50 protein-coding genes, 1 tRNA gene and 1 pseudogene (2 of these 52 only partly in view) are annotated in these 56869 nt (G+C 73.7%); 23 read left to right on the top strand and 29 right to left on the bottom strand.

The window, feature by feature from the left end; all coding sequences use genetic code 11:
* Positions 1-546, bottom strand: the 5' portion of a protein-coding gene (locus tag OP18_RS54005; RefSeq protein WP_052388293.1) for a class E sortase. The gene continues 189 nt to the left of window position 1, outside the view; the window shows 546 of its 735 coding nt (coding positions 1-546); its start codon is at positions 544-546; its stop codon lies off the left edge, out of view.
* Between the two features lie 161 nt (positions 547-707).
* On the opposite strand from OP18_RS54005, the gene OP18_RS44895 reads away from it, so the two are divergent.
* The gene (locus tag OP18_RS44895) at positions 708-2897 is read left to right on the top strand and encodes a putative bifunctional diguanylate cyclase/phosphodiesterase (RefSeq protein WP_156090230.1); all 2190 of its coding nucleotides are present in this window, start codon (positions 708-710) and stop codon (positions 2895-2897) included.
* A gap of 42 nt (positions 2898-2939) precedes the next feature.
* On the opposite strand, the gene OP18_RS44890 is transcribed toward OP18_RS44895, so the two are convergent.
* Complete coding sequence (locus OP18_RS44890; protein ID WP_033365628.1) at positions 2940-3431, bottom strand: phosphatase domain-containing protein; 492 nt, start codon at positions 3429-3431, stop codon at positions 2940-2942.
* Between the two features lie 283 nt (positions 3432-3714).
* Between OP18_RS44890 and OP18_RS44885 the strand changes: the two genes are divergently transcribed.
* The 4 genes from OP18_RS44885 to OP18_RS44870 all read left to right on the top strand — a co-directional run bounded on the left by OP18_RS44885 (position 3715) and on the right by OP18_RS44870 (position 7324).
* Positions 3715-4407, top strand: coding sequence for a phosphoribosyltransferase (locus OP18_RS44885; protein WP_052388291.1), 693 nt, complete (start codon positions 3715-3717; stop codon positions 4405-4407).
* An 81-nt stretch (positions 4408-4488) separates the two neighbouring features.
* Positions 4489-5229, top strand: a complete 741-nt coding sequence (locus OP18_RS44880; protein WP_052388290.1) for an ATP-binding protein — start codon at positions 4489-4491, stop codon at positions 5227-5229.
* A gap of 153 nt (positions 5230-5382) precedes the next feature.
* Positions 5383-6531 carry a SigB/SigF/SigG family RNA polymerase sigma factor gene (locus tag OP18_RS56270; protein ID WP_081971657.1) on the top strand — a complete coding sequence of 383 codons (1149 nt, stop codon included), beginning with the start codon at positions 5383-5385 and terminating at the stop codon, positions 6529-6531.
* 73 nt (positions 6532-6604) lie between these two features.
* Positions 6605-7324 carry a GAF and ANTAR domain-containing protein gene (locus OP18_RS44870; RefSeq protein ID WP_033365561.1) on the top strand — a complete coding sequence of 240 codons (720 nt, stop codon included), beginning with the start codon at positions 6605-6607 and terminating at the stop codon, positions 7322-7324.
* A gap of 79 nt (positions 7325-7403) precedes the next feature.
* Here the strand turns inward: OP18_RS44870 and OP18_RS44865 are convergent, their stop codons facing one another.
* From OP18_RS44865 to OP18_RS44835, 7 genes are all read right to left on the bottom strand, one after another.
* On the bottom strand, positions 7404-9026 hold the full coding sequence (locus tag OP18_RS44865) for a S8 family peptidase (RefSeq protein ID WP_033365559.1): 1623 nt from the start codon (positions 9024-9026) through the stop codon (positions 7404-7406).
* Positions 9027-9155: 129 nt separating this feature from the next.
* Positions 9156-9518, bottom strand: coding sequence for a response regulator (locus OP18_RS44860; protein ID WP_052388288.1), 363 nt, complete (start codon positions 9516-9518; stop codon positions 9156-9158).
* A gap of 71 nt (positions 9519-9589) precedes the next feature.
* Positions 9590-9787, bottom strand: coding sequence for a hypothetical protein (locus OP18_RS44855; RefSeq protein WP_033365556.1), 198 nt, complete (start codon positions 9785-9787; stop codon positions 9590-9592).
* 22 nt (positions 9788-9809) lie between these two features.
* Positions 9810-11432 carry a glycoside hydrolase family 13 protein gene (locus OP18_RS44850; RefSeq protein WP_033365554.1) on the bottom strand — a complete coding sequence of 541 codons (1623 nt, stop codon included), beginning with the start codon at positions 11430-11432 and terminating at the stop codon, positions 9810-9812.
* Entirely contained in the window at positions 11429-12292 is an 864-nt protein-coding gene (locus OP18_RS44845; protein WP_052388298.1) for a carbohydrate ABC transporter permease, read from the bottom strand. Before OP18_RS44845 ends, OP18_RS44850 begins: the two co-directional genes overlap by 4 nt.
* Positions 12293-12435: 143 nt before the next feature.
* Positions 12436-13434 (bottom strand): carbohydrate ABC transporter permease, encoded by a 999-nt coding sequence (locus OP18_RS44840; protein ID WP_033365551.1) that lies wholly within the window; start codon positions 13432-13434, stop codon positions 12436-12438.
* Positions 13435-13516: 82 nt separating this feature from the next.
* Positions 13517-14857, bottom strand: coding sequence for an ABC transporter substrate-binding protein (locus OP18_RS44835; protein WP_033365548.1), 1341 nt, complete (start codon positions 14855-14857; stop codon positions 13517-13519).
* A 186-nt stretch (positions 14858-15043) separates the two neighbouring features.
* Here OP18_RS44835 and OP18_RS44830 point away from each other — a divergent pair, with 186 nt between their 5' ends.
* From OP18_RS44830 to OP18_RS44820, 4 genes are all read left to right on the top strand, one after another.
* On the top strand, positions 15044-16072 hold the full coding sequence (locus OP18_RS44830) for a LacI family DNA-binding transcriptional regulator (protein WP_245635753.1): 1029 nt from the start codon (positions 15044-15046) through the stop codon (positions 16070-16072).
* Between the two features lie 49 nt (positions 16073-16121).
* Positions 16122-16259, top strand: coding sequence for a hypothetical protein (locus OP18_RS58235; protein WP_156090229.1), 138 nt, complete (start codon positions 16122-16124; stop codon positions 16257-16259).
* A gap of 79 nt (positions 16260-16338) precedes the next feature.
* Positions 16339-16411, top strand: a tRNA-Lys gene (locus tag OP18_RS44825).
* A gap of 906 nt (positions 16412-17317) precedes the next feature.
* Positions 17318-18106, top strand: coding sequence for a hypothetical protein (locus OP18_RS44820; RefSeq protein ID WP_033365544.1), 789 nt, complete (start codon positions 17318-17320; stop codon positions 18104-18106).
* A 747-nt stretch (positions 18107-18853) separates the two neighbouring features.
* On the opposite strand, the gene OP18_RS44815 is transcribed toward OP18_RS44820, so the two are convergent.
* The 5 genes and pseudogenes from OP18_RS44815 to OP18_RS62785 all read right to left on the bottom strand — a co-directional run.
* Positions 18854-20314, bottom strand: coding sequence for an alpha/beta fold hydrolase (locus tag OP18_RS44815; protein WP_052388287.1), 1461 nt, complete (start codon positions 20312-20314; stop codon positions 18854-18856).
* A 160-nt stretch (positions 20315-20474) separates the two neighbouring features.
* A complete protein-coding gene (locus OP18_RS44810) occupies positions 20475-21764 on the bottom strand; it encodes a WD40 repeat domain-containing protein (RefSeq protein ID WP_033365542.1) in 1290 nt (429 codons plus the stop codon).
* Positions 21765-21917: 153 nt separating this feature from the next.
* Positions 21918-22319, bottom strand: a complete 402-nt coding sequence (locus tag OP18_RS44805; RefSeq protein ID WP_081971654.1) for a hypothetical protein — start codon at positions 22317-22319, stop codon at positions 21918-21920.
* 52 nt (positions 22320-22371) lie between these two features.
* On the bottom strand, positions 22372-22617 hold the full coding sequence (locus tag OP18_RS62400) for a Scr1 family TA system antitoxin-like transcriptional regulator (RefSeq protein WP_052388286.1): 246 nt from the start codon (positions 22615-22617) through the stop codon (positions 22372-22374).
* A 106-nt stretch (positions 22618-22723) separates the two neighbouring features.
* Positions 22724-23137 (bottom strand): annotated as a pseudogene (locus OP18_RS62785) (Scr1 family TA system antitoxin-like transcriptional regulator); the annotation flags it as partial.
* 249 nt (positions 23138-23386) lie between these two features.
* Between OP18_RS62785 and OP18_RS44795 the strand changes: the two are divergent.
* Positions 23387-24502, top strand: a complete 1116-nt coding sequence (locus OP18_RS44795; RefSeq protein ID WP_211273871.1) for an EcsC family protein — start codon at positions 23387-23389, stop codon at positions 24500-24502.
* 2 nt (positions 24503-24504) lie between these two features.
* Here OP18_RS44795 and OP18_RS58230 read toward each other — a convergent pair whose 3' ends face one another.
* Positions 24505-24777, bottom strand: coding sequence for a hypothetical protein (locus OP18_RS58230; protein ID WP_052388285.1), 273 nt, complete (start codon positions 24775-24777; stop codon positions 24505-24507).
* A gap of 144 nt (positions 24778-24921) precedes the next feature.
* Here OP18_RS58230 and OP18_RS44785 point away from each other — a divergent pair, with 144 nt between their 5' ends.
* Entirely contained in the window at positions 24922-26538 is a 1617-nt protein-coding gene (locus tag OP18_RS44785) for a methyl-accepting chemotaxis protein (RefSeq protein ID WP_156090226.1), read from the top strand.
* Between the two features lie 7 nt (positions 26539-26545).
* Here the strand turns inward: OP18_RS44785 and OP18_RS44780 are convergent, their stop codons facing one another.
* On the bottom strand, positions 26546-27388 hold the full coding sequence (locus OP18_RS44780) for a helix-turn-helix transcriptional regulator (protein WP_033365537.1): 843 nt from the start codon (positions 27386-27388) through the stop codon (positions 26546-26548).
* A 150-nt stretch (positions 27389-27538) separates the two neighbouring features.
* Between OP18_RS44780 and OP18_RS44775 the strand changes: the two genes are divergently transcribed.
* Complete coding sequence (locus OP18_RS44775) at positions 27539-28012, top strand: VOC family protein (RefSeq protein ID WP_052388283.1); 474 nt, start codon at positions 27539-27541, stop codon at positions 28010-28012.
* 39 nt (positions 28013-28051) lie between these two features.
* On the opposite strand, the gene OP18_RS44770 is transcribed toward OP18_RS44775, so the two are convergent.
* On the bottom strand, positions 28052-28594 hold the full coding sequence (locus OP18_RS44770; RefSeq protein WP_033365532.1) for a DoxX family protein: 543 nt from the start codon (positions 28592-28594) through the stop codon (positions 28052-28054).
* Between the two features lie 154 nt (positions 28595-28748).
* Complete coding sequence (locus tag OP18_RS44765; protein WP_033365529.1) at positions 28749-29417, bottom strand: GNAT family N-acetyltransferase; 669 nt, start codon at positions 29415-29417, stop codon at positions 28749-28751.
* Positions 29418-29575: 158 nt separating this feature from the next.
* Here OP18_RS44765 and hrpB point away from each other — a divergent pair, with 158 nt between their 5' ends.
* From hrpB to OP18_RS44745, 4 genes are all read left to right on the top strand, one after another.
* Positions 29576-31972 carry an ATP-dependent helicase HrpB gene (gene hrpB / locus OP18_RS51695; RefSeq protein WP_389253869.1) on the top strand — a complete coding sequence of 799 codons (2397 nt, stop codon included), beginning with the start codon at positions 29576-29578 and terminating at the stop codon, positions 31970-31972.
* 86 nt (positions 31973-32058) lie between these two features.
* Entirely contained in the window at positions 32059-33351 is a 1293-nt protein-coding gene (locus OP18_RS44755; RefSeq protein WP_033365527.1) for a DUF1254 domain-containing protein, read from the top strand.
* A gap of 13 nt (positions 33352-33364) precedes the next feature.
* Positions 33365-36838 carry a pentapeptide repeat-containing protein gene (locus OP18_RS44750; protein WP_052388282.1) on the top strand — a complete coding sequence of 1158 codons (3474 nt, stop codon included), beginning with the start codon at positions 33365-33367 and terminating at the stop codon, positions 36836-36838.
* A gap of 76 nt (positions 36839-36914) precedes the next feature.
* Entirely contained in the window at positions 36915-38159 is a 1245-nt protein-coding gene (locus OP18_RS44745; RefSeq protein WP_033365525.1) for a glycosyltransferase, read from the top strand.
* On the opposite strand, the gene OP18_RS44740 is transcribed toward OP18_RS44745, so the two are convergent.
* From OP18_RS44740 to OP18_RS44725, 4 genes are all read right to left on the bottom strand, one after another.
* Complete coding sequence (locus OP18_RS44740; RefSeq protein ID WP_033365522.1) at positions 38102-39304, bottom strand: ABC transporter permease; 1203 nt, start codon at positions 39302-39304, stop codon at positions 38102-38104. The two genes, OP18_RS44745 and OP18_RS44740, sit on opposite strands and share 58 nt — an antisense overlap.
* Positions 39301-40008, bottom strand: a complete 708-nt coding sequence (locus OP18_RS44735; protein WP_052388281.1) for an ABC transporter ATP-binding protein — start codon at positions 40006-40008, stop codon at positions 39301-39303. The genes OP18_RS44740 and OP18_RS44735 overlap by 4 nt, the downstream gene beginning before the upstream one ends.
* On the bottom strand, positions 40005-41039 hold the full coding sequence (locus tag OP18_RS44730; protein WP_245635752.1) for an efflux RND transporter periplasmic adaptor subunit: 1035 nt from the start codon (positions 41037-41039) through the stop codon (positions 40005-40007). Before OP18_RS44730 ends, OP18_RS44735 begins: the two co-directional genes overlap by 4 nt.
* 124 nt (positions 41040-41163) lie before the next feature.
* A complete protein-coding gene (locus tag OP18_RS44725) occupies positions 41164-41769 on the bottom strand; it encodes a hypothetical protein (RefSeq protein ID WP_156090225.1) in 606 nt (201 codons plus the stop codon).
* Positions 41770-41897: 128 nt separating this feature from the next.
* Between OP18_RS44725 and OP18_RS44720 the strand changes: the two genes are divergently transcribed.
* The 4 genes from OP18_RS44720 to OP18_RS44705 are packed head-to-tail and all read left to right on the top strand — an operon-like array spanning position 41898 to position 45249.
* A complete protein-coding gene (locus OP18_RS44720; RefSeq protein WP_033365520.1) occupies positions 41898-42554 on the top strand; it encodes a response regulator transcription factor in 657 nt (218 codons plus the stop codon).
* Positions 42554-43720 carry a sensor histidine kinase gene (locus OP18_RS44715; protein WP_033365517.1) on the top strand — a complete coding sequence of 389 codons (1167 nt, stop codon included), beginning with the start codon at positions 42554-42556 and terminating at the stop codon, positions 43718-43720. The genes OP18_RS44720 and OP18_RS44715 overlap by 1 nt, the downstream gene beginning before the upstream one ends.
* A gap of 30 nt (positions 43721-43750) precedes the next feature.
* Positions 43751-44320 (top strand): riboflavin biosynthesis intermediates N-glycosidase, encoded by a 570-nt coding sequence (locus OP18_RS44710; RefSeq protein ID WP_033365514.1) that lies wholly within the window; start codon positions 43751-43753, stop codon positions 44318-44320.
* On the top strand, positions 44317-45249 hold the full coding sequence (locus OP18_RS44705; RefSeq protein ID WP_033365511.1) for a hypothetical protein: 933 nt from the start codon (positions 44317-44319) through the stop codon (positions 45247-45249). Before OP18_RS44710 ends, OP18_RS44705 begins: the two co-directional genes overlap by 4 nt.
* A 19-nt stretch (positions 45250-45268) precedes the next feature.
* Here the strand turns inward: OP18_RS44705 and OP18_RS44700 are convergent, their stop codons facing one another.
* Positions 45269-47398 (bottom strand): MMPL family transporter, encoded by a 2130-nt coding sequence (locus OP18_RS44700; RefSeq protein WP_052388297.1) that lies wholly within the window; start codon positions 47396-47398, stop codon positions 45269-45271.
* A 146-nt stretch (positions 47399-47544) separates the two neighbouring features.
* On the opposite strand from OP18_RS44700, the gene OP18_RS44695 reads away from it, so the two are divergent.
* Entirely contained in the window at positions 47545-48210 is a 666-nt protein-coding gene (locus OP18_RS44695) for a hypothetical protein (protein WP_033365508.1), read from the top strand.
* Here the strand turns inward: OP18_RS44695 and OP18_RS44690 are convergent.
* On the bottom strand, positions 48159-51608 hold the full coding sequence (locus OP18_RS44690) for an ATP-binding protein (RefSeq protein WP_211273869.1): 3450 nt from the start codon (positions 51606-51608) through the stop codon (positions 48159-48161). The genes OP18_RS44695 and OP18_RS44690 overlap by 52 nt on opposite strands.
* A gap of 105 nt (positions 51609-51713) precedes the next feature.
* Between OP18_RS44690 and OP18_RS44685 the strand changes: the two genes are divergently transcribed.
* Entirely contained in the window at positions 51714-52370 is a 657-nt protein-coding gene (locus OP18_RS44685; RefSeq protein ID WP_033365506.1) for a hemerythrin domain-containing protein, read from the top strand.
* Here OP18_RS44685 and OP18_RS53995 read toward each other — a convergent pair.
* On the bottom strand, positions 52367-52804 hold the full coding sequence (locus OP18_RS53995; protein ID WP_052388277.1) for a hypothetical protein: 438 nt from the start codon (positions 52802-52804) through the stop codon (positions 52367-52369). The two genes, OP18_RS44685 and OP18_RS53995, sit on opposite strands and share 4 nt — an antisense overlap.
* Before the next feature lie 72 nt (positions 52805-52876).
* Complete coding sequence (locus OP18_RS51690; RefSeq protein ID WP_052388276.1) at positions 52877-54367, bottom strand: amino acid permease; 1491 nt, start codon at positions 54365-54367, stop codon at positions 52877-52879.
* A 118-nt stretch (positions 54368-54485) separates the two neighbouring features.
* Here OP18_RS51690 and OP18_RS44670 point away from each other — a divergent pair, with 118 nt between their 5' ends.
* Positions 54486-55814, top strand: coding sequence for an FAD/NAD(P)-binding protein (locus OP18_RS44670; RefSeq protein ID WP_033365504.1), 1329 nt, complete (start codon positions 54486-54488; stop codon positions 55812-55814).
* On the opposite strand, the gene OP18_RS44665 is transcribed toward OP18_RS44670, so the two are convergent.
* The 3 genes in view from OP18_RS44665 to OP18_RS44655 are tightly spaced (each overlapping or abutting the next) and all read right to left on the bottom strand, a layout consistent with a single transcriptional unit that may run on beyond the window.
* The gene (locus OP18_RS44665; RefSeq protein ID WP_033365502.1) at positions 55768-56373 is read right to left on the bottom strand and encodes a GTP-binding protein; all 606 of its coding nucleotides are present in this window, start codon (positions 56371-56373) and stop codon (positions 55768-55770) included. The two genes, OP18_RS44670 and OP18_RS44665, sit on opposite strands and share 47 nt — an antisense overlap.
* Positions 56354-56740: a DUF742 domain-containing protein gene (locus OP18_RS44660; protein WP_033365500.1), complete on the bottom strand. Its 387-nt coding sequence runs from the start codon at positions 56738-56740 to the stop codon at positions 56354-56356. The genes OP18_RS44665 and OP18_RS44660 overlap by 20 nt, the downstream gene beginning before the upstream one ends.
* Positions 56727-56869: the 3' end of a roadblock/LC7 domain-containing protein gene (locus tag OP18_RS44655; protein ID WP_033365499.1), read on the bottom strand. 280 nt of this gene lie beyond the right edge of the window; only the last 143 of its 423 coding nucleotides appear in the window; its start codon lies off the right edge, out of view; its stop codon occupies positions 56727-56729. The genes OP18_RS44660 and OP18_RS44655 overlap by 14 nt, the downstream gene beginning before the upstream one ends.

Raw genomic sequence — 56869 nt, 5'->3', positions numbered from 1 at the left:
CCGGTAGACGAGCCACGTGTCGCGGGTCTCCACCACGACGGGGGCGCTGACCTCCAGCTCGTCGAGGTCCCAGAAGACGCCCGGGTAGCGGTGCCCGGCGATACCCGTGTTGCCGGTCTCACCGAACGCGGCGGTGCCGGGGATGCGCCCGGGGCCGAGCATGAGCCGCGCCTCGTCGGAGCCTTCGACCACGTACAGCTTCAGGTGCAGCGTCGGCACGTGCAGCAGCGCGACCGGCCCGCCGTCGCCCGCCCCGGCGTCCTGCCCGGCGGCGCCATCGGTGTCCCGCGGCGCGCCGCCGAACGGCATCGGCGCCGGGGGTCTGCGCCCGGCCGCCTCGGCCGCGGCGGCAGCGCCGGCGTGGGTGCGCCGGCCGTCCCGCGCCCACTCGGCGGCGAGCCGCTCCTGCGCGGCGTGGACCGCGCGGACCCGGCCCCACCAGTTCCAGGCCGTCACGCCGCCCGCCGTCACACCCGAGGCGAGCAGCAGGATCGCGGCCAGCAGGAGCAGGCGGGTCGTCCGGTCGCCGCCTCTGCCGGTACCCACAAAATGGACTATAGGCCTCAATATTTGGGCACAAGCCGCTTCCGTCACCATTCAGCCGAGCGGTGGACCCCGTTCGCACCCCGCGGCGGAACCGGCCGGCACCCGGCGGCCCGCTGAATGGAACGGTGAGGATCTGGCTGTGGTTCTTGACGTGCGCCGCCGTGGCGTCCGCTGTGGCCGCCGCCGCGACCCCGGACGGCGCCGGCGGCTGGTGGGTCGTGGTCCAGGTGGCGTGCCTGGGCGCGGCCGTGGTCGGGCTGCGCCGGCACCGGCCGGCACCGGCGGTCGCGTACTGGCTGCTGGTCGCGGGCGTCGCCGCGTCGGCCCTCACCACCGCCGTGAGGACCGCCGTGCCGCGGCCGGCGCCGGCGGTGGAGGTGGGCTACCTGCTGTGCTACCCGCTGACCGGGGTCGCGCTGTGGCTGCTCGCCCGCCGCCTGCGGCCGTGGTCCTCGACCCGGCTGCTCGACGCCGCCATCGCCCTCATCGGCCTGGCGCAGCTGGCGTGGGCGTTCGTGCTGTACCCGCTGGCGTCCCGGGCCGGGCTGGGCGAGGCGACGACGGCCGGCATCATCGCCCTCGCCGTGTGCGACCTGCTGGTGGTGACGTTGCTGCTGCGGGTCGCGTTCGCGGTGCGGCCCGGCGTCGCGGCCGGGCTGCTGCTGTCCTCGACGGCGGCGCTGGTCCTCACCGACGCCGGCCACGTGATCATGTACGTGTGGGGTCGCGGCCACGCCGTCGCCAGCCCCGTGACGTCGGCCGGATGGCTCACGTGGAGCCTCCTGCTCGCCGCCGCGTGCCTGCACCCCGGCATCCGCGACGTCGGCGAGCGCCCCCGCACCGGCGACGAGAGCGCCACCCCCGTCGCCGGCTTCATCGCCCTGGCCGTGCTCGGCCCGGCCGTCCTCGTCGCCGCCATCGGCATCCGCCACGGCGCCGCGGCGGTGGCGCACGCCGCCGTGCCGGCCGCCCTCACCGCGGCGCTCATGGTGACGATGGTGCTGCGCCTCGGCCGGGCCCTGCGGGAGCGCACGTCGCTGCAGCGGGAGCTGGCCTTCCGCGCCCAGCACGACGTGCTGACGGGCCTGGCGAACCGGGAGGAGTTCCGGCTGCGGCTGCAGGCCGGCATCGACGCCCTCGGCGGGGCCGCCGGACCGGGGATCGGGCTGCTCATCATGGACCTGGACGGGTTCAAGGACGTCAACGACACCCTCGGCCACCCGGCCGGCGACGCGCTGCTGCTGCAGGCCGGCGAGCGGCTGCGGGCCGCCGCCGGGTCCGGGGACCTGGTCGCCCGGCTCGGCGGCGACGAGTTCGCCGTCGTCAGCCCGCGCCTCGACAGCCTGGACGAGCTCGCCGACCGGTGCGTCGCGGACCTGGCCCGGCCCTACCGCGTCGACGGCCGCGAGGTGCACCTCACCGCGAGCGCCGGCGTCTACCGCGGCGTGCCGGCGAGCACCGGCGAGGCGCTGCAGAACGCCGACCTGGCCCTGTACGCGGCCAAGGAGGCGGGCCGCAACCGCGCCGAGCGCTACGACCCGCGCCTGCGCGCCGCGCACGTCGCGCACGCCGTCCTGGCCGACCAGCTGCGGGCCGCGGTGGACGGCGGGTCCGGGTTCGCCGTGCACTACCAGCCGGTCGTCGACGTGCACACCGGCCGGGTCGCCGCGGTCGAGGCGCTGCTGCGCTTCACCGCCCCCGACGGCGCCGCGGTGTCGCCGGTCCGGTTCGTGCCCGTCGCCGAGGAGACCGGGCTGATCTGCCGGCTCGGCGCCTGGGTCCTGGAGCGCGCCTGCACCGACGCCCGCGCCTGGCACGCCTCGCACGGCATCTCCGTCACCGTCAACGTCTCCGGCCGCCAGCTGCGCGACCCGCGGTTCGCCGACGACGTCCTGGCCACGCTCAAGCGCACCGGGCTGCCCGGCGCCGCACTCGTCCTGGAGATCACCGAGACGGTCCTGGTGACCGCGACCGTCGAGGAGACCGAGGCGGTCAGCCGGCGGCTGGCCCGGCTGCGCGCCCACGGCGTCCGGATCGCCATCGACGACTTCGGCACCGGGTACTCGTCCCTGGCGTACCTGCGCACCCTGCCGATCGACGTGCTGAAGATCGACCGGGCGTTCGTGTCCCGGGTCGCCGACCGCCAGGAGAAGGCCCTCTTCCGCGCCGTGGTCGAGCTGGCCCGCAGCATGTACCTGCAGCCGGTCGCCGAGGGCGTGGAGACCGGCGAGCAGGCCGCCGCCCTGCGCGAGCTGGACTGCGGCTTCGCCCAGGGGTTCCTCTTCGCCCGCCCGATGCCCGCCGACGCCCTGCGGGCGCACCTGGCCACCCAGCTCACGGTCGCCGCGTGACGGACGGCCCGCAGCGGACCACGGCGGGCCGGCAGGCAGGTCCTAGGTGCGGCCCTCGCGCTCCTGGGCGGTGTGCAGGGTCGAGGAGTGCGGGACCCAGTCGGCGAGCAGGACCGGGTGGCCGAGGCTGCGCAGCCTGGCGACCACCTCGGGGTCGTCGTCGACCACGACGGCGATCGGGGACTCGCGGGCCAGCCGGGCCAGCTGGCCCGCCTTGAAGTCCCGGGCCGGGCGCCGGTCGTTGGCGGGGCGCATGAAGAGCAGCTCCGCGGGCAGGCCGGCCCGGCGCAGCCACGCGTCGGTGACCGGGCGCAGGTGCTCGGGGCGGCCGGTGAGCCACACCAGTACATGCTCGGCGGCGTGGCGCAGCGCGAGCTCGACGCCCTCGGGCAGGACCGGGTCCCGGTCGGCCGCGGCGAAGAACCTGGCCCAGTCCTTGGGCCGCTTGTCGAGGTGGCGCAGCCGGTGCCGGACGTCGGCCACGACCCCGTCGATGTCGAAGACGGCGAGCGCCGCGTCCCGCTGCTCTGGCATGTCCACCCGCTCATTCTGCCGGGTCCGCCGCGTCACTCTGAGAACACGACATATCAGGCGTTTCCGACATGTCGCGTTCACCCCCGAAGAAGTACGCCAAGCGGACGTTTTCCCAGCTCATCAGGCGTAGTCTTCGCACCGTGCGTGGCGGCCGCGGCAGAGCGGCCAAGCGGGGACGAGGCCCAGCGTGGCGACGCCCCCACCGCGCCGATCGAAGGGGGTGTCCGCTTGATGCGGATCATGTTGACCGGCCTCCGGGTCGCCCGAGTGAAAGCCTACGACCATGTGGCCGCCTGAGGAGGAGCGCTTCGCGGACCGGACGGCCGCGGGACGCATGCTCGGCACCGCGGTCGCGGCTCACCTGCGGCAGTTCGACCTGACCCACCGGCCGCTCGTCCTCGCGCTGCCCCGCGGCGGGGTACCCGTCGGGCACGCGGTGGCCCAGGCCATCAGGGCCGACTTCGACCTCATGATCGCCCGGAAGATCGGACTGCCGTGGCAGTCCGACCACGGCGTCGGCGCGATCGCGGAGAACGGGCCACCGGTGTTCGACCGCAGCGCGCTCGCGTGCGCCGGGCTGACCACCAGCGACCTGGCCCCCGCGGTCCAGCGGGAGCGGGTGGAGCTGCGGCGGCGGCAGGAACGCTACCGCGGGTCACGCCCGCCGGCGGAGGTGACCGGACGCGCGGTCGTCCTCGTCGACGACGGGCTGGCCACCGGGGTCACCGCACGCGCGGCGATCCGCGCGCTGCAGACCGGCAAGCCGGCGCACGTCGTGTTCGCGGCGCCGGTGTGCGCGGCGGAGTCGGTGGACCTGCTCACCGGCGACGTCGACGCCGTCATCGACATCCACTCCCCCCGGGACTTCCACGCCCTCGGCCTGTACTACGCCGATTTCGCCCCGGTCACCGACGCCGACGTCGCCGACGTCTGCGCCATGGCGTGGGGTGCCGTGAAGGTGCCCGCGCCGGTCTGACAGCGCAGGACATAGAAGAACACCCGACGCTCTGCCCGCCGCCAGGGTTTAACCCACCTGGGGCGGGTAGAGCGTCACCCCATGAGGGCGAGTCTTGCCGCGACCGTCGAGATCCGCGGCGACGCGACCGTGGTGCACCTGGCCGGCAGTCTCGGCGTGAGCACCGCGTCGGTGCTGCGCACCACCGTCCTGGAGTGCCTGGCCACGGAGCCGGCGGTCATCGTCCTGGACGTCTCTGAGCTGCGGGCCCACGACGACGTGGCGCTGACCGTGCTGCCCGCCCTGGCCCAGCACGCCGCGGCCTGGCCCGGCAGCGCGGTGAGCATGGCGGCCGCCCCCGCGCCGCTGCGCTCCGCGCTGGACCGGATGGCGGTCGCGCGGCAGATCCCCCTTTTCGCCACCACCGACGCGGCGATCGCGCACGGCTGCACCGGCGCGCCCGGCGAGCCGCGCGGGATGCGCGCCAACCTCCAGCCGATGCTCGACGCGACCGCCGCCGCGCGGCACCTGGTCGGCCGCGCCTGCCGGCTGTGGGGGGTCGCGCGGGTCGCCGACCTCGCCGAGCTCATCATCACCGAGCTGGTCAGCAACGGGGTCCGGCACGCGCGCACCAACCTGGAGGTCCGCGTCGCGCTGCGCCACCGGCAGCTGCACCTGTCGGTGCGGGACGGCAGCCGGCAGCTGCCGGTCCGCGGCAGCAGCGGTGACACCCTCGCCGAGAGCGGCCGGGGGCTGCTCGTCGTCGAGGCGCTCACCGACCGGTGGGGTTGCACGCCGGTGCCCGACGGCAAGGTCGTCTGGGCGACCCTGCGCACCCGGTAAAGGTCACCCAGGACCTCACCCTTTCACATATTCATTGGCAATTCCCCCGTGCGTACAGTGACCGGGAAAGCAATTCCGCCCGGTTCCACGACCGCACGCTCAACCGCGAATCGCTTGCTGCGCAACGCGATGGGATAGGGGGGAGTCTCCACCATGGAGACAATGCCCATATACAGAGACCGATTCGATTCGGCGCTTTCACTGGAATCCTGGCGTCACGGGGACGAGGAGATCCTGCGCCCTTCCGGAGTGCTCGACCACGCGGCGAGCCTCGACCTGCGACTCGCGCTCCGCCAGCGGCTCGACGCCGGCCAGGTGAACCTGACGGTCGACCTGTCCCGGCTGCGGCTGCTCGACTGCGCCGCCGCCGACACCCTGCTCCGGACCCAGCTGGAGGCACAGGAGCGCGGCGGCGGGCTGCGGACCCCGGGCGCGGCCGATCTGGTGCTGGACGTCCTGGAGATCATCGGGGCGGCGAAACGCCTGCGCGCCTACGACGATCCTCCCCAGGGCCCGCCGGCCCCCGTACCGGAGGAGGAGGAACCGCAGAGCCAGTGGACGACCGTCAACGAGCTGCTGCGTCAGGCCGCCACGATGGACGTCAAGGACGCCCGGCGGGGTGCGCTGCGGCAGCGGGCGATCGAGCACAGCCTGCCCCTGGCCGACCGGCTGGCCCGCCGGTTCCACGGGATGGGCGAGTCCCCCGCCGACCTCAGCCAGGTCGCGGCGCTGGGGCTGATGAAGGCGATCGACGGGTTCGACCCCGACTACGGCACCGACTTCGGCGGCTACGCGACGCCGACGATCGTCGGGGAGCTCAAGCGGTACTTCCGGGACAAGGGCTGGGGGGTCCACGTGCCCCGGCGGCTGCAGGAGCTGCGGATCGAGATCAACCGGGTGCGTGACACGCTCGGGCAGCGGCTGGGGCGCTCCCCCACCCCGCACGACGTGGCCGAGCACCTGGGGGTCGCCGAGGACCAGATCCTCGAGGCCCTCGTCGCGTCCTCGGCGTACCGGCCGGTGTCGCTGTTCGCGCCGCTCGGCGGGGACGACGACGCCGGCACCCTCGCCGACGTCCTCGGCGACGACGACCGCGACATCGACGGGGTTGAGTTCCGTCAGGCGGTCAAGCCGCTCATCGCACGGCTGCCGGAGCGGGAGCGGCGGATCCTGTCGCTGCGCTTCTACGGCAACCGGACCCAGGCGCAGATCGCCGCGGATCTGGGCATCTCCCAGATGCACGTGTCGCGGCTGCTGTCGCGCACGTTGGAGGGGCTCCGAAGGGCTCTGCTCGACGGTTGAGATCACGGACCGCCGGGTAGGAGGCCCCCGGTGCACCGCCGGCACCGCCGCCGGCGTGGCTGAAGGGGGAAACGTGACGGACCTCCACACGGTGGAGATCGCTGCTGTGCTGCGCCAGCTCACGGCCCGCCTGATCGCCAGCGACGACCTCGACGAGGCCCTGGAGGACCTCGTCGAGACCGCTGCCGACCTGGTGGACGGGGCCTCGTGGTGCGCGGTCACCCTGGTGCGGGCGGGTGGACCGTCCACCGCCGCATCCTCGCCCGAGCTGCCCGCGGAGCTGCACGACAGCCAGTACCACAGCGGCACCGGACCCTCGATGGAAGCGATCCGGTCCAGGGATCTCATCGTCAGCGCCGACCTGTCGGCGGACGACCGCTGGCCCGGCTGGCGCGAGGACGCGCTCGCCGCCGGGGTGCACGGCGTGCTGACCGTCCCCGTCGACATCGACGAGCAGGTCATCGGGGCGTTGACGGTGTACGCGGCACAGCCCGGACGGCTCACCCCGGACGCGGGGCTGACCGCCGTGCTGATCGCCGAGCACGCCGGGCTGCTGCTGGCCGCGGTGCTCGACCGGGGGCGCCAGGCCGACCTGCACGCGGAGCTGACGGAGGCGCTCGCCGACGGCGAGACCGTCAACCGGGCCATCGGCATCATGATGGCGCAGCGGGCGTGCTCGTCGGACGCGGCCCTGGACGTGCTGCGCGGCACCGCGAGCCGGCTCGGCCTGCCGCTGTCGGTCGTGGCGCAGCGGCTGGTGGAGACGGTGGAGCGGCGCGCGACCGTCGCCTGAGACGCCCGTGCGGCCGCACCGGCCCGCCATCCTTGGCGACACCGGTGCGGCCGAGCTGTGCGGCGGGCCGTGCCACTGGTCAGACCGTCAGGGTCCAGCTGTCCAGGTAGCCGACGTTGCCCTTGTACGAGTCGCGCACCCGCAGCTTCCAGGTGCCGTTCTTCGGGCGGCTGCCGAGGTTCACCGTGTACGTGGCGTTGAGGTTCCTCGCCCTGTCCTTGGAGCTGGCGGCCTTGAGGCGCTTGACCGAGCCGTTCGGCGCGATCAGCTCGACCACCAGGTCGCCCTTCTTGGCGTGCACGACGTGCACCTCGACGCGGGCCTTCGCCGACGCCCTGCCGGCGCAGCCGCTGACCACGACGGCGGTGGTGACGGTGCCGCGGTCGCGGATCGCGGCGTCGGCCGGGTTGGTGCGCACGTTGCACGGCGCCGGCGGCGCGGCGACCACGGCGACCGGCTGCTGGACCGGCTGCTGCGTGACGGGCTGCTGGGTGACGGGCTGGGTGACGGGTGCCGCCGCGGTCGGCGCCTGCAGCAGGAGGTTCGGCGAGCCGGCGCCCGGGTCGCCGACGGTGTCGCGCACCGCGGTGGCCAGCAGCGCGTCCTGCACCTGCGCCGGGGTCGCCGACGGGTTCGCCGACAGGTAGAGCGCCGCGGCGCCGGCGACGTGCGGGGTCGCCATCGAGGTACCGCTCATGATCGCCGCGCCGGTGTCGCCGCTGTTGCTGGCCGAGGTGATCGCGACGCCCGGGCCGAACAGGTCGACGCAGCCGCCGTAGTTGGAGAAGGACGCCCGGTTGTCGTTGGCGTCGGTCGCGCCGACGGTGATCGCCTCCGCGGCGCGGGCCGGGGAGACCCCGCAGGCGTCGGTGTTGCTGTTGCCGGCCGCGATCACGTACGTGACGCCGGAGGCGATCGAGTTGCGCACCGCCTGGTCCAGGGCCGGGCTGGCGGAGCCGCCGAGGCTCAGGTTCACCACGGCCGGCTTCTGCGCGTTCGCGGTGACCCAGTCGATCCCGGCGATGATGCCGGAGTACGAGCCGGAGCCGTTGCAGTCCAGCACCCGGACGCTGACGATGCTGACCGACTTGGCCACGCCGTAGGTGCTGCCGCCGACGGTGCCGGCGACGTGGGTGCCGTGGCCGTGGCAGTCGCTCGCGTCGGTGTCGTTGTCGACGAAGTCGTACCCGGAGCGGGCCCGGCCGCCGAACTCGCTGTGCGTCAGGCGCACGCCGGTGTCCAGCACGTACGCGGTCACGTTCGCGGCGGTGCCCGGGTAGGTGTAGCTGCCGTCGAGCGGGCGCCGCGCCTGGTCGATGCGGTCCAGCCCCCACGGCGCGCCACCCTGCGTGCCGGCGAGGGCGACGGTGCGGTCCTGCTGGACGTACTCGACGAGCGGGTTCGCGGCGAGCCGCTTCGCGCCGCGCTCGGTCAGCCGCGCCGAGAAGCCCTTCAGCGTGCTGCCGAACGACCGCTGCAGCGTGCCGCCGAACCGCTCGGCGAGCCGGCCGGCACCGGCGGCGGCGTCGGCGGCCGTCACGGTGTCCTTGAGCACGACGATGTACCGGTCCCGGAGCGCGCCCGGCTGGCCCGCGCCGCGGATCTGGCCCTCCGCCGGGGCCGCCAGGGCCGCGGAGCCGGCGGCCATGAGCCCGGCGACCGACGCGGCGGCGACGAACGTGGCGCGCTGGATGACTCGCATCTGGCTGGTCCCTCCCGAAGTGGTGACGTCTGGTGTCACCAATGTTCGGGAGCGGGTGGTGCGTCGCCGGTGCGCCGCGGGTTGCCGTGGGGTTGCCGCGTCCCCCGGTCGTCGGGACCGGCCGGGCCGTCAGTGCGACAGGCAGTTGATGGTCGCCAGGAGGCTGTTGAGGGGACGCCCGCGGGTGAGCTTCGTGTCGGCGAGGGACAGGCCGTGCACCGACGTGGCGTGCGGCGCGTTCGCGCTGTAGAACACCACGGGCAGGTCCGCGGTCGCCTCATGGGCGCGGAACAGGTCGAGCAGCTCGTCACCGTCGGTGCGCGGCAGGTGCAGGTCGAGCACGGCCACGTCGAAGTGCGGCCCGCCGGCGGCGACGTCGAGCGCCTCCTGCGGCGTGGCCGCGGTGATCACGTGGTGGCCGCCGATCTGCAGCCTGATCGCGGTGGTCTCGCGGATGTCGGCGTCATCGTCGACGAGCAGCACACGGGCCATGACAGCAGGGTTCCCCTCCCGACGGACCGCAACCGTCCCACCGGCACGGGAACCCCACCACCGCACACGCGCTACGCGCTCGGCCGCCGCCGGCGCATGATGATCACCACGACCACGATGGCGATGATGACCACGACGGCGCAGCAGCAGCCGCCGATGAGGCCGCCGCTGCCGCCGCTCACCTTTGGCTTCTTCTTCGCCACCTCACCGCCGAGCTCCAGCGCCGTGGGGTTGAGGTAGCTGACGACGTACGCGAAGAGAGCGGTCATGCCGTCAAGGTAGCGGGTGTTGTCACGCCCTGATCCACGCGGTCGTGTCGGGCGGCAGGCTGCCGTCGGCGGCGAGGTCACCGCTGGCGAGCAGCACCTCCCCCGGCGGCAGCGGCGCGGGCACCTGGCCGAAGTTGGTGATCACCCGGATGCCGCCGTTGCGGAAGTCGACCAGGTCCTCACCCGGGCTCTCGTGCCAGGTGAGCACGCCGCTGCCCAACTGGTGGGTGCGGCGCAGGCGCAGCGCCTCGGTGTAGAGCGACAGGGTCGAGCCGGGCACGCCGCGCTGGGCGTCGGCGGCGAAGCGCCCCCAGTCGGCCGGCTGCGGCAGCCACGGCGCGGACCCCGGGCCGAAGCCGAACGACGGCGCGTCGGCCTCCCACGGCACCGGCACCCGGCAGCCGTCGCGGCCCCGGACCTCGTGCTTGGAGCGGAACCAGGTCGGGTCCTGGCGCTGCTCGTCGGGCAGCGTCGTGTGCTCCGGCAGGCCGAGCTCCTCGCCCTGGTACAGGTAGGCCGAGCCGGGCAGCGACAGCATGAGCATCGTGGCGGCCCTGGCCCGGCGCAGGCCGAGCGCCTCGTCGGGCTGCGGGTCGTCGACGCCGATGCCGCCCTGGGTGCTGTAGCCGGGCTCGAACCCGAGGCGGGACGCGTGCCGCACGACGTCGTGGTTGGACAGCACCCAGGTGCACACGGCACCGACGAGCGCCACGCCGTCGATCGACTCGATGATCGCGGCCCGCTGGTCGGCCGCGGTCCACGGGGCCATCAGGTAGCCGAAGTTGAACGCCTGGTGCATCTCGTCGGGGCGGACGTACCGGGCCATCCGCTCGGCCGGCGACACCCACGCCTCGCCGACCATGATCCGGTCGCCGTCGTAGGAGTCCAGGACCCGCCGCCACGAACGGTAGATGTCGTGCACGCCGTCCTGGTCCCACATCGGCGGGGTGCGGTGCTCGGCGCCGGGGCTGGTGATCGGCACGTGCGCCTCGGTCCAGTCCGGCAGGCCGCTCTCCTTGATCAGGCCGTGCGCGACGTCGACCCGGAAGCCGTCGACGCCCCGGTCCAGCCAGAAGCGCAGCACGTCCTCGAACATCGTCCGGACCTCGGGCAGGTCCCAGTTGAGGTCGGGCTGGCTGGCGTCGAACAGGTGCAGGTACCACTCACCGTCCGGCACGCGGGTCCAGGCGGGGCCGCCGAAGACGCTCTGCCAGCCGTTGGGCGGCAGCTCACCGTCCGCGCCGAGGCCCTTGCGGAAGTGGTACCGCTCCCGGGCCTGGCTGCCCGGTCCGGCCGCCAGCGCCTCCTTGAACCACACGTGCTCGCTGGAGGTGTGGTTGGGCACGAGGTCGACCAGGACCCGCAGGTTACGGGCCTTCGCCGCGGCGACCAGGGCGTCGAAGTCGTCCAGGGTGCCGAACCGCGGGTCGACGTCGCAGTAGTCGGCGACGTCGTACCCCGCGTCGTGCTGCGGCGAGCGGTAGAACGGCGACATCCACAGCGCGTCGACACCCAGCTCCGCCAGGTGGTCCAGGCGCGACGTGATGCCGCGCAGGTCCCCCATGCCATCACCGTCCGCGTCCGCGAACGAGCGTGGGTAGACCTGATAGATCACGGCATCACGCCACCAGACCAGCGAACTCACCCCTTGACTCCACCGGCCAGCAGGCCGCGAACGAAATAGCGTTGCAGTGACAGGAACACGATGATCGGGATGACCATCGAGACGAACGCCCCGGAGGTCAACCGCTGCCAGTCGTTGCCCCGGGTGCCGGCCAGCTCGGCGAGCCGCACCGTCAGCGGGCGGGTCTCCGGGCCGGAGGTGAACACCAGGGCCACCAGAAGATCATTCCAGATCCACAGGAACTGGAAGATCGTGAGGGAGGCCAGCGCCGGCGTGATGAGCGGCAGCACGATGCGCCGGAACGTCATCGCCGGGCCCGCGCCGTCGACCCGGGCCGCCTCGAACAGGTCCTTCGGCAGCTCGGACATGAAGTTGTGCAGCAGGAACACGCCGAGCGGCAGACCGAAGCAGGTGTGCGCGAACCACACGGCGAAGAAGCCGCCGCCCCAGCTGGTGTAGTCGCCCAGGATCTGCAGCAGCGGGATGAGCGCCATCTGCAGCGGCACGATCTGCAGCGTGAACACGCCGATGAAGATCCAGTCCCGGCCGCGGAAGTTCAGCCAGGACAGCGCGTACGCGGCCATGGCGGCCAGACTGACCGAGAACAGCACGGCCGGCACGGTGATGGTCAGCGAGTTGATGAAGTAGCTGGCCAGCCGGCCGGACGACGCCGAGGTGCCGAAGACGACCTCGTTGTAGTTGTCCAGGGTCAGGCTGGGGTTGGTGAAGAACTTCCACCAGCCCGTGGTCTTGATGTCGTTCTCGGGCCGCAGCGACGAGACGAACAGGCCGAAGGTCGGGATCGTCCAGACGATCGCGATGATGATCGCCACGACGCTGGCCACGCGGGAGCTCAGCTTCCGCCGGACCCGGGCGGCCATCGTGTCCGGCTCGCCCCGGCCCGCGCCCTTGTACAGCGGGCTGGTCTCCTTCGGGACCTCGGTCTTCTCCAGCCTCGTGACGGTGTTCGCGCCCGGGCTCGTGTCCTCGTTCTTGTCCTCGTTCTTGTCGAGGGAAACGTCGCTCATCGGATCTCCGCTCGCTTCCGCAGCTGCCGGACCTGGTAGGCGACGACCGGCACGACGAGCAGGAACAGCACGACGGCGAGCGCGGCACCGCGCCCCTCACCGCTGGGGTCGTCACTCAGCCGGAAGGCCTGGTTGTACATCTCGAAGGCGAGCACGCTGCTCTTGAAGTTGCCGTTGGTCGACGTCCGGACGATGTCGAAGACCTTCAGCGTGGCGATGGTGATGGTGATGGTGACCACCACGACCGCCGGCCGGATGCTCGGCATCGTGACCTTCCAGAACATCTGCCACGGGTTGGCCCCGTCCAGCCGCGCCGCCTCGACGATCTCGGCCGGGATCGCCTTGATCGCGGCGGACAGGATGACCATCGCGAAGCCGGCCTGGATCCAGATCATCATGACGATCATGTAGAAGGTGTTGCTCGGCGAGCTGGTGAGGAACTGCTGGGGCTCCATGCCGAACCACACGAGGATCTGGTTCAGCAGACCGATCTGCTCCTGGTCCGCCTCGCGGTACGCGTAGACGAACTTCCAGATGATCGTGGCGCCGACGAGCGAGATCGCCATCGGCATGAAGATCAGCGACTTGGCGATGCCCTCACCACGGGCCTTGTCGACCAGCACCGCGTAGATCAGGCCGAACGCGGTGGCCAGCAGCGGCACGCACACCACCCAGAAGAGGGTGTTGCGCAGCATGATCAGCGTGTCGTCGTTGGTGACGATCCAGCTGTAGTTGTCCAGCCCGACGAACGAGCCGCGGGAGTTGTTGTAGAACGACAGGGTGACCGTGCGGATCAGCGGGTAGACCAGCCCGACGCCGAGCAGGAGGAGCGCGGGGCCGAGAAAGCCGAACATCTGCAGGCGCTCTTTGCCCTTCCCCCATCTGGGCAGGATGTCGAGCACGAACAGGAGCCCACCGACCGCGGCGACGAAGCCGCCCATGAAGAGCAGTGCCGGCCAGATCTTGTCGACGTCTTCGGAGAAGTCGTATTCCATGGGGGGTGTCCTCCGACCGGCCGGCTCCGGCACCGCGGTGCGCTCGCGCGCACCGCCGCACCGGAGCCGGGCCTCAGCTCACTTACTTGGGCCAGGTGCTTTCGATGTAGTCCAGCGTCGCCTTCGTGTCCTTGGTGCCGTTGATCCAGTCGGTCATACCGGTCCAGAAGGACTTGGAGCCGACCGCGGCGGGCATCAGGTCCGAGCCGTCGAACCGGGCCACGGTGGCCGGGTCCTGCAGGATCTTCACCGAGAGCTTGTCGATCGAGCCGGTGACCAGGTTGACGTCCAGGCTCTTGTTGGCCGAGATCCAGTCGCCGAGCTTCGCCTTGCTGTTGGCCCACTCGCCGGAGGCGAGGTAGGTCTGCACCTTGACGACCTCGTCACGGTCCGAGAACGCGGAGACGAACTCGCCACCGACCAGGACCGGCTTGCCCTTGGCGGGGTCGACGGCCGGGAAGTAGAACGCGAACACGTCGCCGTCCTCGGCCACGTTCGTGCCCTTCGCCCACTGGTTGGAGTAGAAGTTGGCCTGGCGGTGCAGACCGCACTTCTTGTCCTTGACCGGCAGGCCACCCTCCTGGAAGGAGGTGGTCACGATGGTCTTCGGGTTACCGACGTACTTCGGGTTCTTCAGGATCGAGGCGGTCCGCTCGGCAGCCGACACGATGCGGGGGTCGTTGAACGGGATCGAGTGGTTGACCCACTGGTCGTAGACGTCGGGGCCCTGGTCACGCAGGACGATGTCCTCGATCCAGTCGGTGGCCGGCCAGCCGGTCGCGTCACCGGACTCGATGCCCGCGCACCACGCCTTGATGCCGGTCGCCGCGATGTCGTCGGAGAGCTTGATCATCTCGTCCCACGTGGTGGGGACCTTGTAGTTCTTCTCCTTGAACAGCTGCGGCGAGTACCACACCAGCGACTTGACGTTGGCACCCATCGGGACGCCGTACACCTTGCCGTTGACGGTGGCGTACTTGGCCCAGTCCTTCGACCAGTTCTTGTCGAGGTTCGCCTTCACCGACGCGGGCAGCTCCTTGAGCTGGCCCTTCGTCGCGAACGAGGCGAGCAGGCCGGGCTGCGGGAAGACCGCGATGTCCGGCGGCTGACCTCCGTCGGCGCGCACCTTGACCTGGGTCTCGAACTCGCCGGACCCCTCGTAGTCGATCTTGATGTTGGTGCACTCCTCGAACTGCTTCCAGGACGCGGTCAGCTTGTCGGCCTCGGCGTCACGGATGGTCGCGTAGATCGAGACGGTCTTCTTCTTGTCGACCTTGTATTGCGCGTACGGCGCGCACTCAGGCTTGTCGGCGGCTGATGAGCCGGTGTCGCTGTCACTGTCACCGCAAGCGGCGGCGACGAGTGCCAGCGCGGCCACACCGGCGAGCGCGAACGCCCGACGCCGCCTCGAAAGGACAGCCATGGTTAGCCTCCTTTGGCTAGACCCGGTCCGGGCGAACAGCTCCGCCCACGTACCGGTGTGCTGTGTCCCTCGGATGTAAGCGTTTGCAAGGTCGGTTTGTCGAGCCCTTCGGCAGGATTGATCGATAACGAGTTAGCAACACGGCGGACATATTGCTGTGGCGCCGAGTGTTGCTAGCCTCCCCGTGTGGCCGACGTTCCCGTGCCCGTGAGCATGGAGGACGTGGCCCGGCTGGCCGGGGTCTCCTCCGCCACCGTGTCACGCACCCTCCGAGGGCTGCCCAACGTCTCCGACGAGACGCGCGACCGCGTGCTGCAGGCCGCGGCGGCGCTGTCGTACGTCGTGTCGCCGATCGCCTCCCGGCTCGCCAGCGGCCGCACCCACACCGTCGGGGTGATCGTCCCGTACGCCGCCCGCTGGTTCTTCGGCCAGATCGTCGCCGGCGCCGAGTCCGTCCTGCGCGAGCACGACCTGGACCTGCTGCTGTACAACCTCGGCGACGGCGCCGCCCGCCAGCGCTTCTTCGGTCAGCTGCCGCTGCGCCGCCGCGTCGACGCCGTCCTCGTCGTCGCCATGCAGTTCACCGACCCCGAGATCGCCGACCTGCGCAGCCTCGGCGTCCCCATCGTCGCCGTCGGCCACGACGTGCCCGGCGCCGGCTGCGTCCGCATCGACGACGTGGCCGCCGCCACCTCCGCCATCCAGCACCTGCTGAGCCTCGGCCACCGGCGGATCGGCATGATCTCCACGTACGCCGACCAGGCGATGTTCCTGCCCGTCGCGCACGCCCGCCGCCGCGCGTACATCGACACCCTCACCGCCGCCGGCCTGCCCGTCTGCGACGAGCTGGTCATGTCCGTCCCGCACGGCCTCGACGGCGGCGAGCAGGCCATGCGCCGCCTCCTCGCCCTGCCCGACCCGCCCACCGCCGTCTTCGCCGAGTCCGACGAGCTCGCCTTCGGCGCCCTGTCCGCCCTGCGCCGCACCGGCCGGCACGTCTCCGTCATCGGCTTCGACGACCACGAGCTCAGCGCCCTGCTCGACCTCACCACCGTCCGCCAGCGCGTCTTCGAGCAGGGCGTCCTCGCCGCCGGCATGCTCCGCCGCGCCATGACCGTCAGTGACTGGACCCCCGAAGAGCTCCTCATGCCGACCACCCTGGTCCTGCGCGCCTCGACCTGGCCCGTCGCGGTTAGGACCGCCAGCACCGGGTAGCTCGCCGCCCGTTGGATTCCCTTCGGTAGCACTTCAGGGGGTTAGTGCCATGACCGAGATGCCGGTGACCTGGGAGCAGCCGGACGACGAGCTCGAGGACCTGATCGGCCCCGACGCGGAGTTGATGGAGCAGGAGCCGGAGCAGCCCACACCGACGGACTTCTTCTGGGAGGACGACGAGGAGTAACGCACCGCACAGGCCGGACGGGGGTATCTCGTTTTTGGGGCACCAGTGGGGCGTGCTAGAGTTTCCTCCGTTCAGCCAGGCGCCGCTAGCTCAACTGGCAGAGCAGCAGACTCTTAATCTGCGGGTTGTAGGTTCAAGTCCTACGCGGCGTACGAGATCGAATCGGCGGCCCCTGCTTCGCGGCGGGGGCCGCTTGCCGTTGTCGATCTCGTATCCCCCGCGCACGGCTGGCGCCGCGCTCCCCAGTGGGGGAGCTTCGCTCCACCCACACCCCCTCAACCCCGTAGCGGGGCCGCTCGCGTCATGCCGGCGCGACGTTCAGAGGGCCGGACGGGGTGCTGGACCGGTCGCAGCGACTTGGGCGGTCCGGGGCGATCTCGAGTGTCTCCAGCGCCGGGGCTCCGCCGCCCTGTGCTTGCCGAAAACCCCGTCCGGGCAGTTCAGGCGGCGTGTTTGCACTCGAGGCTCTGATGCGGTCGATGGTCGTTGTAGAAGGGTCGCGATGGCCAAGCGCGCCCACGGCGTCATCGTCGAGAGCAACGCCGACCACCTCTCCATGCTCGAGGCCCGGACGCGGTCACCGCGCTGATCGAGAAGGCTGCGCGAACCAACTGACACGTAGTACGTCCCTGTCGACAGCAGCGTGAGACGCCCGTCCCGGTCCTCGGGGCGGGCGCCTCCGGCGGCGGTTGCTCCGGCCGCTGATAGAGGTGCAGGACACCCCGGACAGTGGTGAGGTTCCTCGGCCTCCCGTTCAGGCTTGCGACTGGAAGCAGGCCCTGGACGTGGACTACCCGACCGAGATCGAGCTCGTCATGGTCGACCACGGCAGCCCATGCCATCGTGGAGAGCGGCACCGGTACCGGCAAAATCGTGATCGACGTCGGGTGACGAGGCACCTTCAACCCTTCTCGCGACGGAGAAAAGATGAGGTCGGATTGACGTGACTTAGCGGAGGCGCGCCTCGACCTGACCCGGATGACGGTCGAGGGGAGTTCCAGCAGGTGAGGTCCCGGAGTTGACCGGACGAGCGTGCACACGACGACCACGATGACCATGTGCCGAGTACGTTCACTTACCCCACCCGGCCCGATCTGCAACGGTGGGCCGAGCAGTTGGGCCTGGCCCTCGACGAGGGAGCCACACGACGGCAACAGCGCCAGCTCCGTATAGCCGTCCAGTTGTTCACCAAGAGCGTTCTCTGTGTCCTGGGACTATCAGTTTTGCTCGCTTGGCTTGCCGTACATGCGGACACCGACCGCATCTTCTGGATCCTGTACAGTGCGGCCATCCTGGCGCCACTGTTGGCTGTAGGCCTGTTCCGGACCACGGTGGCTGGGCTCTGGCCCGAGACTGCGGTCCGGTACTACCTCACTGCGCTGATCGACCGGCTACGCGATTGGGCCGCGGCACCGGACGAGGGCCTGCGATACCTACGCAAAGTAATTCCGCCGCTGGAGCGCAGTCTCCTCAGCCCCGCACTGCAGGCTCGGCTGGCAGGTAGCCAGTGGGCGCGGAAGCGGCTGCGCGCACGGTTCGAAGCGGTGCTGCGTCAACTCGGAGAGGCCGAGTTGCACTTGCTGAACGCACCAGTCGACGGCGCCCAGGAGACTGCGAACCAGGTCATCGAAAAACTCGGCGTTTTGCTGCTGGCCGTCAGCCAGCACCACTACGCAGCGCTCGTCGAGCCAGCTGAGGACGACCCGCCCGCGGCGCGCGTAGGCGACGTGGCGGGTAGTTGGGGCCGCAAGCTTGTCGAAGCGTTGAGCAGCAAGGGACTCGACTGGGCGGTAACCGCCCTGGCGTCGGCGATGGTTGCCGTCGGCGTACCGGTGCTGCGGGGCTAGATCCCGTGAAAAGGGAGTGTGAGCCGCGTTGATCGCAATCATGGTAATCGGAGTGGTCGTTGGTTTGGTTGCGGCTGTGCTCGCCCGACTAGCTTTCCCGGGCCAGCAAGCGATGCCACTTCTACTTCCAATGGTCCTGGCGGTGCTGGGGTCACTTGCGGGCACGTTGTTGATGACGCTAATTGTCGAACACTCGCTCGGGTTGCTGACTCTGTTGACGCAGATTGGTGGCGCCATATTGGGAATCTCTCTATATGCCGTGTATTACGGCCGTTGTCGACGACGCGTGAAAACTAAGCCGTAGTCGACAGAAGAACAGCGCCACACCGAAAACGGTGGAGCGTTACCTTGCAACCAGCCGACACCGGACCACGACTCGGTCTGCGGCTGCTGGACGACACCACACCCGTCCCCGACCCACCCATCGACGTCCGCCTGGGCGCACACCGGCACGCCGTCACCGGGATCGAAGACCGCAGCATCCCCTACGGTCAACTCCTCACGGCGCCCCGCCCGTGCCGTACGGATGGAGCACTCGACACCGGCCACGCTGAGCGTCAGCAGCGAACTCGGCCCTGATGGCGGCCGCGGACCGAAACGGTACTGCCGCTGCCAGAGCCGACCGCTGTCTACCGCGGGCTTGCCGCCCGGTGGAACACACACTCCCCGGCACCGCTACACCTACCTGAGCCGGGCCCGCCGTCGGTCTGCTCGTCGCCGCGTTGTGCGAAGTGGCGTTACGAGGCGTCAGCAGGCGAGGTCCCCGGCGGGCAGGGCCCCGGTCACCAGGTAGTCGGTCACGGCCGCGGTCATGCACGGAGTGGCCTGGCCGCTCAGCAGCGGCACGTGGACCCGGCGGTCCACCGTGACCAGCCGGGCACCGCGGATGGCGGCCCGGGTGGCCAGGGAGTTGGCCGGCGGTACCGCGGCGTCGTGCCGCGCGGCGAGCACCAGCGCACCGCCGGCCGGGTCCGCCGACACCGCGACGGTGTTGTCCCGCGCCGACGGCCAGAAGGCGCACGGGCCCACGTTGGCGTTGGCCGGCCCGTAGACCGGGAACGCCCGGCCGAGGACGGCGAGGTCGCGCCGGTAGGTGCGCAGGTCCCGGGGCCAGGCGTTGTCCGCGCAGCGGAAGACCTGATTGACCGCGGTGTGGTTGTCGGCCGGTACGCCGGGCGTGCCGGGCGCGGCCGACGCGCGGATGTCCAGCGGGATCGGCGGCGGGGAGCCGGACCGGATCGCCGCGACGTCGAGGGCGACGACCGGCCACAGCTGCTCGAAGAACGTGGCCAGCACGAACAGGTAGCCCAGCTCGTCGAGGGTCCACGCGTGGTCGCCGGCGACGATGGGCTCGGTCGCGGCCCGGCGGAACAGGGACGTCAGTGCCGCGCCGGCCGCGTCCGGGGTGGCCCCGAAGCCGTACGCGGCGTCGTTGGCGGCCACCCACGCCACGAACGCGCCGTAGTTGTCCTCCATCGCGGCGGTGCGGTCGAGCTCGTACTGCCGCCAGATCGTGGCCGAGTCCGGCGGGCTGTCGAGCACCAGCCGGTCGACGCGGCCCGGGAACAGGGTGGCGTACACGGCGCCGAGCAGCGCGGCGTAGGAACCGCCGAGGTAGGAGATCCGCGGCTCGCCGAGCGCGGCCCGGATGATGTCGATGTCTCGGGCGGCGTTGGCGGTCGTGGCGTGCGGCAGGGCCCAGCCGGCGTTGCGGGCGCAGTCGCGGGCGAACTGGCGCGCCTGCGCGACCGTCGCGCCGAACGGCTGGTACCCGTCGACGCGGACCCAGAATCCGCCCGGTTCCTCGGTCGGCCGGCCGCAGGTGATCGGCGTGCTGCGCTCGACGAAGCGCATGTCGAAGCCGACCAGGTCGTAGGCCGCCAGTACCGCGGCATCGAGGCTGTGGCTGAGCTGGTCCGGCAGCGGCACGCCCGGCCCGCCGGGGCCGCCGCCGGTGGTGAGCAGCACGCCGCGCCGCCGCGCCGGGTCACTCGCCGGCCGCCGGGAGACGACGATCTCGATCGCCCGACCGGCCGGGTGCGCGTAGTCGAGGGGCACGCGCACCGACGCGCAGCGGACCTCCGGGTTGTCGATACCGGGACACGGCGCCCAGACCAGCCGCTGGTGCTCGTACGCCGCCAGCCCGCCGCCCGCCGCGACGGCCGGTGGCACGACCGACGCGAGCAGCGCGGCAGACAGGCAGGCCACGGCAAGAACCCTGCGCATCACGAAGCCCCCCACACGGGCCATGGTTCCGGCCCGCCCCGGCACGGAGCAACGACGCCGGAGCGGTCGCGCGGGTACGGCCTGCTGTCCCCGGCGCCACGGATGAAACTTTCCGCACCGGCACAACCGGCCGGCGGCTTTCCTATCCGCGAGCGGCGGTGCGGCGCCGGCGGACCGCCCGCCAGACCACGACGATGACGGCCGCCGCGATCAGCACCGGTACCAGCAGGCACGGCGCCTCCTGCGCGATCACCGACCAGCGGGCGGGCAGCGCGGCGGGCTCCGGCACGGGACCGCCGAACCGCCCCTCGCGCAGCAGGTCCTGCGCGATGTCGACGGAGATGACGTCGGCCGGCGGGTCGAACACGACGCTTGTGGTGCCGTCCGGCCGCAGCGCCAGCACGCGGACGTGGCGGGTCCCCCACGGGTCCGTCTCGTCCGGGCCCTGTGCGCCGTCCTCGTACTCGTACCGCACGACGATGAGGGCGTCGCCGTGCCAGCCGAGCGCGCGTACCGCCGGGCCGGTCACCTCTGGCAACGCCGGCCCTTCGCGGTCCGCCCCGGTGGCGGCGTCCAGATAGGTGACCCGCCACCGCCGGGCGAGGAACTGGTCGTGGTCGCAGTCCTTCGGGCAGCCGTCGATGCTCAGCAGGGCCACCGCCGAACCGTCCGGTGTGTAGGCGCCCGCGCCGGCCAGCCGCCGCTGGCCGAGGTCGCGGGTCCACCGCCGCCGGCCGGTGGCGTCGTAGCCGCGCAGCTCGGTGCCGTCGGTGGTGGGTCTCGTCGCGACGAACCCGCGGCCGTCCGGGGAGAACGCCGCCACCCATGCCGAGGCGGTGGGGTCGCGTGTAAACACGTCGTCGACCGGGAGCAGGGCGCCGCTGGCGACGTCGACCAGGACGTACTGCGCCAGTGGCCGGTCGGTTGCCGGGTCATGGTGGTTGTTGTCGCCGTGCAGGACCAGGACGGCGCCGCTGTCCGGGCGCCACGCCGCGACCTCGAAGCAGCAGGCCGGCGGCCCGTCGCCGTAGCCGCGGCTGCGGCCGGTGCGCAGGTCGGTGACGACCAGCCACCCGGCTGCCGGACCGCCGGTCAGCATGCTCTGCGCGACGAGGTTGCCGTCCGGGGACAGCCGCACGTCCTGCCCGGCACGCAGCCCGTCGTTGGGATAACGCAGCATGCGGTAGGCGCCGTCGCGGCCGACAACGGCGAGCTTGCCGCCGTCTTCCTCGAAGGGGTCGCTGCTCAACGCCAGACTGTCGCCGCCGAACAGCACCATCGCCGGGCCGGGCGGCGCCATGTCGACCGTCGCCTGCCAGGAGTACGGAAGCTCGACGCCGCGGGGAATGGCCGGGCCGCCCTCGGCCGGTTGCGGCACGAGGCGCAGGCCGGGCACGACGGCCACGACTGCGCACACCAGGGCCACGACCACGGCAACAGCGCATCGCCATCCGCGACAACGCCGCCAGACGACCCGACACATACGCATGGAACGACTCCTCAGCTCCACCACACCCCTTGTCCGCGAACACGCTCGCAGACCCGTGCACCGGTGGGTGACCGAGGGCCGCTCGGGGCTGCCGGCTCAGCCGGCGATCCCCCGCTCCCACTCACCGATCAGACCCTCACGGATTCCCTCGTCGGGCCGGCCGGCCTCGATCCACCCGACCGACTCGCCGCCGTACTCAACGCCGACGGTCAGGCCCGTGCGACCGGAGAACCCGGCCAGGGCGTCGACCACAGCCTTGGCATCGGCCAACTCGCGCCGGTCCAAGTCGGCCGACACGGTTGCCGCCTCCGGCGCGCGCACGTCCGTCAACCACAAGACCACCCCGCACGTGTGCACCCCGGCGGGGTCGATGCTGTCGACGAACGCAGGTGGCGCGCCGGCCCACTCACGCGACTGGACCAACTGGGCGACCAGCTGCTCCAGCCCAGCCACCGTGTCCGGCGCTACCTTGTCGTCGACATAGCCGAGCAGCGACACCTCCGGGGACCCAGGCACGCCATCACCCTGCCATGCCGCGCAACCCGCTTGCTCAAGGCCGGAGCTCGTTCGCGCGGGTCTCGATCATTTCCTTCGACTGAGCCTCGTCGAATGCGGCGTGCCAGATCTTCTCCCATTGCGCCAGATGCCGTTCCAGGCTCATCCGGTCGTCGATGATCTCGTCGCTGGTCGAGTTCTCGCGGTAGAGCACCGCATGCTCGATGTCCTCGACACCGAGGTAGAAGATCTCCCAGTTCCCGATGCCGGCCGCCGGCAGGGCGAACGGCGCGATGCGCACCGTCAGCCAACCCTCTGCGATCGCCTTCGTGACCGAGTCCAGCTGCGGCCAAGACGTCCAGCCGGCCCTGGGTGCGAAACAGCACCGACTCGTCGAGGATCACCCGGGCGTCGGGCCGGGTGCCGCGGGATTCGAGCGCCCGCCGCCGCATCGCGCGGGTCTCCACGCACGCGGCCATCGCCTCGGGCGACAGCACGTCGTCGAAGAAGCCCAGCACTTGGCCGGCGAACTGCGCGGTCTGCAGGAAGCCCGGGAAATTCACCGCGCAGTAGATGAGCATGGTGCTGGCCTCGGCCTCGTAGCTGAACCACTGCTGCATGGCCGGGGTCAGCAGGCCCGCGAACCTCGACCCCTCCCACCACCGGCGGCGCTGTTTCGACGCCTTGACGGCCTGCACGAGCTCGTCAACCCGCGCCTTGTCACGTACGCCGAGGTACGCGAGCAGCGGTCGCAAGTCGTTCTGCGAAATCGTGACCTCGCCATTCTCGATGCGCATGACCTTGGAAAGTGACCACTCCATGGCATCGGCCACGGTCGACTGGGTGAGACCCATCGCCAAGCGCGCGTCACGGATCGCCAGGCGAACCATACGGCGAGCCACCGCGGGCGAGTCACCCGAAGCCATGACGTCCAGCCCTCCCAAGGGACATACCTCTTCTGCAATACTGCGGCAGCGCCTCGCAACCGTCGGCCGTCCGGCGCCGAATGATCAGATCCGGTATCCACTTGGTCAATGCTGCGCGGCGGCACGAGCCACTACGGTTCCGGCATGGCGGAACCATCGGCATACGAGCTCCAGGCATGGAATGACATCCAGCAGTTCAAGGGCCGCCTGTTGTCCCGGATGATGAGGAGCGCCGGCGAGCAGGTCGCCACCGGCGCCGCGCGGCTCGGCGAGCGGGCCACGAAATACCTGGAGCGCAGCCCACGGGCCCAGTCGGCCGTGTCACGCGGGCAGCAGATCGTCGCCAAGGGTGCGACCGCCGTCAGCTCCGGGGCTCGCAAGGCGGCCGATGCCATCCCCGATGGTGTGGCCGACTGGAGCGGCGCGGCGCTCGGGTCGATCCGGGACACCGTGGGACGGGTCTCACGGGTGGGGCTATCACCCGACCGGGTCGTGGCGCGCCACCGGAAGCTCAGGCACGACGTCGCGTCGCTCGCCGAGCTGCGCCGCCTCGACCTCGAACAGATCGACGCCGTCCGTGGACGAGGGGCGCGCCTGTACTACCCGGCCATCGCGGCCGCCTCCGGAGCCGGGGCGGGGCTTGCGATCTCCGGCGGGGCACTCGTCACCGTCGCCTCCGCCGGCGCGGCCGCGGCGCCCTCGGCGGGTGCGATCGCCGGTGCCATGGCCGGCGACGCCGCGGTCGTGCTCGGGCTCGCGTCCCGTTCCGTCGGCCAGGTCTCGCTGCTCTACGGCTACGACCCCGAAGAACCCGGCGAGAAGCTCTTCGTGATGTCCGTCGTCAACGCCGGGACGGCGATGTCGTCCGGCGCGAAGACCGCCGCCATGGCCGACATCTCACGGCTCACGCAGGCGCTCGTGCGCGGCAAGGCGTGGCCCGTCCTGGAGCAGTCCCTGATCGCCCAGGTCTACCGGCAGTTCGGCAAGGCGTTCGGCGTCCGCATCACCAAGCAGTCGCTCGGCAAGGTCGTGCCCGCGGCCGGAATCATCATCGGCGGGGCCTTCAACTGGGCGACCGTGGAGCGGATCGTCGACGCCGCCGACGTCGCGTACCGGCGGCGGTTCCTCCTCGAGAAGTACCCGCACCTCGCCGACGAGGAGGCACCCGAATCCTTCGCCGACGCCGGCCCGGACGACGTCGACGAGGCGATCAGCGTGCTCGGCGAGCTCGCGGGCGCGGGCGGGCCCGAGCTCCCCTGATCTCACAGGGACCGGACGGCGGCGTCGAAGCGGGCGGCCAGGGTCAGGAACTCGTCGCCCCAGCCGCTGGAGAGGGCGACCTCCTGGATCGGCCCCGTGGGGGCGAAGAGCACGTGGCATGCGGTGGGCGTACCGCCGGAGAGCACCACCGCGACCGCGGCGTCGATCTCCTCCAGGGCGGCCTCGGCGTCCACGAACGACGACCAGCTGTAGTCGTTGCCGGGGCGGGCGAGCATCGCCCGGACGTCCGCGAGCACGGCCAGCAGCGCAGACATCCGCCCGTCCCCCTGTTCACCGACGCCGCGAGGCCCGCGAGGCCCGCGAGGCCCACGAGACCCACGCCGTTCGTGGAGTTCGCTCAAGATCGTCGGAGTCGGGCCGATGGGACCGCAAAAGAGCCTAGTCCCAGCGGGGGAACCATGGGCGTACTGCGAAGCACCGGAGTGATACCGCGGCTGGTCGTCGGCTTCACCATCATCGCGCTCTGTGTAGTGGCCATCTGGCTGGCGGCGGCGACCGCGTCACGCGGGACCCGGCAGACCGCCGAGCGGCTCGCCGCGGCCCGGGCCCAGCTCGACGCCGCCGAGCAGTTGAAGTTCCGCATCACCGACATCTCCGGCTGGCAGGTCGGGTACGCGTTCGACATCGTGCGGGGCGCGCCGGGCGCCGCCGACGACTCGGGTGAGACGCGGGCGGCGTTCCTGGGCTCGATGCGGGACTTCGCCGCCGAGCTCGAGACGATGGCGCGGCTGCCGCTGCCGGCCGCGGACCGCGAGGACGTGCAGGCGATCCGCACCGCGTTCGACGAGTTCGCGCGGCTGGACGACCGGGTCGTCGCGGCCTATCGGGCCGGCACGCCCGAGCAGACGCGGGTGGCCAACGACCTCGTCGTCGGTGAGGGCCTGCAGGTGTACGCCCAGATCAGCGAACCCGTCGACCAGCTCCTCGTCCGCGCGCAGCAGCGGGCCGACGCCGCCGGGGAGTCGGCGCGGGCCACGGCGGGCCGCACCGGCCGGCTGGCGGACGTCGTGGGCGGTGTCGCCCTGGCGCTGTCGACGCTGATGGCGTTGGCGCTGTCGTTGTCGATCGTCCGGCCCCTCCGGGCGCTGCACGACCGGCTGTCCGACATCGCCGAAGGCGACGGCGACCTGACGCACCGGCTCGCGGTCAGCGGCAACGACGAGTTCACCGCGGTGAGTCGGGAGTTCAACACGTTCGCCGACAAGATCTCCTCGCTGGTCCGGGCGATCAGCGGGTCGGCGTCGACGGTCGAGGTCGCCAGCCGGCAGCTCACCGAGACCTCGACCAGGATCATGGCGGGCGCCCAGGAGACCGCGGCACGGTCGGGGCGGATCGTGGCGTCGGCCGACGAGGTGTCCGACAACGTGCGGACCGTCGCCACCGGCGCCGAGCAGATGAGCGCCTCGATCCAGCAGATCGCCGGCACGACCGCGGAGGCGGCCCGGATCGGCGGGCAGACGACGGAGCTGACGCACTCCGCGTTCGACCTGATCGGGCGGCTGACCGGTTCGAGCCGCCAGATCGGCGACGTCATCAAGGTCATCAACGACATCGCCGAGCAGACGAACCTGCTCGCGCTCAACGCCACCATCGAGGCCGCCCGCGCCGGTGCGGCCGGCAAGGGGTTCGCGGTCGTCGCCGGCGAGGTCAAGGACCTCGCGCAGGAGACCGGCCGGGCCACCGGCGACATCGCCGCGAAGGTGCAGAGCATCCAGGCCGACACGGCCGCCGCGACGGAGGCGATCAACCGGATCGTCGAGATCACCGGCCGGCTCGGCGACTACCAGACCACCATCGCGGCGGCCGTCGAGCAGCAGACGGCCACCACCACCGAGATGAGCCGCAACATCTCCCAGGCGGCGGCCGGCTCGGCGGACATCGCCGCGGACATCTCGACCATCTCCGAGGCCGCCCGGGCCACCACCGACGGGGTGGAGGACACCCGCACCGCCGCGCACGACCTGTCCGCCATGAGCCGCGAGCTGCGGGCCCTGGTCGGCCAGTTCCGGGTCTGACCGCGCCCTACCGCGGTGGAGGCGCCGGCGAGGCGGCGGTCCAGCTGGACAGCAGCCGCAGCTTCTCCTCCGACGGGGAGCCGGTGTCGGCCGAGTAGATGACCACGGACTGCGGCCGGCCGTCGGGTGAGCGCATGGTGTGGAAGTTGAGGCGCAGCTCGCCCACCACCTCGTTGAAGAAGCGCTTGACGCCGTACCGGTGGTCGGAGAGGCGGTACGCGGCCCACATCCGGGCGAACTCGTCCGACGCCGCGCTCAGCTCGGCCACCAGGCGGCGCAGCACCTCGTCGTCCGCGTCCACCGAGGACGCCCGCAGGAAGGCGACCACGCCGCCGGCGACGCGGGACCAGTCGGGGTACACGATCCGGGCGCGCGGGTCGAGGAACGTCCACCTCGCCGTGTTGCGCTGTGCCACCGGCATCGCGTCGAAGTCGGCGATCAGCGCCTTGGCGGCGTGGTTGGCGCCGAGCACCTCCAGGTGCGGGCCGTGGATGACCGCGGGCACGTTCAGCGCGTGGACCATGGACAGCAGCGCGGGCCGGGCCTTGACCACGCCGGGCGCGGGGCCGCTGCCCGGCCGCAGCAGTGACCGCAGGTGCCGGGACTCGACGTCGTCCAGCCGCAGCGCCCGCCCGACCGCCTCGATCACCTGGTCCGAGACGTTGCCGGCGCGGCCCTGCTCCAGCTTCACGTAATAGTCGACGCTGACCCCGGCCAGGATGGCGACCTCCTCCCGCCGCAGCCCCTTGACCCGGCGGGTGGTCGCCGGGACGGGCAGGCCGGCCTCCTGCGGCGAGATCGCCGCGCGGCGCGAGGTGAGGAACGCGCGCAGCTCGTTGCCGGACGTCATACCGAACAGTCTGCCCGCGTCCGGGCGTCGCCGTCCCGTGCCGGGTAGTACTGCCAGAGCCAGGACAACGGCTACCGGCCATCCACTGTCCGAGCCCCAGGTGCGCTTCCGAGGATGGGTCCGACAGCCGCGCCACGAAGGAGTCACCCCATGCCATTGCCGGCCAACCCTCCGAAGGACCCGCGATCGCCGTTCGCGTCGATGCGGGGGCATCACACCGGTATCCGCTACCCCGACTACGAGCAGGCCCGGGCGTTCTGGGTCGACACGATGGGCTGGCGGATCCTGCAGGTCTGGCCGTACGGCGACCTGACCCTCGCGTACGTCATGCCACCCAACCAGGACGACTTCCACCTGGAGATCCTGGGCGGGCCGGGCGCCGCCGCCCAGACCGTGTTCGGCGACGTCGACGCGAGCCTGTCGGTGAACGGCTACAACCATGTCTGCCTCTCGGTCGACAGCGTCGACGAGACGCTCGCCGAGCTGCGCAGGCGCGGGGTCGACGTCGTCAACCCGCCGTTCGAGATCGACGACATCAGCGCCCGGCTCGCGTTCTTCCGCGACCCGTGGGGCAACATGTTCGAGCTCAGCGAACGCATCGGCGGCGGCGACCACGGGCACTGACGCCGATGCGGGCGCGGGGCGGCGGGCGACCGGGCGCGTTCAGCCGTAGGTGTGGGTCATCGTGTACCAGGTCGGCGCGAACACCAGCACGGCCATCGCCACGAGCACCGCGACCGAGCCGAGCACGCGCGCCGCGGTGACCGGGGCGGCGGCGACGGGCCGCAGGCGCCACCGTCCCGCCGCGACGAACGCCGCCACCGCGCCGAGCACGACGTTGGCGGGCACCAGCGCGTGCTCACCGCGTACCAGATGGAAACCGGCGGCCAGGAGCATGGTGAGGGCGAGGCCGGCGCCCGCGAGCGGGGTCAGCCGGGGCGCGACCCGGGTGAGCGCCGGCAGGATCAGCCCGACGCCGCCGAGCACCTCGCATACGCCGATGAAGACGATCAGGGGCTGCGGCACCGCCGCGTACCAGGCCACCGCCTGGGGCGCCGCCGCGTACAGCGTGCCGTCGAGCAGCAGCACCTTGCCGAAGCCGCTGCCGGCGAAGAAGAACCCCCACAGCACCTGCAGGGCCCACAGCCCGCCGTTGAGGGTGCACCACGAGGTGCGCCCGGGAAGGGTGCCGACGTTCGTTGCCATGACCTGTCTCCTTGCTCTGCGGTGTCGCTGACAGGAGACATCCGAGCACCGGCCGGCGCCGCCGCGCGCCGCCCGTGGGACACCGTGGGACAGCGCAGGCGCCGCCCACCTGCGGCGACACCGCGCCGTGCCACGGCCGCGCGCCGGGACGGGGTCAGGTCGGGTACGTGTTGCCCGGGGTGGTGGCGATCAGCACGTCCGCGGCGGGCCGCCAGCCGAGCTTCGCGTACAGGGGCTGGCCCTCCTCGCTGGCGATGAGGATGCCGTCCGTGCCGCCCGCCGCGACCGCCGCCGTGGCCAGGGCGCCCATGAGGGTGCTGGCCAGGCCGCGGCGGCGGTGCGCGGGGCGCGTCTCGATCCGGTCGGCAACGGCGTCGGTGCCGGTCAGGCCCATCGTGCCGCGGGCACCCACCTCGCCGGACGCGGCCAGGACGGTGACGGTGACCGTGCCCGGGTCGGTGTCCGGGGCCACGGCGGTGGCGAGCCGGTACCCGGCGGCGGGCGGTGGTGCGGGGTGCGTGCGCAGGTCGGTGGTCATGAGCAGCTCGGCGCGTTTCAGCAGGACCAGACCCGCGGCCTCCAACTCGGTGGCCGTGGCGGCCGGATCGGTGGTGGGCACGGTCAGCCACGTGGGCTCGGCCTCCCGGGCGACCAGGGCGGCCAGGTCGCGCAGGGACGCCGGGTCGCGGTCCAGGGCCACGTACTCCACCGCCCGGCCCGGCTGCAGGCAGCGCACCCGCAGGCCGGGGCCGACGTCCGTGGCGGTGGGGAGGGCACGGGCCACCGCCCAGCCACGCTGCCAGCGGACGATCAGTTCGCGCACCCGTCCGACGCTACTGGACCACCGGCAGGACCCCGGCGCCGGCGGGCCCCGACGGGCCGGCCTTGAGGACGACGGCGACCTCGCCGGTGCCCCGTGGGAGGCGGGGGCGACCGGCGCCCCGGCCACCGCGGGCGCCGCGGATGCGGTAGGACTTGGGCGTGCGGAATCTGCCGGTCGAACGGGTGCTCGGGGACGTGGTCGCGGCGCTCGGCGACCACGGCGGCGCGGTCCTGGTGGCGCCGCCCGGGACCGGCAAGACGACGCTGGTGCCCCTGGCGCTCGACGACGGGGCGGCCGGCGGCACCGTGGTCGTGGCGGAGCCCCGGCGGATCGCGGCGCGGGCGGCGGCCCGGCGGATGGCGCAGCTGCGGGGCGAGCGGGTCGGCGGCAGCGTCGGGTACAGCGTCCGCGGTGACCGCGCCGTCGGGCCCGGCACGCGGGTCGAGGTGGTCACCACCGGCCTCCTGGTGCAGCGGCTGCTCGCCGACCCGGCGCTGGACGGCGTCGGCACCGTCGTGATCGACGAGTGTCACGAGCGGCACCTCGACACGGACCTGACGCTCGGGTTCCTGGTGGAGAGCCGCCAGACGCTGCGGCCGGACCTGCGGCTGCTCGCGACGTCGGCGACCGCGGACGCGGACCGGTTCGCGCGGCTGCTCGACGCGCCGGTGGTGGTGGCGGAGGGCGCGCTGCACGACGTGGCCGTGCGGTGGTGTCCCCCGCCGCGTCCGGTACGGCCACCGCACGGGCTGCACGTCGACCCGGCGTTCCTCGACCACGTGGCGGCGGTCGTGCGCCGGGCGTGGCGGGAGGCGGAGGGTGACCTGCTGGTGTTCCTGCCGGGCGCGGGCGAGATCGCGTCGGTGCGCCGGCGGCTGGACGACCTGCCGGTGGACGTGCTGCACGGGCGGCTGCCGGCGAAGGAGCAGGACACGGCGCTGCACGGCGGCGGCCGGCGGCGGGTGGTGCTGGCCACCGCCGTCGCGGAGAGCAGCCTGACCGTGCCGGGGGTGCGGGTCGTGGTCGACGCCGGGCTGGCCCGGGTGCCGCGGACCGACCACGCCCGCGGCCTGGGGTCCCTCGCCACGGTGCGGGCGGCGAAGGCGGCCACCGTCCAGCGCGCCGGGCGGGCCGGGCGGGAGGCGCCCGGCGTCGTGTACCGGTGCTGGTCCGAGGCCGACGACGCGCGCCTGCCGGCCCAGCCGGAGCCGGAGGTCGCGGTCGCCGAGCTGACCGGGTTCGCCCTGGCGCTCGCCTGCTGGGGGCATCCGGGCGGGGCGGGGCTGGCGCTGCCGGACCCGCCGCCGGACGCGGCGATGCGGGTCGCGCAGGCGACGCTGCGGGCGCTCGGCGCGGTGGACGGCGACGGCCGGGCGACGCCGCGCGGGCACCGCATGTCCCGGGTCGGTGCGCACCCGCGGCTGGCCCGGGCGCTGCTGGACGGCGCGCCGAAGGTGGGCGCGCGCAGGGCCGCCGAGGTGGTCGCGATCCTCGCCGACGACTCCCTCGCCCGGGGCGACGACCTGGCCGCTGCCTGGCGGCACCTGCGCGACACCGGCGACGCCCGCTGGCGCGCCGAGACCGAGCGGCTGCGCCGGGACCTGCCGGACGCCCCGGTGCGCCTCCCCGACGACCTGGTCGCGGGCCTCGTCACCGGGCTGGCGTACCCGGAGCGGCTGGCCCGGCTGCGCGGCGGCGGGTACCTGATGGCCGGCGGGACGGAGGCCGCCCTGGCGCCGGGCTCACCGCTGACCGGGCACCCGTGGCTGGCGGTCGCGGCGGCGGACCGGCAGCCGGGCAGCGCCGCCGCACGGGTCCGGCTCGCCGCGGCGATCGACGAGGACACCGCCCTGGAGGCGGGCGCCGCCCTGCTGTCCACAGTGGATGAGATCACCGCGCAGGGCGCGCAGCGCCTCGACCAGCTCGGCGCGATCACATTGCGGCGGCGGGAGCTGCCGGACCCGCCGCGCGAGCTGGTCGAACGGGCGCTGCGCGACGCCCTCGCCCGGCAGGGGCCGCGCTGGTCGGCGGAGGCGACCCGGCTGCGGCAGCGCATGGCCTTCTGCCATCTGGTGCTCGGCCCGCCGTGGCCGGACGTGAGCGACGCCAGTGTGGTCGCGCACACCGACTTGAGCGGCGTCACCAAGCTGTCCACCGTGGATGCCGAACGGACGCTGCGGACGTTGCGGGCGATGCTGCCGTGGCCGGCCGCGCAGCGCCTCGACGAGCTGGCACCGGAGCGGCTGCGGGTGCCGAGCGGCTCCCTGGCCCGGGTCGACTACGACGACCCGGAGGCGCCGGTGCTGGCGGTGAAGGTCCAGGAGGCGTTCGGCTGGCTGGAGACACCCCGGATCGGCGACGGCCGGGTGGCGGTGCTGCTGCACCTGCTGTCCCCCGCGGGCCGGCCCGTCGCCGTCACGCGGGACCTGGCGTCGTTCTGGCGCACCGGGTACCCGCAGGTCCGCGCCGAGCTGCGGGGGCGGTACCCGCGGCACCCGTGGCCGGACGACCCCCTCGCGGCCGCGCCGACCCGCAGGACGAACCCGCGCCGCTGAAGCCACCCGGCGCCTCACCCACCCGGGCCGCCCCCGGCGCGCAGGCTGGAGTCCAGGAGGAGGCGATCCAAACCCGGGAGGGACGCATGGACCTGAGGGCGATGGACCTGACCACGCTGGCCGCGGAGGCGTTCCAGTACGGCTACCCGCTGCTGACCAGTCTCGCCGCCGTGGAGCGCGACCATGGCGCGTTCAACACGTTCACGCATCAGCGGCACTTCGACGACCAGCGCAACGCCAACCCGGACCTGCTGTACTCGACCGCCCGGCTCGACCTGTCCGGCGGGCCGCTGTGGCTCGGCGTCCCCGACACCGGCGACCGCTACCACGTGCTGCAGTTCGTCGACGCGTGGACGGACAACTTCGCCTACGTGGGCCGGCGCTCCACCGGCACCGGCGAGCGCGAGTTCCTGCTCGTGCCGCCCGGCTGGGCCGGCCGGGAGGCGCCGGGCGCCCAGGTCATCAGGATCCCGACGATGGTGACGACGCTCATCGGGCGGTTCGCGTGCCGGGGCGCGGACGACGCGGCCGAGGTCCACGCCCTGCAGGACGCCCTGCGCATCGATCCGCTGTACCCGCAGGTCCCGCTGGACGGGCTGCCGCACCCGCAGCCGGGTGTGCCGGAGGACCTGCTGTTCTTCGAGACGCTGCGGCGGTCCCTCGCGGCGTTCCCGCCGTCGCCGGCGGAGCGGCGCTACCAGCGCAGGTTCGCCTCGATCGGGCTGCTGGAGCCGGGCCCGTCGCCGTACACGGGCGCGCCGCGGGAGCTGCGCGAGACACTGCGCGACGGGCTCGCCGCCGGCCGGGAGCAGCTGGAGGAGGCGGCCACCACCCGGCACGCCGGGCTCGTCAACGGCTGGACGAACGACCTGCACCTGTTCGACTTCAACCTCGACTACTTCGAGGTCGGCACCCTCGACACGCCGGAGTGGACGATGCCGGACCGCGACGAGGCGCACCTGATGCGGGCCGTCGCCGCGCGCACCGGCCTGTGGGGCAACCACGCCTACGAGGCGGTCGCGCCGACCGTGCACAAGGACCGCGACGGCGAACGGCTCACCGGGGCGCACCGCTACGAGGTCCACTTCGACGAGCCGCCCCCGGCGGAGGCCGGCTGGTCCCTGACCGTCTACGACGTGCCCGGCTCCCGGCCCGTGCCGAACCAGCTCGACCGGCGCGCGATCGGCGCCGCCACGCCCGGGCTGCGGCGGGACCCGGACGGCTCGCTGACCATCCGCATCCAGCACGAGCGGCCCGACGACGACACGAACTGGCTGCCCGCGCCGGAGGGCGGGTTCCGTCCCGTGCTGCGGATGTACCAGCCGGGCCCACCCGTCCTGCGGGGCGAGTTCCGGCCGCCCCCGATCGTGAAGGTCTAGCAAGATGTAGGGCATGGACGGTGACCACCTGCCCTACCGCGCCCGGCGCCGGCTGCACGCCGCCCGGGCCCAGGCCGGGGCGGTGGACGGCACCCTGCCGGCGACGCTCGCCCGGCTCCGCGAGGGCGACCGCCACGACCGCGAGGTGGCGCTGTTCATGGCGGTCGTCGGGCGGGACGAGGCCGGGATCCTCGCCGCGTGCAACGCGGCCGACCCGCCGGTCGCGCTGCGGGCGAGGCTCGCCTGGGTGGCCGCGGCGGGCACCGCCCCGGAGCCGGTGACGCGGCTCGTCGCCGACGCGCCCGCCGACACCAGGGCCCGGCTGTACCGGCGGATCCGGGCCCGCCGACGCACCGACTTCGCCGAGGCGCTCATCGACCCGGTCCGCGCCCGCTTCGGCGACGCCGAGGCGGCCGCGCTGCTGCCGGCCTGCGGCGAGGCCACCGTCACCCGGCTGCTGCCGCAGCTGACCCACGTGCTCGGCGACCGGGCCGCGCTGACCCGGCGCCACCCGCGGGCCTGCCTCGAGCAGGCGGCGCGGGAGCTGGCGGCGCTGCCGGTCGCCGCCCTCGACCCCTGGTGGGCGCGGCACGGCGCCGGTGTCCTGCAGGCCGCCGGGCCGCTGCCGCACGACGTGCTGGACCTGCTGGAGCGGTATGCGCCGGCCGGGTCGCTCCCGGCGCCGCTGCGCGCGTACGGGGTGCTCGTCGCCGCCGACCCGCTGCGCGTGCTGGAGCTGCTGACGGCGCCGTCCCGGGCGGGCTGGCTGCGGGCGGCGACGCTGCCCGCGGCGGTGCTGACCCGGCTGGGCCGGCTGCCGGTGGCCGGGCTGACCGGCCTCGCCCGCCGGCTGCGCGGCGACGGCGCCGCGCTCGCCCGGCTGCTGCGCGCGGTGCCGCCCCGCGACCGGGAGGAGCTGTTCACCCGCGCGATGTCCGATGTGGACCGTACTCGCTCCACAGTGGACGACTCGGTCCTCGCGGTGCTGCCGGCCGGCGCGCGGGTCGCGGAGGCGCGCCGGGCGCTGCGCCTGGAGGCGGTCCGCCAGAGCGAGGCACGCACGCTCTGGTACACCGCGCACCTGCCGTGGGCCGAGGCCGAGGAGGCGCTGCTGGCCGCGACCCGCCAGGCCGGCGCCGCCGACCGGGCCGCCGGGTGGCAGGCGCTGATCCGGTGCGCGGCGCGCGCCAACGACCCGGCGGCCGTGCTCGCCGCGACGCACCACCTGCTGCGGGTCCGCGACGAGCAGGACGCGGTGCGCGGCGCCGCGATCCGGTGCCTGAGCGGGGTGCGTCCGGCGCTGCTGCGCCCGGAGCTGGTCGAGCCGCTCGAGCAGATCGTCACCGACGCCGTGCGGGCGAGGGACAGCTCACCGGCCACCCTCGGCCGGCTCACCGAGCTCGCCGTGCTGGTGCTGCGTGAGCGCTTCGACTCGCCGGTGCTGGTCCGCTGGGCCCTGCACACGTTCCAGCGGTTGCTCGGCGACGACCGGGTGCCGCGCCTGGGCCGGCTCGACCGGCGGCTGCGGCGCGGCCAGGAGGCGCAGGCGTTCGAGGCGGTCCGCGGCTGGGTGCAGCTCGGCGCGGAGCGCGGCCGGTACGAGCCGCTGTTCGCGGTCACCGAGGCCCTCGGCAACCGGGCCCGGCGGCTGCCGGAGCTGCAGTCGATGCTGGAGCGCGCCATCCGCCGCGGCAACGTCGCCGACGTCGCCGGCACCGCCGTCGCGTGGTGGCTCGACGACCCCCGCCGCCGCGCCGAACGGGTCGAGGCGGTCCTGCGCGAGGACCCGTCGGCGATCGCGCTGCCGGTCGTGTGGCGGGCCGTCTGCGCCCACCGCGACGACCTGCTCGGCGCCGCGCTGGCCGGGCCGCCGCCGGCCGGGCGGTTCCTGCCCGCCGGGGTGCGCTGGGTGCCGCCCCGCGCGCGGTACCCGCACCGCTGGCTCCCCCGCCACCAGCAGGCGTACGTCGACCGGCTCGCCGAGGTCGTCCGGGACCGGGGCGCCACCCCGCAGGCCCGCGCGGCGGCGCTGCGCGACGCGGCGCCGGTCCCCGACAGCGGCCGGCGGCTGGTGCTGCAGTGCTACGGCGGCGGCGACGCCGTCCTCGCCGAGGCCGCCCTGGCCGCGCTGCCGTGGACCGACCGCCCTTCCGACGCGCTGACGGTGCTGCTGTCGCACCTGCGCGACGACCGGACTCGGGTCGCCGTCGCCGGCCTGGCCCGGGCCAGCCGCTTCCTGCCGCCGGCGGCGCTGCTGGCCGCGCTGGACCCGGGGCAGGGCAAGGTGACCGCCCGCAAGGCGGCGGTCCGGCTGCTCGTCGCCCGCTCGGTGCCCGGCGCCGCCGACGCGCTGTGGCGGGCGTGGCAGGACCCGCGGGCGCACCGCGACGTGCGGGTCGCGATCGTCGCCGCGGCCCGGCAGCGCGCCGGCGAGCCCGGCATGTGGCGGATCCTGCGGGCGGCCGGCGCGTCCGGCGACCGCGACGCGGTCCTGGCCCTGCTGTCCGCCGGCCCGTGGCCCGTGCCGGCGACCCTGCGCGCCGACTACGCCGCGCTCGTCGCCGCCGCGATCGGCGCCGCGGACCGGCGGGTGGCGCAGCGGGCGTGGGCGGCGCTGCCGCGCTGGGCCCCGTGGCTGGCGGACGTGTCCGGCGCGGTGACGGCGCGGCTGGCCGACCTCGGCGACCGGGCCGTCTGGCCGTCGGTGGTGCGGGCCCTGGTCGGCCTGGTCGCCGCCGACGCCGGCGAGGCGGCCCTCGTCGCGGCCGTCCGCACCCTGGCCGACCTGGACACGGCCGACCTGGACACGGCGGGCCTGGACACCACGGTCCTCGACGCGGCGGACCTCCTGGGCACAGCGGACCTGGGCACAGCGGACCTGGGCACAGCGGACCTGGGCACAGCGGACCTGGGCACAGCGGACCTGGGCACAGCGGACCTGGACAAGGGCCTCGACACGGACCTCGACACGGACCTCGACACGGCCGGTCGGGGTGCCGCGGTGGACCGGGCCGCGCGGCGGCGGCTGGAGGCCCTCGTCGACGGGCTCACCGCGTGGGCGGCGCGCGTCTCCCCCGGCGCGCCCGGCCGCCGGGCGCTCGGCGCCGCCGGCCGGGCGCTGTCCACCGTGGACGGGTTCGCGCCGGCCGCGGCGACCCTGCTGCTGGAGGCGGCCGACCTCACCGACCCCGGCGGCCTGGACGAGGTGCGGGCCCTGGTCGCCGACCGGCCGGTGCTCGCGGCCCGGCTCGCCGAGCGGCTCGGGCGGCGCCTGGACGGCGACGTCGAGCCGGAGCGGACCCGGCCGATCGCCGTCGCGCTCGCCGCCGGGCCGGGCCACGCCGACGGGATGTTCGCGCTCGCGTACACGACGACGGGCGGGCGGCTCGGCTGGCCGGCACCCTGGCGGAACGTCGTGGCCGCCCTGCGCCGGCACCCGGACCCGGACGTGCGCGACGCGGCCCTGGCGGTGCGGCTGGATCAGTGAACATCGGCTTTCCAGATGGCGTACACCTCGCGCGGGCCATCCCCGAACCCGCCGGGCGTGCCGCACCATGTGCGGCGTGAGAGTTGCGCACTTCTGCGACAGCCACGCCGGACGCTCCGACGGCGTCGCGATCTCGGTCGCGGCGACCGTGCACCTGCTGCGCGGCGCCGGCCACGACGTGCAGCTCTACCAGCCCGGGCCGCTGCTGCGCGGCAGCGGCGAACCCTGCGGCGTGCGGTCGGTCCCGGTGCCGCTGCGCAACGTGCGGATCGGGCTGCCCCGGTTCCCCGGCATGCGGCGGGTGCCGGAGGTCGTGCACATCCACACGCCGGGACCGGTCGGCATCGGCGGGCTGCGGTACGCGCGCGCCCACGACATCCCGGTCGTCATGACCTGGCACACGGACCTGCTCGCGTACTCGGCGCACTTCATGGAGATCCAGTTCGGCGCCGCCCACGCCGCGCGGCGCCTGGCGCTCGGCTGGACCGTCCGCGACTACCTGCGGCTGGCCCGCCCCGGCACCGAGCGGCGGGCCCAGCTGGTGCGCCTCGGCCAGGAGTTCCTGGACCGCACCGCGATCCTCATCGCACCCTCGGAGAAGACCGCGGCGAGCTTCGCCGAGTTCGCCCGGGTCCCTCCCGTGTGGACGGTGCCGACGCCGGTGACGCTGCCGGACAGCCCGCTGGGCCGCGACGAGCTGCGCCGCTCGCTGCGGCTGCCGTCCGGCGCGCCGGTCGTCCTCGCCGTCGGGCGGGCCACGAAGGAGAAGGACCCGGCGCTGCTGCTCGACGCGTTCGCGCGGGTACTGCGCCGGCTGCCGGACGCGCGGCTGGTGATGCTCGGGGTGCTGCAGCAGCGGCAGGCGGTCCTGCGGCTGGCCCGGCGGGCCGGGGTCGCGCACGCGCTGCGGCTGGTCCGGCCGGTGCCGCACGCGATCATGGCCGGCTACTACCGGATGGCCGACGTGCTCGCGTTCGCGTCGACGACCGACACGCAGGGCCTGGTGCTGGCCGAGGCGGAGGCGCAGGGCCTGCCCGTGGTGCTCGCCGACGCGGCGCTCGCCGGCCCGCACCGGCTGAGCGCCGCACCCGACGCCGACACGTTCGGCGCCGCGATCACCCGCGTCCTGACGGACCCGTCGCTGCACCGCAGGGTGGCCGAGGCCGGCCGGGCCGCCGCCGAGGCGTACTCGACCGGGCGGCACCTCGACCACCTGCTGCGGGCGTACCGGGCAGCCCAGGCCGCCCAGCAAGCTCACCCGGCTCAGGGTGTGGCGAGCGCCTCCGTCGGGGCGAGCCTCGCCGCCCGCACCGCCGGGTAGAGCCCCGCGACCGCGCCGATCACGAGGGTCGCGACGACCCCGCCCGCGGTCGCCCAGGGCGGCACGATCGCCGGCCAGTCGCGGGTCAGCGAGTACAGCGACGTCACCAGGACCCCGAGGAACACCCCGCCGACCCCGCCGAGCGCCGACAGCAGCAGCGACTCGGCGAGGAACTGCAGCAGGACCTGCCCGCGGGTGGCGCCGAGCGCCCGCCGCAGGCCGATCTCGGCGCGCCGCTCCAGGACCGAGATGACCATCGTGTTGGCCACCCCGACCCCGCCGACGAGCAGCGCGACGGCGCCGAGGCCGAGCAGCAGCCCGGTGAAGGTCCGGTCGGTGGCCTGCCGGGCGGCGAGCGCGTCGGACGGCCGGGACACCTTGACCTCGTTCGGGTTCTGCGGGTTCGCGGTCGCGGCCAGGACCGACCGGACCGCCTCGACCTGCTCGTCGCGGGACCTGGTGTACACGGTCGTCGGGTGCCCGTCGAAGCCGAGGTACGTCTGCGCCGCCGCCCAGCCGACGAGCGCGGTCGCGTCGAGCTCCGGCGCCAGCGGCACCGGCCGCAGCACGCCCACGACCGTGAACCACCGGCGGTCCAGGTACACCTGGATGCCCTCACCGGCGGTGTCGATGCCGAGCCGCCGGGCGGCCGCCGCGCCCAGCACCACCGCCGGGTAGCGGGCCGTCGCGTCGTTGAGCCAGATGCCGTCGGCGAGCGACGCGCCCACGGTCCGCGGCAGGTCCAGGTGCGCGGCCTGCACGCTGATCGCCCCGGTCTGCGCCACCGGGATGTGGTCGCTGCGGTACACGTGCGCGCCGGACACCTTGCCGGTCGCGGCGACCTCGGTCACCGGGCCGATCCGCGAGATCATCGACACCGACTCGTCGGGCAGGGTCGCGTCGCCGCCGAACAGGTCGCTGCCGGGGGCGACCGTCAGCAGGTTCGTGCCGAGCGCGGCGAGCTGCCGGTCCAGCTCCGCCCGGCTGGAGGAGGAGATGCCGACGACCGCGGTCATCGCGGCGATGCCGATCGCGATGCCGAGCGCGGACAGGAACACCCGCATCGGCCGGGTCCGCAGACCGGCGCTGCCGACCCGCAGCACGTCACTGAGGTACAGCCGCACCGGCTGCAGCGGCGCCGTCATGCCACGACCTCGCCGTCGCGCATGACGACCTGGCGGGGCAGGGCCGCCGCGATCGCCTGGTCGTGGGTGATGACCAGGATCGTGGTGCCGGCCGCGTGCAGCTCGCGCAGCAGCTCGACCACGCCGGCGCCCGACACCGAGTCGAGGTTGCCGGTCGGCTCGTCGGCCAGCAGCAGCGCCGGCTCGCCGACGACCGCGCGGGCGATCGCGACCCGCTGCCGCTCCCCGCCGGACAGCTCGTGCGGCAGGTGGTCCAGCCGGTCGGCGAGCCCCACGCGGACCAGGGCCGCCTCCGCCCGGGCGCGGCGCTGCGCCCGCGACGGCCCCGCGTAGAGCAGGCCGTCGGCCACGTTGTCCAGGGCGCTCTGCCCCGGCGCGAGGTGGAACTGCTGGAAGACGAACCCGATCCGGCGCGCCCGCAACGCCGACAGCTGCCGGTCGGTGAGCGCGGCGACGTCGTGCCCGTCGATGCGCACGGTGCCCGCCGACGGCCGGTCGAGCGTGCCGATCAGATGCAGCATGGTCGACTTGCCGGAGCCGGACGGCCCGACGATCGCGACCATCTCCCCCGAGTCGATCGTGAGCGACACGTCCCGGACCGCGGTGACCCCGCCCGGGTACGACTTGCTGACCCCTTCGAGCGCGACCACCCGCGCCGCCGGCCCGTCCGCCGGCTCGATGACGGCCGCCTGCACCGCTGTCATGACGGCACCCCGACCAGCGCGCCCTCGGTGATGCCGCCGCCGCTGACCTCGACCCGGCCGGCGGCGAACATGCCGAGCTCGACGGCGACGATCCGGCTGGTGCCGCCGTCGACGATCTGCAGCCCGTACCCGCCCTCGGCCAGCGCGAGCAGCGCCGACACCGGCACGGTGAGCACCTGCTCCTTGCGCCCGGCGGTGAACCCGACCTCGACCGTCATCTGGTCGAGCCCCGCGAACGCGGCACCGTCGTCGGGGGTGACGGTCACCTCCAGGTCCGTCCCGGCCGGCTCGTTGCCCTGCGCCGGGGTGATGACCGTCTCCACCTTGACGATCTTGCCGGGCACGCTCTTGCCGGTGGGCAGCTTGACGGTCACCGCGGCGCCGACGACGGCGAGGCGCTGGTCGGCGACCTCGAGGGTGACCGTGACGACCGGGCCGGTGCCGGTGCAGGTGAGCAGCGCCCCGTTCGCCGGGTCGCCGACCGCCGCCTTGTGCTCGTCGACCCGGACCGGGCCGGCCGCGTACACGACCCGGCCGAGCTCGACGACCCCCGTCTTCGTGAGGCCGAGCTTGCCCTGCCACGCCTTGACCGCGGTCGCCGTGGACGCGGTGTACTCGTCGTCGACGGTGAACCCCTTGTACCCGAGCGCGGCGAGGTTCTCCTCCAGCTGCCGCACGTCGTCGCCCTCGGTGCCCGGCGCGAGGTTGCGGTACGCGGGCAGGCCGCCGTACAGCAGGACGACCGGCGTGTTGTCGACGCGGTACAGCGCCTGTCCACGCTGGACGGTCGCGCCCACCGCGGGCAGCTCGGTGACCGTGCCCGGCACGCGCCCCGACACGGTGACGGAGTCGCCGTGGCCGAGCTTGCCGTCCTCCGTCTGCGTGTCGACCAGGGTCTGCCGGGTCACCTTCGTGGTCTTCGGCGGTGTGGCCGCCGACCCGGTGCTCGCGTCGCTGCCCCGGTCGGGCAGCCCGAGCCCGGCCGCGGCGGCGGCCCCGACGGCCGCGACCACCGCCACCGTCACCGCCACCCGCCCGGCCCTTCCCCGTCTCCGCCGACTCGCGCTCATGCCGTCACCTCCGCTGCGCTCCGGCGCCGGCCTGAGCTCCACCCTGAGCTGCCGATTCGCAGCCCTCCGCTGCGCTGCGGGCCGCTCATGCGCCACCGCCGGTCTCGGTCTTCTGGTTCGTCGCGGGGCCCTCGTCGTCGGAGCCGGGCCGCTTCGGCTGGAAGTCCTTGCAGGCCGCCTCGGCCTTCTTGAACGCCTCGCTGCGCGGGTCGAGGCCGCCGCCCTTGCTGCCGTCGATGCGGATGCCGCCGTCCTCGCCCGGGTCGGGGAAGTCCGGCACGCCGTTCTCCCGCATGCACTGCGAGAACTTGCGCATCCGCTCCTGCATCTCCGGGTCGGCCTTCAACGGCTGGCCGCCGTTGGGCAGGAACTGCTTGCACTGCTCGTTGGCCGCGTCGACCTTGGCCTTGTCGGCGCCCTCCGGCAGCGTCATGGCGATCCCGCCGCCGTCGAACTGCGGGTCCGGCATGTCGATGCCGTGCTCCCGCATGCACGCGGCGTACTTCAGGAAGTTCTCCTGGTCCTTGACCGGGTCCGGGCGGCCGCCCCCGGTGGCGGCGCTCGCGCTCGCGGTCGGCGTGCCGCCGGCGCTGGCCACCCCGTCACCGCCGCCGGACCGGGCGCACCCGGTGGCGGCGGCACCGAGGACGAGCAGCAGGCCGAGCACGAAGGCTGTCCTGACGCGCATCATGGTGTGTTCCTCCTGGCGGGCCGGGCACTCGCCGGCCACTGCGCCGCAGTCAAGCCCGCGCCGCGTCACCCGGCCGTAACCGGAAACGTTGACGCCGCGGTGACATCACCACGCGTCACCATGGGGGTATGCGGATACTGGTGGTCGAGGACGAGCCGCTGCTCGCCGAGACGGTGGCGCAGGGCCTGCGCCGCGACGCGCACGCGGTCGACGTCGTCCACGACGGCGGCGCCGCCCTGGAGCGCCTCGACGTCAACGACTATGACGTGGTCGTGCTGGACCGCGACCTGCCGGTCGTGCACGGCGACGACGTGTGCCGGTCCCTGGCGGTCCGCGAGTCGACGGCGCGGGTGCTGATGCTGACCGCCGCCGCCGACATCGACGACCGGGTCGCGGGCCTCGCCCTCGGCGCCGACGACTACCTGCCGAAGCCGTTCGCGTTCCGGGAGCTGTCGGCGCGCGTCGCGGCGCTCGGCCGGCGGGCCCGGGCGGCGGCGCCGCCGGTCCTGGAGCGCGCCGGGATCCGGCTCGACCCGCACCGCCGCGAGGTGTACCGCGACGGCAGGTACGTGCCGCTGTCCCGCAAGGAGTTCGCGGTCCTCACCGAGCTGCTGCTCGCCGACGGCGCCGCGGTCTCCGCCGAGCAGCTGCTGGAGAAGGCCTGGGACGAGCACGCCGACCCGTTCACCCACACGGTGCGCATGACGATCCTGAAGCTGCGGCGCAAGCTCGGCGACCCGCAGGTCGTGCTGACCGAGCCCGGCGTCGGGTACCGGGTGTCGTGATGAACCGGCTGACCATCCGGGCCCGCCTCACCCTCGTCCACGGCGGGCTGTTCCTGCTCGCCGGGCTGGTGCTGCTCGCCGTCACCTACGCCCTGGTGTACCAGCGGCTCAGCACCCACACGCTCGTCGCCGGCATCTCCGCCGACCTGCCCCCGGGCCTGGAGGTGCCGCCGCCGGACGGCGCGATGTACGTGAAGCAGATCAAGGACAACGTGACCAACGAGACCGGGCGGGTCCTGCTCACCCAGGGCGGGATCGCGCTGGGCGTCATCGCGCTCGCCGCGACCGCGTTCGGCTGGCTGATCGCCGGGCGGCTGCTCCAGCCGCTGCACCAGGTCACCGCGACCGCCCGGCGCATCGCCGACGCCCCCGACCGCGGGCTGCACGAGCGGATCGCCCTGCAGGGCCCGCAGGACGAGGTGAAGCAGCTCGCCGACACGTTCGACGTCATGCTGGCCCGGCTCGACCAGGCGTTCGACGGGCAGCGCCGGTTCATCGCCAACGCCTCCCACGAGCTGCGCACCCCGCTGACGCTCAACCGGACCCTGCTCGAGGTCGCGATCGACCCCGACAACGCCTCGCCGGAGCTGCGCCAGCTGGGCCGGACCCTGCTCGCCGTCAATGCCCGCCACGAGCAGCTCATCGACGGGCTGCTGCTGCTGGCCCGCTCGGAGCGGGCGGTGACGGACCGGTCGTTCGTGGACCTCGCCGACATCGTCGAGCACGTCACCGCGCAGCTGCCGCCGGGGAAGGCGACCGTGGACTGCTCGCCGCAGGAGGCGCCGACGACCGGCAACGCGGTGCTGCTGGAGCGGCTCGTGCACAACCTGGTCGAGAACGGGGTCCGGCACAACCTGCCCGACGGCGGCTGGGTCCACGTCACCTCCGGCACCCGCCCCGACGGCACCGTCGCGGTCACCGTCAGCAACACCGGGCCGGTCGTGCCGCGGTACGAGGTGCCCCGGCTCTTCGAGCCGTTCCGGCGGTTCGGGCCCGAACGGGTCAGCGCCGGGGTGCCGGGCGCGGGGCTCGGCCTGTCGATCGTGCGGGCCGTCGCCCGCGCCCACGGCGGGAGCGTGCACGCGGAGCCCCGCGACGGAGGTGGCCTGGTCGTCACGGTGATCCTGCCCACGGCGCCGCCGGACGGCGCCGGGTTCCCGACATAACGACTTGCCGCGGTCCGGCAGACTCGGATCATGCCAGTACCGTCCGATCCCCCCGCCGACACCGCCGAGCTCATCGCCCTGATGGCCACCGGCGCCAGGGTCCGCTTCCTGCACTTCTGGAAGCACGACACCGATCCCGCCGCGCCGCCCGGGCGGGGCAGCCTGAGCCAGTGGGCGCCGATCGGGTTCACCGTCGACGGCGTGCGGTACGACACGGCCGAGCACTGGATGATGTGGTCCAAGGCGATGCTGTTCGGCGACACGGCGACCGCCGCCCGGATCCTGCGGGCCCGGCACCCCGGCGACGTGAAGCAGCTGGGCCGGCAGGTGCGCGGCTTCGACGAGACCGTGTGGAAGCGGGAGCGGTTCGGCATCGTCGTGGCCGGCAGCGAGGCGAAGTTCGGCCAGCGTGACGACCTGCGCGACTTCCTCGTCGGCACCGGCGACCGGATCCTGGTCGAGGCGAGCCCGCTCGACCGCATCTGGGGCATCGGGCTGAGCGCCCAGGACGCCTCCGCCGACGAGCCGGCCCTGTGGCGCGGCCTGAACCTGCTCGGTTTCGCGCTCATGCGGGCCCGGGCGAACCTGGCCGGGTCATGACGTCGCCGAAGCAGCAGTCGCTCAGGAAGCAGCCGCCGGAGCAGCGGCCACGGCAGCGGCACGGGCAGGAGCCGGAGCCGCTGCCGGACTGGCTGGCGTGGCCGGTCCGGGTCGTCGCGGTCGTCGTGGTCGTGCCGTTCAAGCTGCTGTGGGAGCTGCTGGTCGCGATCCGCCGGTACGTCCTGGAGCCGATCCCGCGGCTGCTCCACCGGTACGTCCTGCGCCCGATCGGCGTCGCGATCGACTACGTCCTGCTGCGCCCGCTCGCCTGGCTGTGGCGTCACCTGATCTGGCTGCCGCTGGTCTGGGTGCTGCGCAACCTGGTCGCGGCGCCCCTCGCGTGGCTCGTCGAGCACGTGGTCGCGCCCGCGCTGCAGGCGCTGTGGGACGCGACCGTGTGGCTGGCCAGACGCACCCGGCTGTTCTGGGTGTACCTCGGCAAGGGCCTCTTCTACGCCGGGTGGGCGCTGGTGCAGGCGGTCCGCTGGACGGTCGTCGCGCTGTACCGCTACCTGCTGCGCCCCATCGGCATCGCCGTCGCGTGGCTGGTCAGGACCGGCTACCGCTACGGCGTCCGCCCGCTCGGCCTGGCCGTCGCGTGGCTCGCCGTCGCCGTCTGGCGCTACGTGCTGCGGCCGGTCGGCATCGCGGTCGCCTTCGTCGTCGGCGTCATCGGCTACTACGGCATCCGGCCGGCCGGGCTGCTGCTGGCCTGGATCTGGCGGCACGTCCTGGTGCCGGTCGGCCGGGCGGTCGCCTGGGCGTGGAACCACTCGGTGGTGCTGCTGTGGCGGTACCTCGTCGTCGCTCCGCTGCGGTGGACCTGGCAGGCGGTCGTCACGCCGACCGGCCGCTGGATCCGCGACGCGGTGCTGCGGCCGGTCGGGCAGACCGTCGGCCGCGTCCTGGCCACCCTCGGCCTGCGCTGAGGGTGGCCCGGGACGCGCGTCAGCCGACGGGTTCGAGCTTCCGCTCCGGCTCGGCCTCGACCTTGACGTGCGGCAGGAGCCGGTCGAGCCAGCCCGGCAGCCACCAGTTGGCCCGGCCGAGCAGCGACATCGTCGCCGGGACGAGGACCAGCCGGACCAGGGTCGCGTCGATGAGGACGGCCGCGGCCATGCCCACGCCGGTCATCTTGACCGTCACGTCCGGGTCGAGGGCGAAGCCGACGAACACCGCCACCATGATGGCCGCCGCGCCGCTGATGACCCGGCCGGTCGCGGACAGGCCCCGCACCACGCTGCCCTGCGCGTCGCCGGTGGCCAGCCAGTCCTCGCGGACCCGGGACAGCAGGAACACCTCGTAGTCCATCGACAGCCCGAACAGCACCGTGAACAGCAGGATCGGCACCCAGCTGGACACCGGCACCGCGTGCGGCAGGCCGACCGCCCGCGCGCCGGCGTCGGTCTGGAAGACGGCGGTCATCACGCCGTACGCGGCGGCCACCGACAGCAGGTTCATCACGGCCGCCTTGACCGCCACGACGGGCGCCCGGAACAGCACGGTCAGCAGCAGCAGCGACAGCGCGACGACGAACGCGACGACGACCCACAGCCGGTCGGCGAGCCGGTCGGAGATGTCGGCGAAGACGGCGACGAGCCCGGTGACGAGCGCGCCGTCGGGCAGCACGTCGGCGCGCAGGTGGTCCAGCAGGGCGGTGGTCCGCTCGTCCTGCGGGCCGGTCGCCGGCTCGACGATGATGACGGCGGCGTCGGCGGTACGCGCGGCCGGCGCCACCAGCGCGACCCCGGGCTGCGCCCGCAACGCGGCGACGAGCCCGTCGACGTCGGGCACCTTGGCGGTGTCGACGGCGATGACGAGCGGCCCGTTCGCGCCGGGCCCGAACTCGGTGGACGTGAGGTCGTACGCGAGCCGCGTGGTGTTCGACGTCGGTTGGCTGCCGGCGTCCTGCGGCCACGTGCGCATGCCGAGGACCGGCGCCGACAGCGCGGCGAGGACCAGCAGCGAGCCCAGGGCCGCCACCACCGGCCGCCGCCCGACGACCGTCGCCCACCGCGCCGTCCACCCCGCCGGCGCGCCCTCGGCGCCGGCGGCGGGTGCGGCACCGGTGGTGGTGCCGGCGGCGGCCCTGCGGGCCTTCCGCGGCAGGACGCGGCGCCCGGCGAGACCGCACAAGGCCGGCACCAGCGTGACCGAGGCGACCATCACCGCGCCGACCGCGGCGAACGTCGCGTACCCGAACGACGAGTACACCGGCAGCGTCGACAGCTTGAGGCCGAACAGCGACACGAGCACCGTCAGCCCGGCCACGATCACCGACGACCCCGCGGTCGCGTTCGCCGCGGCCGCCGCCTCGCGCGGGGTGAGACCCGCCCGGAGCCCTTCGACGTGCCGGGCGACGAGCAGCAGCGCGTAGTCGATGCCGACGCCGAGCCCGACCATGGTCGCGATCGTCGGCGCGGTGCCGCTGATGTCGGTGACCTTCTCCAGCAGCGCGATGACGGCGGTCGCGACGCCGAGCCCGGCGATCGCCACGATGAGCGGCAGCCCGGCGGCGACGACCGACCCGAGCGCCAGCACCAGGATCAGCAGCGCCACGACGATGCCGACGGCCTCGGCGGTGCCCGACGGCGCGGAGATGTTCTCGGCGACCTGGCCGCCGAACTCGACCTGCAGCCCCTCGCGGACCAGCGGCTCGGCCGCGCCCCGCAGCGCGTCCATGCCCTCGGTGCCCCGGAAGTCGGTGACCGGGATCGTGTACCGCACCGCGACCAGCGCCGTGTCCCCGTCGGCCGACATGCGCGGCGGCGACACGTCACCGGCGCCCGGCATCGCGGCGAGCCGCCCCCGCAGCCCTTCCAGCGTCGCCGGGTCGACCGGTCCTTTGCCGTGCACCACGACCCGCGCGTCGGCGCCGGACAGCTGCGGCAGGCGCGCCCGCAGGAACTCGGTGCCCGCCTGCGACTCGGTGCCGGGGACGTTGTAGTCGTCGTGCGGCGTACCGCCGAACGCGGACGACGACACGGTGAACGCGACCAGCACGATCAGCCAGGCGCAGATCGTGCGCCAGGGGTGGGCGGCGGCCGCTTCTCCGAGCCGGCCGAGCAAGCGGGACATGTGCGCCTCCAGGTCAGATGTGTGCAGCCACACCATCGCCGGCGCCACTTTCAGTTCACTTGGAAGCGACTAGGACCCGGAAGTTGACGGCGACCGACGACTTTCGGCGCTGGGCCCGGCCCGCCCGGGCGGCTGCACTGGACGGCATGGGAGCGTTCATCCGCAAGATGGCGCCGGTGGCCGGACTGCTCGTGCTGGCGCCGTTCGTCGGGGAGTTTCTGCTGCGGATCGTGTTCCGGGAGCTGTACGAGAGCGAGGGCTTCCTGGCGACCCCGGCCCAGCTGACGGGCGCGGCGGTGGTGGCGGCGCTGCTGGCCGCGGCGGCGTTCCTGACCCGCCGCCGCACCGCTGGGGCCGGCCGCACCGGCGACGGCGGCGCTGGTGACGACGCTGCGGTCGACGGGGACGCCGGTGAGGGCGGCGGGTGGGTGCCGCGGCCGTGGCTGGCCGGTGTCTGCGGGTTCGTGCTGTCGGGGGTGTTCGTGGCGCGGCCGGAGAGCTGGGCCGGCGTGTGGACGGGCGCGGCGCTGCTGTGCCTCGCCGCTGTCGTGGTCCCGGTGTTCGCCCGCCGGCCGCGCTGGACCCAGGGGCACCACCTCGCGTTCGCCGGTGGGGTGCTGCTCACGTACGCGTGGCTCGGCTTCGTGCTGACCTGGCTGCTGGAGCCCGGCGACCCGGTGCGCTGGTGGGGCAACGCCCTGTTCGCGGCGGTGGCGGTGGCGCTGCTGGCCGGCTGCCGGCGGGTCACCCGCGCCGATCGTCAGCGCGCGCCGAGCGCGTCGAGCCCCCGCTCGGCGTCGGCCACCCAGTGACCCGCGTCCCACGCGGCGGCCACGGTTCGGGCAAGCGCGAAGTGCTCCACCGCCCGTTCCCGGTCGCCCAGCAGCTCGTACAGGCGGGCGATGACGTACGCGACCGGCCGCATCGCCAGGGCCGTGCTGCTCATCCCGGCGATCTGGTCGCGGACCGGCAGCATGCCCTCGATGACTGCCGGTGCCAGGTCGGCCCGGCCGACGGCGACGGCGGCGAGCCCGCGGACCGCCATGAACGCCGACTCGAAGTAGTCGGGGCGGTGCCGGTACGCGCCGATCGGGACCGCCCGCGCCTCGTCGAGCCGGCCGGCCGCGGCGAGGCTCAGGGCCAGCGCGTCGTCGGCGATCGGGCCGAGCGCCGCCTGTGCCGCCCGGGTCTGCGCCAGGTGCTCGCCGAACCGGTCCCGGCTGATGAGCAGGCTCGAGGTGGCGATGAAGTGGAACCCGTCGGCGTGCAGGGAACCCTGCCGGCGCATGACGGCGTACGCCTCGTCGTACAGTCGCCGCGCCTCGGCGTAGTCGCCCGCGATGTGCGCCAGGGCGGCCCTGCCGCTGAGGTTGATCGCCTCGGGCTCCGGCAGCTGGTACGCGGTGGCGAGCACCCCCTGCCGGGCGGTGCGGGCCCGGACCTCGACCGCGTCGTTGCGCACCGCGGCACAGTTGGTGAGCGCCTGCTCGGCGACCCACTCGTAGGCCACCATGCCGTGCGCCCGCGCCAGGTCCCGCAGCTGCGCGGCGACGGCGGCGCGCTCCCCGGCCTCCAGGTCGAAGCGCATCGTCCGGGCCCGGGCGACCAGGCCGAGCGCCTGCACCGCCGGGTCCGGCACGGACGGGGCCAGCGCGTACGCCTCCAGCCCGGCGGCCACGCCGCGCGGGTCGTGCTCACCGTCGAGCTCGTTGGTGAGCGCGTCGAGCAGCCGCACCCTGGTCTCCGGGTCCAGATCCGGTTTGCGCAGCAGCCGCCCGAGCAGGTCGACGACCCGGTGGTCGATCACCCCGTACGTGCGGATCTGCCACGGCGTCGGCACGTTCCACGCGGTGAACGCCGCGATCAGCAGCTCCTCCCGGCCGGCGGCGACGGCGACGTCCAGGGCCCGGTCGCGGGTCTGCCGCGCCTGCGCCACCGCGCCCGCCTTCGCCTGCGCCCGCAGCAGCCGGCCGAGCAGGTCGACGCGCAGCTGGTCCCGGTCGCCGGGGACCGTGTCGGCCGCCCGCACCGCACCGGTGAGCAGCTCGACCGCGGCGTCGTACGCGTACCGGCGCTCCGCCAGCTCGGCGGCCCGCACCGCGTAGTCGACGGCGAGCACCGCCGTGTCCGACGACGCGGCCCGCGCGTAGTGGTGGGCGAGGGCCGGGTAGTCGTCCGGCCGCAGGCGGCGCGTGCAGGCGGCGACCCGGGCGTGCATCCGGGTCCGGCGCAGCTGCGACAGGTCCGTGTACATCGTGTCGCGGACCAGCCCGTGCACGAACCGGACCCGCCCGGGCGCCGGCTCCGTCAGCAACCCCGCGATCAGCCCCGCCTCCAGCGCGTCGAGGACGGCCCCCTCGTCGGCGTCGGCGGCCTCCACGAGCGTCTCGACGTCGGCCTCCCGGCCCACCACCGCGGCGAGGCGCAGCACCGCCACGGCCGGCTGCGGCAGCCGCGACAGGCGCCGGCGCAGCACGTCGCGTACCCCTTCCGGCACCTCCGACGTCGCGACCAGCGCCCCTTCCGAGGCCAGCAGCCGCGCCGACTCCCGCACGTAGAACGGGTTGCCACCGGTACGTTCGGCGAGCGCCGCCACCGTGCCGGCGTCGACGTCGGCGAAGGCCCCGACGAGCCGCTGGACCTCGTCGGGGCCGAGGCCGTCGAGGTGGACCCGGACCGGTGACCGCCGGGCGAGCACCGCCATCGTCTCGGCGAGCCGCTCCGGGTTGTCGGCCGGCCGCAACGCCGCCACCAGCAGCACCGGCGCGTCCGTGAGCTCCGCGGCGCTGGCGAGCAGCAGCAGGGTCTCCGCGTCGGCGGCGTGCAGGTCGTCCAGGACGATGGCCACGGGTCGCGCGGCGGCGGCCCTGGCCAGCCAGGCCCGCACCGCCCGGTGCAGCCGGAACCGCCCCGCGGCCACGTCGGTGTCGTCGCCGGACGCCGCCGATCGGGCGTCCTCGAGCAGCGGGGCGAGGGCCGGACCGAGATCGCCGGGCGGTGCCACGTCCGCGAGCTGGCGCAGCGCCTCCACCCACGCCCACGCCGGCGGCGCCCCGTCGACCTCGGGGCACCGGCCCACGGCCACGAGCCAGCCACCGTCGAGCAGGTCCTGCCGGAAACGGCCGAGCACGCTGGTCTTGCCGACCCCGGCCTCCCCGCTGAGCAGCGCGATCCTGGGACCGGCCGCGACGGCCTCCGCCGCGGCTCCCGCGAGTGCCGCCAGCTCCTGCTGCCGCCCCACGAACACCTCGCCGTGGTCGGCCGGCCTCGCGACGCCGGCACCGCCCTGCGCTCGCACACCGTCGCCGGCCGCCGGCACGCCTTCCACGGCCGCCGGCCCCGGGCTGTCGGTCGCCCGCACGCCTTCCACGGCCGCCGGCCCCGGGCTGTCGGTTGCCCGCACGCCTTCCGCGGCCGCCGGCCCTGGGCTGTCGGGCGTCCGGAGACCGTCGAGGAGCTCGACCCGCTGGCCGAGGATCGCCGCCTCCAGCTCGACCAGCGCCGCCCCCGGGTCCAGGCCCAGCTCGTCGGCGAGGATGCCGCGGGCCCGGCGCAGCGCCGCGAGGGCGTCGGCCTGGCGGCCGGTGCTCCACAGGGACAGGGCGAGCAGCCGCCACGCCTCCTCCCGCAGCGGGGCGTGCCGGGTCAGCACCTCGGCCTCCGCGACCGCCTCGGCGGCCCCGCCGGTGCGCAGCGTGACGTCCAGCAGCAGCTCACGAGCGGCGAGGCGGAGCTCTTCGAGGCGGGCCGCCGCCGGCTGCGCCCAGGACTCCTCGGCGAACTCGGCGTACGCGCCGCCCTGCCACAGCTCCAGGGCGGCACGCAGCTGCAGGCGGGCCCGGCCCGGCTCGGTGGCGGCCGCGGCGCGGGCGGCGGTGAGCAGCGACTCGAACCGCCACGCGTCGACGGCGTCGGGCGGGACCCGCAGCGCGTAGCCGGGCGGGGCGCTGATCAGCGTGCGGGCCGGCGCGCGGCGCTCGCGGTCGGGTTCCAGGACGCGGCGGAGGTTCGACACGTACGCCTGCAGCGACGCGATCGCCCGCGGGGGCGCCTCACCGCGCCACAGGTCGTCGATCATCCGGTCGACGGAGACCACCGCGCCGCCGGCGGACACCAGCAGCGCGAGCACGGCCTTCTGGCGGTGGCCGCCGAGGTCGGCCGCACCGCCGGCGACGTCGGCCGAGAACGGCCCGAGCACCCGGATCAGCATGACGCGGGCCATCGTAGCCGCCCACTAGCGGTCTCCAAGACCACTACAAGACAGTCCCCGCACCGTGATGGGACAACCGACCGAGCCGATCGAGGAGAGACCGACATGACCACCACCGTCGAGCGTCCGTGGGTCCAGGAGATGGTCGTCGTGCACCGCGTGTTCCGCCGCGAGTCACGGCTGATGCCGGGCCTGGTCCGGGGGGTGCGCCCCGGCGACGTCGACCGCGCCCGGTTCCTGGCGGGCATGTTCCGCGAGTACGACGCCGGCCTGCACTCCCACCACACGTCCGAGGACGCCCTGCTGTGGCCGAAGCTCCTCGCCCGGGTCGACCTGGACGCGGAGCTGGTGCTGCGGATGGAGCAGCAGCACGAGGTCGTCGCGCGGGGGCTGCGGGCGGTGGCGGAGCTGCTCGGGCCGTGGGAGGCGGACGCGTCGGCGGCGGCCCGGGACGCGCTCGCCGAGGCGATGGACCGGCACCGGCAGGACCTGCTCGTCCACCTCGACGAGGAGGAGCGCTCGGTGCTGCCGCTGATCGCGGAGCACATCACCGTCGCGGAGTGGAACGCGCTCGGCGAGGCCGCCCGCTCGCACACCCCGAAGGACAAGCTGCTGTTCATGCTCGGGGCGCTGCTGGAGGAGGCGACCCCGGACGAGACGGCGCGGTTCCTGTCGCTGCTGCCGGTGCCGGCCCGGCTGCTGTGGCACACGGTCGGCCGTCGCCAGTACGCCAAGCAGATGCGCAAGGTCCGCGGGCGCTAGTTGGACGTGTAGCCGGGGATCTCCTGCGTGCCGTCGGCGGTCTCGACCCGGTCGGTCTCGCCGTCGAAGTCGTCGTCGTGGTAGATCAGGTCGATCCGGCCGTCGTGGTCCTGGTCGTAGGCGACGCGGTCGATCAGGCCGTCGGCGTTGGTGTCCCACATCGCGATGTCGGTGACGCCGTCGTGGTTCTCGTCGGCGAGCAGGACATCGGTGGTGCCGTCGCCGTCGCTGTCGTAGCCGACCGTCTCCAGCTCGTCGGTGGACGGGGGTGCGCCGTCCCCCGCGTCCGTGGTCTCGGCGGCCGGGCTCAGACCGGCCGCCACGCCGTGGCCCTCGTCGTGGCCGAACAGGGTGTGCGGGTCCGCGTAGTCGTCCGGGTTCAACTCGCCGGTGTCGAAGTCGAACCCGTCGGACCGCAGGCCGAAGTCACTCATGCCTGTCACCTTTCCAGCAGCCCCGAACCCGGCGCCACCCGGGACACGTGGGGGTGGGTATGAGCAGACCTCCTACGCCGCCGACCCCGATCGCCCGCCCTCCGCGGTGAGCCGGGCCTCGCCGGCGTCGGCCGCCAGGTTGGCCCGGCGCATCCCGTACACGAAGTACAGCAGCAGGCCGGCGGCCATCCAGATCAGGAACCGCACCCAGGTGATGACCGGCAGGTTCAGCATCAGCCACAGGCTGGCCAGGACGCTGATCGCCGGCAGCCACGGCACGCCCGGTACCCGGAAGGCGCGCGGCAGGTCGGGGCGGGTCCTGCGCAGGATGACCACGCCGATCGACACGACCACGAACGCGAACAGCGTGCCGATGCTGGTCAGCTCCGACAGCTCCGACAGCGGCACGAACGCGGCGAGGACGGCGACCACGACGCCGGTGATGGTCGACATGACCCAGGGCGTGCCGTACTTCGGGTGGACCTTCGCCAGGACCGGCGGCAGCAGGCCGTCGCGAGCCATCGCGAACGAGACCCGGGCCTGCCCCAGCAGCAGCACGAGGATGACCGACGTGATGCCGCACACGGCGCCGAGGGAGATGAGGTCGGCCGCCCAGGTCTGCCCGACGAGGTCGAACGCCTTGGCGAGGGGTGCGGCGGTGTCGAGTTCGGTGAAGGGGACCATGCCGGTGACGACGGCGGCGGTCGCCATGTACAGCACGGCGCAGATGATCAGGGAGCCGATGATGCCCCACGGGACGTCGCGCTGCGGGTTGCGGGTCTCCTCGGCGGTGGTGGCGACGACGTCGAAGCCGATGTAGGCGAAGAAGACGATGGAGGCGGCCGCGACGATGCCGAACCAGCCGAAGTGCTGCGGCGTGATCCCGGCGAGGATCTGCAGCAGCGGGGCGTCGCCACCGCTGGCCTTCTCCGACGGCACGGCGTCGGGGATGAACGGGGTGTAGTTGGCGGCCTTGACGAAGAACAGGCCGAGGCCGATGACGAACACCACGACGGCGACCTTGACCACGACGAGCGCGCCGGTGACCCGGCCGGACAGCTTCGCCCCCATGATCGCCACGACGGTGAGGGCGGCGACGATGAAGGCGGCGCCGAAGTCGGGCACGGCCTTGTCGCCGGCGAGCCAGGCGGGCAGGTCGAAGAGCTCCTGCAGGTAGGCCGACCAGCCGCGGGACACCACGGCGGCGCCCAGGGCGAGCTCCAGGCACAGGTCCCAGCCGATGATCCAGGCGATGAACTGCCCGAGGGTGGCGTAGGAGAAGGTGTACGCGGAGCCGGCGACCGGCACGCTGGAGGCGAACTCGGCGTAGCACAGGGCGGCCAGGGCGCACACCACGCCGGCCAGGGCGAAGGACAGCACGATCGCCGGCCCGGCGTTGCGGGCGGCCTGCTGGCCGGTCAGCACGAAGATGCCCGTACCGATGATCACGCCGACGCCGAAGACCGTCAGGTGGAACGCCGAGAGGTTCTTTCTGAGCCCTCTGCCCGGTTCGTCCGTGTCCCGCAATGACTGCTCGATCGACTTGGTGCGAAAGATCGACATCGGTACACCTCCAGAGGGCTCCAGAAACCGACATGCCCGGAGGATCTGGGTTCTACACCCGGCCCGCCGCACCTAGTACCATAAAAACCTACCGGTTAGATATAAATTAGGGGTGGGCATGAAGACGACAGTGGTCGTGGGCGGAGGCTGTAGCGGCGCCCTGACGACGATCCATCTCAGCGGCCCCGAGGACCGGGTCGTCCTCGTCGACCCCTCCCCGGAGGACACGCTCGGCCGCGGCGCGGCGTACCGGACGACCGACCCGACGCACCTGCTCAACTCGCGGGCCGCGGCGATGAGCGCGCTCGCCGACGCGCCGGAGGACTTCCTCGACTGGTGCCGCGACCAGGGGCTCCCCATCGGCCCGGCGGACTTCGCACCGCGCAAGGTGTTCGGCGACTACCTGCACGACCGGCTGCGGCGGGTCGGCTTCGAGCACGTCCGCGGGGTGGCGACCCGCCTCGAGGCCGGCCCGCGGTCACTGCGCGTGGTGCTGCGCGGCGGCCAGGTCGTCCCCGCCGACCAGGTCGTGCTCGCCCTCGGCCACGGCGCCCCCGCGGGCCCCCTTGCCATCACCTCCGCGGTGCGGACCCATCCCTACTATGTGGGAAACCCGTGGACGCCGGGCGCGCTGGACCGCGTACCGGGTGACGTGCCGGTGCTGCTGATCGGCACCGGGCTCACCGCGCTCGACGTGGCGATGTCGCTGAGCGGGCGGGGCCGCCGGGCACCGCTGCACGCGGTGTCGCGCCGCGGGCTGCTCCCCCAGCCGCACCTGGAGGCCCAGCCGAAGGCCACCGGGAGCTTCGCCCACGCCGGATCCGACGCCGGCGGCCTGCTGCGGGCGGTGCGGCGGTACGCGGCGACGGAGCCCGACTGGCGCTGCGCCGTCGACACGCTGCGCCCCCAGCTCGACCGGCTGTGGTGGCAGCTGTCCGTCGACGCGCGGCGCCGGTTGCTGCAGCACGTCGCCGCGTACTGGGAGGTGCACCGGCACCGGATGGCACCGACGGTCGCCGCCCGGGTCGCCGCGCTGCGCGACAGCGGCGCCCTGTTCACGCACGCGGCGGCGATCCACTCGATCCGGCGCGGCGAACGTGGCTTCGTGGTCACGCTGCGCTTCAGGCACAAGGACGAGAGCTGGCCGGTCGGCGCGATCGTCAACTGCACCGGCCCCGGCGGCGCCGCGACCGGCACGCTCGGCCGGGCGCTGCTCGACGACGGGCTGGCCCGCCGCGATCCGACCGGGACCGGCCTGGACGTCGACGGTCACGGCCGCCTCGTCGACCGCGACGGCGTGGCGTCCGACCGCATCCTCGCGATCGGGCCGACCCGCCGCGGCGCCTGGTGGGAGACGACGGCCGTGCCGGAGATCCGGGCCCAGGCGGCCGCCCTCGCCGTCAGAACCCGGGCTGCCGGGCCGGTGCGAGTGCCGGTGGCCGCTTGATCGTCATCACGTGCTCGACGAGGGCGATCAGCACGTCCTTGATCGAGCGGCGGTCCCGGGCGTCGCACAGCACCACCGGCACGTCCGGGTCGAGGTCCAGGGCCCGACGCACCGCCTCGGCGGTGTGCTGCTGTACCCCGTCGAAGCAGTTGACCGCGACCAGGAACGGCGTGCCGCGCTGCTCGAAGTAGTCCACGGACGGGAAGCAGTCGGTGAGCCGCCGGGTGTCGGCGAGCACGACCGCGCCCAGCGCGCCGAGCGCCAGCTCGTCCCACAGGAACCAGAACCGGTCCTGGCCCGGGGTGCCGAACAGGTACAGCACGATGTCGTCGTTGATGCTGATCCGGCCGAAGTCCATGGCCACCGTCGTGGTGGTCTTGCCCTCCACCCCGTTGACGTCGTCGATGCCGACACCCGCGTTGGTGAGCACCTCCTCCGTCTGCAGGGGACGGATCTCGCTGACCGCGCTGACCAGCGTGGTCTTGCCGACGCCGAACCCTCCGGCGATGAGGATCTTCACCGCCAGCGGGATGTGGCCGTCAGAGCGATCGGAGACCATTGACAACCGCCTTGAGAATGCGATCGTCGGGCCGCTGCGGCCCGACGGATTGGTCGTACACAGGTTCGTGCATCTCGATCAGCCCCTGCTGGAGCAGGTCGCCCAGCAGCACGCGCACCACGCCGAGCGCGAGATCGAGGTGTGAGGCCAGCTCCGCGACCGTGACCGGCTCGCGGGTGCGGGCCAGGATCGCATAGTGCTCCGGCTGCAGGTGCCGCGGGTGCCCCGGCCCGTCCGGAGCGTTGACGACGAACGCGACGAGGTCGAAGCCGCCGACGGCGGGCCTGGCCCGCCCGCCCGTCACCGCATAGGGGCGCACCACCGGACCGGCGTCGGAGTCGAGCCAGTCGTGATCACCCGGCGGCATCGGACGGGGCGCCCGTTCGTGACGGTGCGGTGAGGTACTGCCCGACCCGGGTCACCAGCATCGCCATCTCGTAGGCGATCACGCCGATGTCGGAGTCCGCGGCGCTCAGCACGGCCAGGCACGCGCCCT

Source organism: Dactylosporangium aurantiacum (assembly GCF_000716715.1).
GTDB classification, from domain to species: domain Bacteria; phylum Actinomycetota; class Actinomycetes; order Mycobacteriales; family Micromonosporaceae; genus Dactylosporangium; species Dactylosporangium aurantiacum.
This window is presented reverse-complemented; position numbering and strand designations above follow the sequence as displayed.

Bases quoted from the DNA above. Each gene is read 5' to 3' on its own strand.
- OP18_RS44845 (WP_052388298.1), bottom strand. From the start codon at position 12,292: ATGGCCGCCCGGGTCCGGCGGAAGCTGAGCTCCCGCGTGGCCAGCGTC.
- OP18_RS44690 (WP_211273869.1), bottom strand. From the start codon at position 51,608: ATGCTGATCCGGGTGCTCGGGCCGTTCTCGGCCGACGTCGCCGGCGGT.
- OP18_RS44775 (WP_052388283.1), top strand. From the start codon at position 27,539: ATGCCATTGCCGGCCAACCCTCCGAAGGACCCGCGATCGCCGTTCGCG.
- OP18_RS44855 (WP_033365556.1), bottom strand. From the start codon at position 9,787: ATGACCGCTCTCTTCGCGTACGTCGTCAGCTACCTCAACCCCACGGCG.
- OP18_RS58230 (WP_052388285.1), bottom strand. From the start codon at position 24,777: ATGTCTGCGCTGCTGGCCGTGCTCGCGGACGTCCGGGCGATGCTCGCC.
- OP18_RS53995 (WP_052388277.1), bottom strand. From the start codon at position 52,804: ATGAGTGACTTCGGCCTGCGGTCCGACGGGTTCGACTTCGACACCGGC.
- OP18_RS44685 (WP_033365506.1), top strand. From the start codon at position 51,714: ATGACCACCACCGTCGAGCGTCCGTGGGTCCAGGAGATGGTCGTCGTG.
- OP18_RS44885 (WP_052388291.1), top strand. From the start codon at position 3,715: ATGTGGCCGCCTGAGGAGGAGCGCTTCGCGGACCGGACGGCCGCGGGA.
- OP18_RS44780 (WP_033365537.1), bottom strand. From the start codon at position 27,388: ATGACGTCCGGCAACGAGCTGCGCGCGTTCCTCACCTCGCGCCGCGCG.
- OP18_RS44710 (WP_033365514.1), top strand. From the start codon at position 43,751: ATGCCAGTACCGTCCGATCCCCCCGCCGACACCGCCGAGCTCATCGCC.
- OP18_RS44860 (WP_052388288.1), bottom strand. From the start codon at position 9,518: ATGGCCCGTGTGCTGCTCGTCGACGATGACGCCGACATCCGCGAGACC.
- OP18_RS44785 (WP_156090226.1), top strand. From the start codon at position 24,922: ATGGGCGTACTGCGAAGCACCGGAGTGATACCGCGGCTGGTCGTCGGC.
- OP18_RS44700 (WP_052388297.1), bottom strand. From the start codon at position 47,398: ATGTCCCGCTTGCTCGGCCGGCTCGGAGAAGCGGCCGCCGCCCACCCC.
- OP18_RS44880 (WP_052388290.1), top strand. From the start codon at position 4,489: ATGAGGGCGAGTCTTGCCGCGACCGTCGAGATCCGCGGCGACGCGACC.
- OP18_RS44725 (WP_156090225.1), bottom strand. From the start codon at position 41,769: ATGATGCGCGTCAGGACAGCCTTCGTGCTCGGCCTGCTGCTCGTCCTC.
- OP18_RS44835 (WP_033365548.1), bottom strand. From the start codon at position 14,857: ATGGCTGTCCTTTCGAGGCGGCGTCGGGCGTTCGCGCTCGCCGGTGTG.
- OP18_RS56270 (WP_081971657.1), top strand. From the start codon at position 5,383: ATGGAGACAATGCCCATATACAGAGACCGATTCGATTCGGCGCTTTCA.
- OP18_RS44795 (WP_211273871.1), top strand. From the start codon at position 23,387: ATGGCGGAACCATCGGCATACGAGCTCCAGGCATGGAATGACATCCAG.
- OP18_RS44890 (WP_033365628.1), bottom strand. From the start codon at position 3,431: ATGCCAGAGCAGCGGGACGCGGCGCTCGCCGTCTTCGACATCGACGGG.
- OP18_RS44720 (WP_033365520.1), top strand. From the start codon at position 41,898: ATGCGGATACTGGTGGTCGAGGACGAGCCGCTGCTCGCCGAGACGGTG.
- OP18_RS44670 (WP_033365504.1), top strand. From the start codon at position 54,486: ATGAAGACGACAGTGGTCGTGGGCGGAGGCTGTAGCGGCGCCCTGACG.
- OP18_RS44735 (WP_052388281.1), bottom strand. From the start codon at position 40,008: ATGACAGCGGTGCAGGCGGCCGTCATCGAGCCGGCGGACGGGCCGGCG.
- OP18_RS44755 (WP_033365527.1), top strand. From the start codon at position 32,059: ATGGACCTGAGGGCGATGGACCTGACCACGCTGGCCGCGGAGGCGTTC.
- OP18_RS44740 (WP_033365522.1), bottom strand. From the start codon at position 39,304: ATGACGGCGCCGCTGCAGCCGGTGCGGCTGTACCTCAGTGACGTGCTG.
- OP18_RS44660 (WP_033365500.1), bottom strand. From the start codon at position 56,740: ATGCCGCCGGGTGATCACGACTGGCTCGACTCCGACGCCGGTCCGGTG.
- OP18_RS44665 (WP_033365502.1), bottom strand. From the start codon at position 56,373: ATGGTCTCCGATCGCTCTGACGGCCACATCCCGCTGGCGGTGAAGATC.
- OP18_RS44865 (WP_033365559.1), bottom strand. From the start codon at position 9,026: ATGCGAGTCATCCAGCGCGCCACGTTCGTCGCCGCCGCGTCGGTCGCC.
- OP18_RS44695 (WP_033365508.1), top strand. From the start codon at position 47,545: ATGGGAGCGTTCATCCGCAAGATGGCGCCGGTGGCCGGACTGCTCGTG.
- OP18_RS44750 (WP_052388282.1), top strand. From the start codon at position 33,365: ATGGACGGTGACCACCTGCCCTACCGCGCCCGGCGCCGGCTGCACGCC.
- OP18_RS58235 (WP_156090229.1), top strand. From the start codon at position 16,122: ATGACCGAGATGCCGGTGACCTGGGAGCAGCCGGACGACGAGCTCGAG.
- OP18_RS51690 (WP_052388276.1), bottom strand. From the start codon at position 54,367: ATGTCGATCTTTCGCACCAAGTCGATCGAGCAGTCATTGCGGGACACG.
- OP18_RS44715 (WP_033365517.1), top strand. From the start codon at position 42,554: ATGAACCGGCTGACCATCCGGGCCCGCCTCACCCTCGTCCACGGCGGG.
- OP18_RS44770 (WP_033365532.1), bottom strand. From the start codon at position 28,594: ATGGCAACGAACGTCGGCACCCTTCCCGGGCGCACCTCGTGGTGCACC.
- OP18_RS44705 (WP_033365511.1), top strand. From the start codon at position 44,317: ATGACGTCGCCGAAGCAGCAGTCGCTCAGGAAGCAGCCGCCGGAGCAG.
- OP18_RS44840 (WP_033365551.1), bottom strand. From the start codon at position 13,434: ATGGAATACGACTTCTCCGAAGACGTCGACAAGATCTGGCCGGCACTG.